Raw genomic sequence first — 57497 nt, 5'->3', positions numbered from 1 at the left:
TCTCGCCACGGGCTCGCCTCCGCTGATCACGGTCACTTCGGCGGGGCCGGACTCCAGGCGCTCGACCGGGGTCGCGGTCCGCACCAGCTCGGACGGCAGCGGGGCGCGGAGCGATCGGTGCAGTTCCGCTCGCTCGAGCATGTCGGGCGCCCCGACCTCCTGCCGCGCTCCACCCTCCTGCTGCGCCCTGACCAGGTCGGTGACCAGCAGCGGCCGTCCGCGCCAGTCCCGCAATCCCCCGCGGGCCGCATGGATGACGTGCCCGCGAACGTCTTCGGCCAGCCCCAGTGCGTCCAGCGCGCGAAGCCCGTTGGGCATGACCACGATCCCGGTGCCCGCTTCCCTGAGCTCGGCGCCCCGTTCGAGGAGTGTCACCTCATGACCCAGGCGATGCAGCCCCACCGCCGCCGCCACTCCTCCGAGCCCGGCGCCGACCACCACGATCCTCATGAGACCTCCCGCTCATTCACTACGATCGTACTAGTACGGCTATTGGTAGCATGGCCCCGTGCCGCCCACTAATCCGGCCCGTCGCCGGGCCCTGACCGATGCCGCCATCGAACTGCTGGCGTCATCGGGCGTGCACGGCCTGACCCACCGGGCGGTGGAGAAAGCGGCGGACGTCCCGCCGGGAACGGCTTCCAACTACTTCCGCAGCCGGGAAGCGCTGCTGGTGGCCGCCGCGGAGCGCATCGCCGAGTTGCATCACGCCGACACCGCTCAGGCCGTCAAGCAGCCAGCGACGCTGGTCGACCTGCTGACGGAATCGTTGTTCACAGCGGCGACCACGCTGCGCACCCGCTACCTCGCGATCTTCGAACTGCAACTGGAGGCCGCGCGCCGGCCGGTGATCGCCTCGGCGCTCGCGGGACTGCAGGACACGGCGTCGCTGGTCACCGCCGGGCACCACGACGAACTCGGCCTCGGCATTCCACGCGGGAGGATCCCCGCCGTGATCGCGCTCTACGGTGGTGCGCTGTTCACCTTGGTCAGCGCACCACCGGAGCACGTCACCAGGGACGTCGTCCGGAACATGGCCGAGGTCATCGTCTACGGCTGCAATCCGCCGACGTGAGCGTGCGTCCGGCGTGACGGGCCGTCAGACGCCGGGCCGCCGCGCGTCGACCTCGATTTCGATCTTCATGCGGGGGTCGGCCAGACCGCACTCCATCATCGTGGCCGCCGGCCGCACGTCACCGAAGCGGCGGCGCAGGACCGGCCAGCACGGCTCGAAGTCGGCCCGGTCGGGCAGCAGGTAGCGCACCCGCACCACGTCGGCGAAGCCGCACCCCGCCTCGGCCAGCGCGGCCTCGATGTTGCGCAGACACTGTTCGGCCTGCTCCACCACGCTCTCGGAGATCGTCATGGTGGTGTAGTCGAAACCGGTCGTCCCGGAGACATGCACCCGGTCACCGTCCACCACGGCCCGGGCATAGCCGATCTGCTCCTCGAACGTCGAGCCGCTGAGGATCACGCGTCGCTCCGTCATGCGCCGAACGCTAGGCCGACGCCCATCGATACGTCTAATACATCCTCAGGCATGGTCTGATATCTCTGTGCGTATGGAGCGCCCCGAACTCCCCCTGGCGCAGTTGCACGCCTTCGTCGTGCTCGCCGAGGAACTGCACTTCGGCCACGCCGCGGCCCGCCTGGGCATCGCCCAGCCGCCGCTCAGCCAGCAGATCCGCCGCCTGGAGGACAAGGTGGGCCACGCGCTGTTCACCCGCGAACCGGGACGTGTCGCCCTGACCGCGGCGGGTCGCGAACTGCTGCCCGCCGCCCGCCGCGCCCTCACCGATCTCGCCGACGGGCTGGCCGCCGCCCGGGCCGTCGGCAGCGGCCGGGCCGGGCACCTGCGGATCGGCTTCGCCGCCTCCCTCGCCCTGACCGTCCTGCCCGGTCTGCTGCGCGCGTTCCGTGGGCGTTTCCCCGACGTCCGCCTGGACATCCGCGAGATGACCACCGCGCCGCAGATCGCCGCCCTGCGCGACAAATCCATCGACGTCGGACTGCTGCGCGAACCCCCTGCCGACGACGCCTCCGACGAGGCGGAACTCGCCTTCAGGACGGTGCTCACCGAGCCCTTCGTGGCCGTGCTGCCGTCCGCCCACCCGCTGGCCGCCTTGCGTACCGTGAGGCTCGCGCGGCTGGCGGACGAGCCCTTCGTGCTCCTGCCCCGCGAGACCGGCCCGCGGCTCCACGACCAGATCACCGGCCTGTGCGCGGCGGCGGGTTTCACCCCCTGGGTCGCCCAGCGGGCGGTGGAATGGCAGACCGTATGCGCCCTCGTGGAGACCGGCCTGGGCGTCTCCCTGGCTCCGGCGAGCATCCGGCGCATCCGGCTCAAGGGCGTCGCCTTCCGCACGGTCGAGCCCAACGCGCGCACCCGGGTCGCCGTCGGCTGGCGTAAGGACGACCTGAGCCCCCTGGTCGCGCACCTGCTGGCGACCGTCAGCCGGGATCCGGATTCAGCCCGATGACGGCACCGGAGAGGGCTTGGGCTGCGGCGTGAGCGTCCGGGCGAGGGCGGTCAGCTCGTCCCAGTCGGCCGTTCCGGTGACGACCACCGCGTGATCGGGGAAGACGCGGACCAGCGTCCGCTGGTTCTTGTCCTGGCGGAACCGCTCCTCCCAGGTCACGCCGTCGATCTGGCGGTTCCCGCCGGCCTTGTCGGTGTTGGCCATGCGGTTGACGAAGTCCGCGGACGGCCTCTCGTCGCTCTGGGCGAGCATGGCGTGCTGCCGCTTGGCGGTCGCGAATCCCAGCCGCCACGTCACGGCGCCGCTCTTCTGTGTCAGCGACGAGCTGTTGGGCACCCAGTTGGGCAGCACCTGGCTCGGGGCGACGACCTCGTACGACGCCGTGCGCGCCGCGTTGGCCCTGTCGATCGAGAACTCCACCCGCGGGATGTGCTCGGTGCGGCTCTGCGGCGTGATGAGCAGAAACACTCCGACGGCGGCGAGGCAGACGAAGAGCGCGAACGCGTAGCCGTAGAAGCCCTGGGTGAATCGTCCCACGTAATGCGAGATTAGTCGGTGGAGCGGGCGGTGGCCGTACCGGCCGTCACGGGTGCCGAATATCGCCGATGATGCGAAGAGCGTCCTCGGCCATCTTCCGGGCCCGTTCCGGGTCGTCGGACAGCGTGACCTCCTGCACGACGGCCGCCAGGGCGCCGGTGACGACGACGACCAGGGCGTCCTCGTGCTCGAACAGCGCGGCGGTGCGCCTGGCCCACTGCCGGAGGCGGTCGCGCATGATGACCTCGAACCCGGGCGGGGCGTCGCCGCGCAGGAAGAGCGCGGCGAGATCGCGTTCGGCGAGGCAGCCTTCCAGGTAGGCCCGCGCGGCGGCGAGGAACTGGGGCATCGGGTCGGTCTCCCCGGCCGCCCTGGCCTCCTGCACGGCCTGCCGGGTGCGCTGGGTCTGCCGCTTCTGGAACTCCTCGAACAGCGTCAGGTAGAGATCGGCCTTGCCGGAGAAGTGGTGGTACAGGCTGCCGACGCTGGCGCCGGCCCTGGCCACGACGTCGGTGACGCCCGCCTCGGCGAAGCCGCTCGTGATGAACGTCTCCTTCGCGGCGTCCAGGAGAGCTCCCCGGGTCGCCGCGCCGCGCTCCGACGTGCGCGTCGTCACTGGTCGTTCGGTGTCGCCGCTCATGCGGCGACGATATCTCCGACCCGTCCTTTCCGGGGGTCCGCGCCCGTAAATGGCCTTCTACCTGGCCCAACAGGTTCAGACCAATCGGACAAGAAGGGTTTCGCGAACTACGATCGCTAGAACGGCACCTACCTAAAAGGGGATCAATGGCTGATCACGTACCGGCCGCTCTGGCGACGGGGGAACACGCACCCGACCGCAACCTGGCTCTGGAACTGGTCAGGGTGACCGAGGCGGCGGCGATGGCGGCCGCGCGCTGGGTGGGACGCGGCGACAAGAACGGGGCGGACGGCGCCGCCGTGAACGCCATGCGCCAGCTGATCAACACGGTCTCGATGAAGGGCGTCGTGGTGATCGGCGAGGGCGAGAAGGACAACGCCCCGATGCTCTACAACGGCGAGGAGGTCGGCGACGGGACCGGCCCCGAGTGCGACGTGGCCGTGGACCCGATCGACGGCACCCGGCTGTGCGCGCTCGGCATGAACAACGCGATCTCCGTGATCGCGGTCAGCGAGCGCGGCTCGATGTACGACCCGTCCGCGGTCTTCTACATGGAGAAGCTCGTCACGGGCCCGCAGGCGGCCGAGCATGTGGACATCGACGCCCCGGTCGCCGACAACATCCGCGCCGTGGCCCGGGCCAAGGGCGCCAAACCGTCCGACGTCACCGTGGTGATCCTGGACCGGCCCCGGCACGAGCGGATCGTCAAGGAGATCCGGGAGACCGGCGCCCGGATCCGTTTCATCACCGACGGCGACGTGGCCGGCGCGATCATGGCGGCGCGCAACGGCACCGGCGTCGACCTGATGCTCGGCATCGGCGGCACGCCCGAGGGCATCGTCGCCGCCTGCGCGCTCAAGTGCATGGGCGGCGTCATCCAGGGCAAGCTGTGGCCGCGCGACGAGGAGGAGCGCCGCAAGGCCCTCGACGCCGGGCTCGACCTCGACCAGGTGCTCATGACCGACGACCTCGTACGCTCCGACGACGTGTTCTTCGCCGCGACCGGCATCACCGACGGCGAACTGATGCACGGCGTGCGGTTCCAGGGCGGGGCGGCGGTCACGCACTCCCTCGTCATGCGGGGACGGTCGGGCACGATCCGCAAGATCGAGAGCGAGCACCAGCTCTGGAAGCTCGGCGCCTACAGCGCCATCAACTTCGACACAGCCGTGTAAGACCTCAACGGCCGAACAGGCGGCGGCGGGGGCGCTTCGGCGAGCGGGCGACGACCTTGCCGCCGAAGACGAACCCGGCGAGCTCGATCACGGGCGCGTCCGGCGCGAAGCCGGTCGCGCCCGGCGGGAGCCGCACCTCGTTCCTGAGCGACCGGACACGGGCGTCCGGGGCGGTCACGATCCGCACACCCTCGGGGACCGTCAGGTTGACCGTGCCGGCCATGACGGCGAGCTGCACCACCACGTGCCGCGACTGGAGCAGCGCCTCGCACAGGTCCATCGTGACCGTGCCGCCCAGGGACGTCACCGGCACCTGGGAGGGCACGACCCACCGGCCGCCACGGGTCTCCGTACGGAAGAAGGCGGTGACGGGACGGCTGTCCATCCGGAACGGCTGGCTCTCCGGCGGCAGCAGGTCCACGGTCAGCTCGGCCAGCTCGCCGAGGGTCCGCGCGGCCCAGACGCGCTCCACCCGTTCCTCGTGCTCCAGCGGCGTGAGCCGCCCGTCGGCGACGGCGTCCGCGAGCACCGCGACGATGCGCTCCCGATCGGCGTCGGAGGCCCGCAGCAGGGCAGGGTCGGGCGTGTCCGGGGTGCGCGGCGAGAGGAAGGCGGAGATCCACTTCACGGCTGAGGACTCGCTGCTGCTCACACCATCGAGAGTAAGCGGTCGACGCGCGCCGGTCACCACGCGACGCGGCGCCGACGTCGAACCCGGCATTGACCAGGGACTTCGCGGCCGCTTAGCGTGAGGAGGTGGTCGCGGGGGCGGTGACACGGCAGGTCGGCAACCTTCCGGCCGACTTGACGAGTTTCGTCGGCCGAAGGCGTGAGCTGGCCGAGATCAGGCGGCTGCTTTCGGCGTCGCGTCTGGTGACCCTCACGGGTGTGGGCGGCGTCGGCAAGACCCGGCTGGCCCTGCGGGCGGCCGCCGAGCAGCGCCGCGCGTTCGACAGCGTCTGGCTGGTGGACCTCAGCACCGTCACCGATCCCGCGCTCGTGGCGGAGACGGTGGCGGCGACCATGGGCGTGCGGGACGAGCCGGCGGCCTGCCCGGTGGACGCGCTGGAGCACGTGCTGTCCTCGCAGCGGACCCTGCTCGTGCTGGACAACTGCGAGCACCTGCGTGACGCCTGCGCCGTGCTCGCCGACCGGCTCCTGCGCACGGCCCCCGAGTTGCGCATCCTCGCGACGAGCCGGCAGTCGCTCGGCATCACGGGCGAGCACCAGATGAAGATCTCGCCGCTGCCCGTCCCCGAGCCGGACCGGCCGCTCAGCCGCAGGTCTCTGGAGTTGTACGACGGGATCAGCCTGCTGACGGAACGGGCGGCGGCGGTCCTGCCCGGCTTCACCGTCACCGAGGACAACCAGGCGGCCGTCGCCGAGCTGTGCCGCCAGCTCGACGGCATCCCCCTGGCCATCGAACTCGCCGCCGTGCGGCTGCGGGCCCTGTCGGTGAACGCGCTCGTCGAGCGCCTGCGCGACCGCTACCGCATGCTCACCGGGGGCAGCAGTACGGCGGTGCCGCGTCAGCAGACCCTGCACGCGCTGGTCGACTGGAGCTTCCAGTTGCTGCCCGGCGCCGAGCGGACGCTGTGGACCCGGCTGTCGATCTTTCCCTCTCACTTCGACCTGGACGCCGTCGAGGCGGTGTGCACCGGCGGCGGCATCGAACGGGACGACGTGCTCGACCTGCTCGACGCGCTGCTGGACAAGTCGCTGCTGCTGCGCGAGGAGCACTCCGACACGGTCCGCTACCGCATGCTCGACACCCTGCGCGAGTTCGGCCGCAAGCGGCTCGGCGGGCCGGCGGAGCGCCGGTCGCTCCAGCGGCGGCACCGGGATCACTATCTCCTGCTGTCGCGGCAGGCGGCCGCCGAGTGGTTCGGCCCCGACCAGTTCTCCTGGCTCAGGCGGCTCGACCTGGAGCAGGCGAACCTGCGCGCCGCGATGGACTTCTGCCTGCAGGAGCCCTGCGAGGCGGAGGCCGGGCTGCGGATGGCCCTCTGCCTGACCGACCCCTGCTGGCTTGCCAACGCGTACTACAACGAGGGCCGTCACTGGCTGGACCGCATGCTGTGGGCGGCGCCCGAGCCCACCGTCCTGCGGGCGCTGGCGCTGTGCGCCGACGCGGAACTGGTGCTCACCCAGGGCGACACCGACAGGGGCCGGCGTCTGCTGGCGGAAAGCCGGGCACTCGCCGAGAAACTGGGCGACCCGGAAGCGCTCGCCCAGACGTCCCTGGTCGCCGGGATGGCGGAGCACTACGCGGGCGACTACGCGAGGGGCATCCCGCTGCTGGAACGGGCGGTCGCTGAAGAGGAGGCCGTCGGCAACCTGAGCGGCCTGCTGGTCGCCCTGATCACGCTCGCGGCCGGCGTCGGCTACCTCGGCGACCGGGCCCGCGCCACGGAGCTGTTCGAGCGCGCTCTCGCGCTGACCGAGGCCCACGGCGAGTGCTCCGGCCGGGCCTGGGTGTTCACGATCTTCGCCGTCCACCTGTGGCAGGGCGGGGAGAACGTCCGCGCGCTGGCGATGGCACGCGAGGCCCTCCTTCTCGGCCGCGACCTGGGCGACCGGATGAACATCGCGTTGAACCTGGAGGTCATCGCCTGGGTGCAGACCGGCGAAGGCCGCCACCCCTGCGCCGCCCGGCTGCTCGCGGCCTCGGAGGAGATCGGCCGTACGGTGGGCCTGACGCCGTCCCGCGACAAGCGGTTCGCCGAGTTCCACGAGCGGTGCCTGACCGGTCTCCGTACGAGCCTGGGCGACCGGGCCCTGAGCCGCGAGACCCGCAGGGGAAACCGGCTGACGATGGACGAGGCGATCGGGGAGGCGCTCGGCGAGCGCGCCGCGGGCGGGCCTGCGCGCGCGGACGAGACGGTCGCGGAGGCCGAGCCCACGCCGCCCGGCCGCCCCACGAGGGCGGTCTCGGCGGCCGAGCCGTCCCCGCTCACCCGGCGTGAGCAGGAGATCGCCGAGCTGATCGCCCAGGGACGGAGCAACAAGGAGATCGCCTCCACCCTCGTCATCTCGCAGCGCACCGTGGAGGGCCACGTCGAGCACATCCTGGACAAACTCGGCTTCGCCTCCCGGGCCCAGATCGCCGCCTGGATGGCCGCACGCGAAGCGAGCGGCCGGTCCTGACCCGCTCACCCCATTGACCGGGCGGGTGGCGGCTCCTACGCTGGCGAAAACTTGAACCCCCCTCATGTTCGTGGAGGACCGGTGCCCACTCCTCGCGACCGGCAGGCGCGGCTCGCCACGTTCGCGGTGTTCTTCGTCCAGGGCCTCACCTTCGCCACGCTGCTCACCCAGGTGGCGGCGCTGCAGAAGAAGCACGGCCTGTCGGACGGCGAGCTGACCATCCTGCTCCTCGTCGTCCCGCTCATCGCGGGGGCCGGGAGCGCGCTCGCCGGCGCCGCCGCGTCCCGGTGGGGCAGCCGCCTGATCCTGCGCCTGGTGCAGCCGCTCGCCTGCGCCGCCGTCGTGCTCGCGGGCCTCGCCCCGAACGTCCCCATGCTGGTGGTGGCCAACGTCCTGTTCGGCCTCGGCCTGGGCGGGGTGGACGCGGGCATGAACATGCAGGGCGTCGCGGTCGAACGCGAGTACGGCCGGGCGGTGCTCACCGGGTTCCACGCGCTGTGGAGCGTGGCGGCGGTCATCGGGTCGCTGTGGGCCTCCGCGGCGGCCACGCTCGGCCTCGGCCTGCCCGTCACGTTCTCGATCGCCCTCGTCCCGGCCGCCGTCGTCGCCGTCCTGTCCTCGCTCCGGCTCTACCGGCCGGAGGAGGAGCACCACGCGGTCGCGGCCGTGGTCCGGGCGCAGGACGCGGGCGCCGGCAGGCCGGCCGGGGTCGCGTGGCGCCCGATCATCCCTCTCTGCCTCGCGATGGCGTTCCTCTACGTCGGCGACTCGTCGGTCTCCAACTTCGGCACCGTCTTCATGGACAAGGTCCTGCACGCCTCGGCGACCGTGATCCCGCTGGCCCTGGGGGCCTACCAGCTCACCACGTTCCTGGTGCGCGTCGGCGGCGACTTCGCGGTGCGCAGGTGGGGCCCGGCGGCCATCGTGCGCGCCGGGGGCGCCGTCGCGACGCTGGGCTTCGTCGCGATCGTGGCGGCCCCGACGGTGCCGCTGGCGATCGCGGGCTTCGCCCTCACCGGGATCGGCCTGTCCGTCGTCGCCCCGCAGTCGTTCTCCGCGGCCGGCCGCCTCGACCCCGCGGGCACGGGCGTGGCGATCGCCCGGGTCAACATGTTCAACTACGTGGGGTTCATCGTCGGAGCCGCGCTCGTCGGCGGCCTCGCCGACGCCTCCGGCTTCCGCGTCGCCTTCGCCGCGCCGCTCGTCCTCGCCGCCGCGATCATCCTGCTCGCGCGCGGCTTCCAGCCGCGTACGGCCGACCCGGCCACCGCGACCACCGTCGTCACCCCCTGACATCCCCCTCGACGTTCCCCGCCAGGGCGCGTACGGCCTCGGCGACACGGTGGGCGGGCAGGCGGGCGAAGCCGAGCACCAGCCCCGGCGATCCGTGGGCCGACGTCACGACCTCTGCGGACAGACCCACGGCGCGGGCGGCCTCGGCCAGGCCGGACGGGTCGCCCCCGTCGTCCACCTCGGCGTACAGGTGCAGCCCGGCCGAGATGCCGCGCACGTTCATCCAGGGCAGGTCCTCGGCCAGGGCGCCGACGAGAGCGTCCCTGCGCCGCCGGTACTCCCGGCGCATCCGGCGCAGGTGCCGGTCGTACGCCCCGCCGTCGATGAGGTGGGCGAGCACGTACTGGTCGATGACCGGCGAGCCGAGGTCGAACTCCCCGCGCGCGAGCCGTACGGCACGGGCGACGCGCGGGGGCGCCGCGATCCAGCCGAGCCGCAGCCCCGGGGCGAGGGCCTTGCTCACGCTGCCGGCGAGCACGACCCGGTCGGGCGCGAGGCCCTGCAGGCACCCGACGGGGTCGCGGTCGAAGCGGAACTCCGCGTCGTAGTCGTCTTCCAATACGAGGGCGCCTGTGCGGGCCGCCCAGTCGACGAGCGCGGCGCGGCGGGCCGGGGACAGGACGACGCCGGTCGGGTACTGGTGCGCGGGAGTGACCACCACGGCGTCGGCGTCGCCCGGCAGGGCCCCGACGACGATCCCCTCGCTGTCGACGGGCACGGGGACGATGTCCGCCCCGGCCCGCCGGAGCAGCGGAAGCTGACGCGCGCTCGTCGGGTCCTCGACGGCAAGGACGATCCCGCGGCCCCGGTCGCGCGCCAGGGCCTGGACGACGAGGCTGAGCCCCTGAGCCACCCCGGTCACGACCACGACGTCGTCCGCTGACGCGTCGGCCGCGCGCACCCTGCCGAGGTACGCGGCGAGTTCGCGGCGCAGTGCCGGCACACCGCCGGGGTCGCCGTAGTCGAGCGCGTCGTTGGGCAGCGTGGCCAGGACGTGACGGACGGCGGCGAGCCATGCCTGCCGGGGAAACAGGCCGAGATCCGGCGACGTGGGCCGATGGCCGTAGTGGGGCCAGCAGCTCTCCCGCTCGTCCCCGGGGCGCCCGGGGGCGGCCTGCCGCCCGGCCCCCGCCGCGACCCTGGTGCCCGCGCCCGTTCTGGATTCGAGGACTCCCTCGGCCACCAGCTGCTCGTACGCCTCGACCACCACGCCGCGCGACAGGCCGAGATCCCGGGCGAGGTCGCGGGTGGCGGGCAGACGGACGCCGGGGACGAGCCGCCCGGACCGGACTGCCTCGCGCACCTCGCGGGCGATCTGCCCGGCGAGCCCGCCGGCGGCTCTGTCGACCATGAGATGAAGATCGGCCATTGGCCCACACTAACGGCCATCGATTGGACCATGAACCAGGACCAATCCGTCCCTAGCATCACCTGACATGAACACTCATGCGGCCGGAGCTGCGGGTGCGATGTTCCTCGTGGGGACGTTGGCGGCGGTCTCCGGCGTTATCGCGGACTATCCGGTCTACGGGGGTCAGGCGCTCCGCTACGCCCTCGCCGCCGTGATCCTGCTCGCCGTCGCCCGGGCGCGCGGCCTCGGCCTCGTGCGGCTCCGGCCGCGGCAATGGGCGCTGCTCGCCGCGCTGTCGCTGACGGGGCTCGTGCTGTTCAACGTCTGCGTGGTCGAGGCGACCCGCGCGGCCGGGCCCGCGCTGCCCGGCATCGTCCTCGGCACCGTGCCACTGGCGCTCGCCCTTGTGGGCCCGATCTTCACGGGTGCCCGGCCGTCCCCGCGCGTCGTGGCGGCGGGTCTGGTGGTGGTCGCCGGGGCCTCTCTGGCGACCGGCGCCGGCAGCGGCAACCTGACCGGGCTGTTGTGGTCCCTTGGCGCCCTGGTCTGCGAGCTCTGCTTCTCGCTGCTGGCCCTGCCGCTGCTGCCGCTGATCGGTCCCGTCAGGCTGTCGGCCTGGACGGCCGCGCTCGCGGTGCCGTTCCTGCTGCTGGCGGGCATCGCCCTGGACGGCCGTCACGTGCTGCGCGCGCCGACCGCCGCGGAGGCGGGCGGCCTCGCCTACCTCGCCCTGGTGGTGACGACCGTGGCGTTCTTCCTGTGGTACCGCTCGCTGCCCCACCTGGGCGCGGACCGGGCCGGGCTGTTCGCCGGGATGATCCCCGTCGGCGCGCTCGCCACGGCCGCCCTTCTGGGGATCGCCGTCCCCTCCGCGGCCGACCTGGCGGGAGCGGCCCTCGTGATCAGCGGGATCGCCCTCGGGCTCCGCTCGCCCTCACCGCGTCTGCCCGCTCAGCCACCCGCTCAGCCGCCCGTTCGGCAGGCTGCTCAGCTGGCCGCGGCTCCTCGCGTGGCGTCGCTCGCGCCCCGGGAGGGGACAACCACGTGATGTCGCCGTCCTTGACCTGCCGCAGCACGAGCGTGAGCAGCGACACCGCCAGGGCCACGAGAATGCCGATCGCGAAGATGACCATGACCCATACTTCGGCGTTCATGACCCCTCCCCTCTACTGTCCTATGTCTTAATTATCCCGCTTTGTGGTCGAATATTCAGTATGAAGTTCCTCAAAACCTACTCACAGCCCGGACATGATGACCGCCGCCCGCGCGCCGTACGCTGTGCAAAGACCATGGGCGGTCCGCACGCCGGGCGCGCCCCACCAGGCAGACCACGAGGAACCGAGGACGATGCCGGAGTTCGACTACACCGACCTGCTCCCGCTTGGACCGGACGAGACGGAGTACCGCCTGATCACCAGCGAGGGGGTGCGGGTCACCGAGGCCGCCGGGCGCAGGTTCCTGGAGGTCGAGCCGGAGGCCCTGCGGCTGCTCACCGAGACCGCGATCCACGACATCTCGCACTACCTGCGGGCATCCCACCTGGCCCAGCTTCGCAAGATCGTCGATGACCCCGAGTCGAGCGGCAACGACCGCTTCGTCGCCCTCGACCTGCTCAAGAACGCGAGCATCTCGGCCGGCGGCGTGCTGCCGATGTGCCAGGACACCGGCACCGCGATCGTCATGGGCAAGCGCGGCCGGCACGTGCTGACGGACGGGCGCGACGCCGAGCACCTCAGCCGGGGCGTCTACGACGCCTACACCAGGCTCAACCTGCGCTACTCGCAGATGGCGCCGCTGACCATGTGGGACGAGAAGAACACCGGCTCCAACCTGCCGGCCCAGATCGAGCTGTACGCCGAGGACCCGAACGGCCACCCGGACGAATACAAGTTCCTGTTCATGGCCAAGGGCGGCGGCTCGGCCAACAAGTCGTTCCTCTACCAGGAGACCAAGGCGGTGCTCAACGAGAAGCGCATGCTCGCCTTCCTGGAGGAGAAGATCCGCTCGCTCGGCACCGCCGCCTGCCCGCCGTACCACCTGGCGATCGTCGTGGGCGGCACCAGCGCGGAGTACGCCCTGAAGACGGCGAAGTACGCCTCGGCCCGCTACCTCGACTCCATCCCCACCGAGGGCTCGCCGAGCGGGCACGGCTTCCGCGACCTGGAGATGGAGAAGAAGGTCTTCGAGCTGACCCAGAAGCTGGGCATCGGCGCGCAGTTCGGCGGCAAGTACTTCTGCCACGACGTGCGCGTCATCCGGCTGCCCAGGCACGGCGCGTCCTGCCCGGTCGCCATCGCGGTGAGCTGCAGCGCGGACCGGCAGGCGCTGGCGAAGATCACACCGGAGGGCGTCTTCCTCGAGCAGCTGGAGACCGACCCCGCCCGCTTCCTGCCCGACACCACCGACGAGCACCTCGGCGGCGACGTGGTCAGCGTCGACCTCAACCGCCCGATGCCGGAGATCCTCGCCGAGCTGGGCAAGTATCCGGTGAAGACCCGGCTGTCGCTCACCGGCCCCCTCGTCGTGGCCCGTGACATCGCCCACGCGAAGATCGCCGAACGGCTCGACGCCGGCGAGGACATGCCGCAGTACATGAAGGACCACGCCGTCTACTACGCCGGCCCCGCCAAGACCCCCGAGGGCTACGCGTCCGGCTCCTTCGGCCCCACCACCGCCGGGCGGATGGACTCGTACGTCGAGCGCTTCCAGGCGGCGGGCGGCTCGATGGTGATGCTGGCCAAGGGCAACCGGTCGAAGCAGGTCACCGAGGCGTGCCGGCAGCACGGCGGCTTCTACCTCGGCTCGATCGGCGGCCCGGCCGCCCGGCTGGCCCAGGACTGCATCAAGAAGGTGGAGGTCCTGGAATATCCGGAGCTGGGCATGGAGGCGGTCTGGAAGATCGAGGTCGTGGACTTCCCGGCCTTCATCGTCGTCGACGACAAGGGCAACGACTTCTTCGCCGACACGACCGGTCCCGTCCTTACCATCGGGAGGCGGTGATCTACAGGGAGGTTGTCAGGATCTTTGACAGAAGATCTCAACAATTTCCCGGCATGGTCTCTACAGGTCGCACTACACAAATCGGTAAGCTGCCACCCATGCGTGCGCCGTCCGGATACCTGTTAGCCGCGCGCTATCGGCTGATCGAGCCGGTCGGGCGCGGCGGGATGGGCACTGTGTGGCGCGCGCGTGACGAGCTGCTCGACCGCGAGGTGGCTGTCAAGGAGGTGCGGCTCCCCCTGGTCCTCGACGAGGACCTGCGGGCGGAGCTGTGCGCGCGCACCGAACGCGAGGGCCGGGCGACCGCCATGGTCGCCCACCCCTCGGTCATCACGGTCTTCGACGTCATCACCGAGGACGACCGCCCCTGGATCGTGATGGAGCTGCTCAGGGCGCGGTCGCTGGAGGAGCTGATCCGTCAGGAGGGCCCGCTGCCGCCGCGCCGGGTGGCCGACATCGGCAGGCAGGTGCTCGGCGCGCTGCGCGCCGTGCATGCCAAGGGCATCCTGCACCGGGACGTGAAGCCCAGCAACGTGCTGGTGACCGACGACGACCGGGCGGTGCTGACCGACTTCGGGCTGGCCGCACTGGAGGGCGACGCCTCCATCACCCAGGCCGGGATCGTCCTCGGCTCCGCCGGGTACATCGCCCCGGAACGCGTCCTCGGCGACAAGGCGAGCCCGGCGGCCGACCTGTGGTCGCTGGGGGCCACCCTCTACACCGCCGTCGAGGGCCGCGGCCTGCACGGCCGCCGTACGGCGGCAGCCGCGCTCGCGGCGCTGACCAGCGGCGCTCCGATCCCCATGGACAAGGCGGGGCCGCTCGCCCCGGTCCTTCGCGGCCTGCTCCAGATCGACCCCGCGGCCAGGCTCGACGGCGTCCGCGCGGCCCACGCGCTGTCCAGGATCGCCGCCGGAGGTTCGGCCGAGGACCCGTTCGCGTCCCCGTTGCGGGCCGGCCGGCCCACGCCGCCGCCCACCGCCCCGCAGCCCACCGCTCCCGAACCCCGCAAGCCGCCGCAGCGCAGCCAGCGGGGACAGCATCGGGCCGACTCACGGCCCACGCCCAAGGTGACCCCGCGCGACCGCGACTCCGGGCCCCACCGCCAGCAGGGGTCGTACGGCCAGCCGCACCGGCCCGGGGAGTACGCCCAGCCCCATCCGTACGACCCGTACACCTCCGGGCGATACGACCTGTACACCTCGGGTCGGTACGACCTGTACGGCCCGCACGGGCAGTCCGGACAGTATGGACAGTTCAGCCAGAGCGGTCAGCTGCGGCACAGCGGCCCGCTCAGCGGCCCACACAGCGGCTCTTTCAGCGGCCCGCACCAGCAGTCGGGGCAGCCGGGGCAGTCCGGCCACCGCGGCTATCCGCGCGACTACGGCTACTCGCGGGAGACGCCGGCCGTGCCGTCCCAGCGGCGGCGGCCGAGCGAGGGCCTGCACCGCAAGCCGCCGGAGCCCGCCCTCCACCACGTCGTACGCATCCCCATGATGCGGCACGTGGCAAAGATGATCAAGATCCTGCTCCCGCGCCGGTATTGGCCGAGAATCTTCATCAAGTAACCAGAAAGCGATTTCCAAGGTGGAATCGCTATCTTTCTAGATATGCCGGAACAGCACCCTCGGCCGCTCGCCGACCGCTACGAGCTGCGCACCCGCATCGGCCGGGGCACCATGGGCACCGTCTGGCGGGCGTACGACCGGTCACTGGGCCGGGAGATCGCGGTCAAGGAGATCCGCCAGGACCCCTCGCTCAGCCCACGGCAACGGCAGGAGCTGCGCGAACGCATGATGCGCGAGGGCCGCATGGCGGCGCGCGTCAGCCATCCCTCCGTCGCCACCATCCACGACGTGATCGTGTCCGACGGCATCCCGTGGATCATCATGGAGCTCGTCGAGGGCCGCTCGCTGGAACAGGTGATCGACGAAGAGGGGCCGCTGCCGCCGCGTCTGGTCGCGGAGATCGGCTACGACCTGCTCGGCGCGCTGCGGGCGGCCCACGCCCAGGACATCCTGCACCGCGACGTCAAACCGGCGAACGTGCTGCTGACCGAGACCGGCAGAGTGGTGCTGACCGACTTCGGCATCGCCAAGGCGCTGGGCGACCACGCACTCACCCAGACCGGCATGGTGATCGGCTCGCCGGGATACACCGCCCCGGAGCGGGCCAGGGGCGATTACACCGGCCCCGAGTCCGACCTGTGGTCGCTCGGCGCGACGCTGTACTTCGCCGTCGAGGGACGACCGGCCTATGAGCGCTCGACCGTCGGCGAGACGCTGGCCGCGTTGATGACGGAGGAGGCCGACCCACCCGCCCAGGCCGGGCCGCTGCGTCAGGTCCTCGAGGGGTTGCTGGTGAAGGACCACACCGCGCGCCTCACGCCGGAGCGCGCCGCCGCGATGCTGCGCCTGATCGCCGACACCCCCACGGGCTCCATCCCCGCGGTGCCCCCGGCACCGCCCCCGCCCCCCACGCCCGCCCCGGCGCCCACAGGTGCCGCGAAGGCGCGCCCCGACGGCGACGGCTCGGCCGCCGCAGCGGCCGTCGCCCCACCCCCTGGAGAGAACATGACCGAAGGCGACGAGGACGACGCGAACCGCACAATGGTCGTCCCCCGCCCCGCAGGCGGCCTCCGCCTGCCTTCCCCGCCCCCTGGCCAGTCCCGGAACGCCGGCGCAGGCGAGCCCGTCCCCGAGGCCGCCGACAGGCACAGCACCACGGTGCCCGGCAGGCTGCCCGGGCGGGGACCGGCGACGCCCCCGCTCCCCGGCCCCGTCGCCGAGAATCGTCCCGACCGTCCCGCGCCCGTCATGCCGGGGCCTCCCGCCGGTCCGCCCGTCCCGGGGAGGCCGCCCAGCCTGGGCACGGACCTGTTCACAATGCAAGGACCCACCGGCCCGGACGCCAAGACGCAGGCCCGGGTGCTCGTGACGATGGGGATCGTGCTCGTCGGCGTCCTCGCGCTGATCCTCCTGGGCGTCTTCATCTTCGCCAAATGATTCGTAAAGGGATCAGCTACGCCGACGCCGTCCGCCTGCTCGGGCAGGAGAGCAAGGTCGTGAAGGCCCTCACCGGCACCCTGATCGATGCCGTACCGGTGTTGTCCCTGTTCGACATCAAGGACGAGGCCGTACGGCTGGCGGGCGAGGCGACCGGCGTGCTTCGCGACCGGGTGACGGGCCTGAACCGGTATGACCGTACGGCCCGGCTGGAGGCGGCCCAGGCCGTCCTCGTCGTCGCGGCGTTCTTCGAGGCCCTCGACGAGCTGCGCCTGCCGTTCGATCCGAAGGAACTCCGCCTCACCGGGGCCGAGGAGGCGGCACTGGCCGGAGCCGGCCCACGACCGGGATCGATGGTCGACACGCTGATGAGGATCGCGCCGGCCGGTTTCCGGGCCGATCGCTCCTACGCGGACATGCTCGGCTCGATCGAGGCCTACCACCACGGGCTCGCGTCGGCGCTGACCAGGTTCGTCTCGGGGCTTGCGGTCCGCGACCGGCTGGACGCGACCGAATGGGCACGCGCCAAGAGGGCGATCGAGGAGGAACTGCCCGAGGCCGCCTGCCGGAGATACGAGGAACTCCACCGGCGGCTGGCTTCGGACATCCCCGAGTTCGCACTGTGGCGTGACGCGATCGAGCGCAGGCACGTGACCACGGGCCTCGGCGAGCTGGAGAGACTGCTCACCGAGGTCGCCGCCCGCACCAGGACGCCGGAGCACCGGCACACGCTGTCGCGCGCCCATCGGGCCGTCCTCGATCGGCCGATCGCGCAGTCCGGTGAGGTCCCCTCGGGCATGCGCATGCCCACCCTCGTCGAGGCGTACGTGAACCCGCGCTTCCGGCCGGCCGAGTACGGAACGCAGGACGATCCCAGCGCAGAATCGTGGTGGGACCAGAGGGAGCCGAGCGACGACATCGCAGGCTTCCTGGCCCGCCACTTCACTTCGCCCGAGGCCACCAGGATGCCGCTGGTCGTGCTGGGCCAGCCCGGTGCCGGGAAGTCCGTGCTCACCAAGATCCTGGCCGGTCGCCTCCCGGCCGGCGACTATCTCCCGGTGCGCGTGCCGCTGCGGGAGGTGCCTGCCGACGGGACGATCCAGGAGCAGATCGAGGCCGCGGTGCGGGAGGCCACCGGTGAGCACCTCAGCTGGCCTGAGCTGGCGCGGTCGGCGGACGGCGCGCTGCCGGTGATCATGCTGGACGGGCTGGACGAGCTGCTCCAGGCCACGGGCGTCCACCGGTCCGACTATCTGAGCCGGGTGGCCGACTTCCAGCGCCGGGAGGCGGAGCTGGGCCGCCCGGCGGTCGTGCTCGTGACCACACGCACGGCCGTCGCCGACCGGATGCGCTTCCCGCCGGGGTGCCTGACGATCCGGCTCGAACCCTTCAGCGTGGAGCAGGTCCGCCGCTGGCTGGCGGTGTGGAACGCCGCGAACCAGGACTACTTCACCGCGCACGGCCTGGAACCACTGCCGCCGGAGACGGCGCTGGCGCACGGCGACCTGGCGTCGCAGCCGCTGCTGCTGCTGATGCTCGCGCTGTACGACGCCGACGCCAACGCCCTGCGGCGCGGCGAGACCGGGCTCGGCCAGGCCGAGCTGTACGAGCGGTTGCTGACCCGCTTCGCCCGGCGCGAGGTGGACAAGCACCAGCCGGGACTGCCGGAGACGGCGGCGGCGCAGGCCGTGGAGCTGGAGTTGCGCACCCTTGCCGTCGCGGCGTTCGCGATGTTCAACCGCGGCAGGCAGTGGGTCACGACCAAGAGCCTCAACAGAGACCTGACCGCGCTGCTCCCGGCTCAGGCGGCCCAGACCACGAGCTTCCAGGCGCCCCTCTCCCGAGCCGACCGGGTGATCGGGAAGTTCTTCTTCGTCCATCAGGCGTCCGCGGAAAGGGACGGCGCCAAACTCCAGACCTACGAGTTCCTGCACGCCACCTTCGGCGAGTACCTCGTCGCGCGGATGACGCGCGACGTCCTGCGCGGCATGGTCGCCCGCGAGACGGCGGCGGCGGCCGATCCGTTCTTCGCTCCCCCGCAGCCGGACGACGGGCTCCTCCACGCGCTGCTGTCGTTCTCACTGCTGACCGAGCGGCAGCCGACCGTGGAGTTCCTCCGCGACCTGCTGCCCGCCCTCGACCGCGAGCCCGCGACCGACCTGCTCGTCCGCCTGCTGCACGGGGCCGAGACCCGGACCGACCAGAGCTACGCCGACTACCGGCCCGGGAGGAACACGTTCGTCACCCGGTGCGCCTATTACACGGCCAACCTGGTCGTCCTCGCCTCCCTCGTCGCCGACGGAATCACCGCTGGCCGGCTGTTCCCCGGCGACGGACACCCCGTCCGCTCCTGGCCTCACCTGACGTCTCTCTGGTACGCGCGCCTGAGCGGAAAGGCCTTCGAGAGCCTGGTCCGGCACTTCCAGGTCGAGCGGATATTCCAGCATGGCAACCGCGATCTGATCGTCCGGTACATCGGCGACGGCGACCACCGGCGAGTAGGCGGCTTCGAACCCGGTTGGGATGAGGAGGGGACCCCGCCGAGTCCTCACACACTCAACATGGTGCATTTTCGTGGCGATCGGGAACTCGACGGGCTGGCCGAGGCCGCCGAGCCGGCGATCATGGCCGCGGACCTCCGCTCCGCCGCCCAACTCTTCAGCTACAGCGAAGAGGCCGTGGAGCACCTGGCCGCCGCGTGGCGGCTCACCAGGGGAATGCGGGAGACGATCGAGGCGATCACGGCAGACCTGCGTGATGAGTACCGTAACGACCCCGAAAGAGTCGCGGCGGCCTTTCGGAGGGCGACGGGCTCTGAGCTGCCCGACGCGGTGGTCGAGACCGACCGTTCAGAAGACGCGGATCCGGGCAGGAACGTGCCGTAGGAAGAGCCGAAGGACTGAGGCATGGACGAATTCCGCATCGAGCACGACTCCATGGGCGAGGTCCGGGTGCCCGCCCGTGCCAAGTGGCGGGCCCAGACGCAGCGGGCGGTGGAGAACTTCCCGGTGTCCGGCCGGGGGCTCGAGCCGCCGCACATCGCGGCGCTCGCCCGCATCAAGGCCGCCTGCGCCAAGGTCAACGCCGAGTACGGCGTCATCGACAAGGACATGGCGCAGGCCGTCCAGGAGGCGGCCGAGGAGGTCGCCGAGGGTCGCTGGGACGACCAGTTCCCCGTGGACGTCTTCCAGACCGGCTCGGGCACCTCGTCGAACATGAACATGAACGAGGTGGTCGCCACGCTGGCACAGGAGCGGCTCGGCCGGGCCGTCCACCCCAACGACCACGTCAACGCCGCCCAGTCGTCCAACGACGTCTTCCCGTCCTCCATCCACGTCGCGGCGACGTACGCCGTGGTCCACGAACTGACGCCCGCGCTGGAGCACCTGGCGACCGCGCTGGAGGAGAAGGCGACCGAGTTCGCCGACGTGGTGAAGTCGGGCCGCACCCACCTGATGGACGCGACGCCGGTCACGCTCGGCCAGGAGTTCGGCGGCTACTCCACCCAGGTCGAGCTGGCGCTCGAACGGCTTCAGGCGGCGCTGCCGCGCCTGGCCGAGCTGCCCCTGGGCGGCACGGCCGTGGGCACCGGCGTGAACGTGCCCGGTCCCGGCTGGGCACAGGCCGTGATCGCCGAGCTGAGCCGGACGACCGGCCTGCCGTTCACCGAGGCCAGGGACCACTTCGAGGCGCAGGGCGCGCGTGACGGCCTGGTCGAGCTGTCGGGCATGCTCAAGGTGATCGCCGTATCGCTCAACAAGATCGCCAACGACCTGCGCTGGATGGGGTCGGGCCCGCGCGCCGGGCTGGCCGAGATCAACCTGCCCGACCTGCAGCCGGGCTCGTCGATCATGCCGGGGAAGGTCAACCCGGTGATCCCGGAGGCCGTCACGATGGTGGCCGCGCAGGTCGTGGGCAACGACGCCGCGATCACGATGGCCGGGGCCTCGGGATCGTTCGAGCTCAACGTGATGCTGCCGGTGATGGCCCGCAACGTGCTGGAGTCGATCCGGCTGCTGGCCAACGTGTCGCGGCTGCTCGCCGACCGGTGCGTCGGCGGGATCACCGCCAACGTGGAGCGCCTGCGCGAGTACGCCGAGTCGTCGCCCTCGATCGTCACCCCGCTCAACCGATATGTGGGGTACGAGGAGGCCGCCAAGATCGCCAAGCAGGCGCTGAAGGAGCGCAAGACGATCCGGGAGGTCGTCATCGAGCGCGGTCACGTGGCGAGCGGCGCGCTGACCGAGGAGCAGCTCGACCAGGCGCTGGACGTGCTGTCCATGACCAGCCCCACATAGGAAGGCGGGCATCTATGTCGCCGACCGCCATGTGCCCGGAAGAGCGTGGTTCCTATCGTGAGGCAGCATGAGCCTTGAAGGGCGTACGGCCCTCGTCACCGGCGCGGGGAGCGGCATCGGACGGGCGTGTGCCCGGCGCCTGGCCGCCGAGGGCGCGCACGTCGTCGTCGCCGACATCAACGCCGAGGCCGCGGGCAAGGTGGCGGCCGAGATCGGCGGCACGCCGGTGGCCGTCGACCTGTCCGATCCGGAGTTCCTGGTGGCCTGGCGGGGTCAGCTCCCGCCCTCGCCGGCCACCCACCTCCGAGCCGACATCGTCGTGAACAACGCGGGGTTCCAGCACGTGGCCCCGATCGAGGAGTTCCCGCCCGAGATCTTCAGCAAGATCATGCGGGTGATGGTCGAGGCGCCGTTCCTGCTCGTGCGGGACGTGCTGCCCGGGATGTACGAGCGCGGCTGGGGCCGCGTCGTCAACATCTCCTCGGTGCACGGCCTGCGCGCCTCGCCGTTCAAGGCGGCCTACGTGACGGCCAAGCACGCGCTGGAGGGCCTGTCGAAGGTGATCGCCCTCGAAGGGGCGCCGCACGGCGTGACCTCCAACTGCGTCAATCCCGCCTACGTGCGGACGCCGCTGGTGGAGAACCAGATCGCCGACCAGGCGCGCACCCACGGGATCAGCGAGGACGAGGTGGTGGAGCAGATCATGCTCGCCCCCGCGGCGATCAAGCGGCTGATCGAGCCGGACGAGGTGGCCGACATGGTCGCCTACCTGTGCGGCCCCCAGGGATCGTTCGTCACCGGCGTCTCGATCCCCATCGACGGAGGATGGAGCGCGCGCTGACCACTCCGGCTCCCAAGAACACGACGGCCCCCAGAAACACGGACGGCGCGTACGCCTACCTCGACCTGCTCGCCCGTGAGGCGTCGGCGGTCGAGTTCGAGGGCCCGATCCTGCAGGCCAGGGCGGCCGGGGCCGACTCCGCGACGCTGGAGGAGCTGGAGCGGGCCAAGGTCGCGGCGCTGCAGGTGCGGGCCGTGCTGCGCCGGCGGGCCAAGCGCGAGGCGGAGCTGTCGGCGCTGTTCGACACCGCCAGCGACCTGGCCGGGCTGCGCGACCTCGACGCGGTGCTCGAGGCCATCGTGCACCGGGCCAGGCAGCTGCTCGCGACCGACATCGCGTACATGACGCTGAACGACCCCGAGCGCGGCGACACCTACATGCGGGTGACCGACGGGTCGATCTCGGCCAGCTTCCGGCGGCTGCGGCTGCCCATGGGCGCCGGGCTGGGCGGGCTGGTCGCGCAGAGCGGCACGCCGTACAACACGGCGGACTACTTCGCCGACCCCAGGTTCCGGCACACGAGCACGATCGACGTGGCCGTCCACGAGGAGGGCCTGGTGGCGATCCTCGGGGTGCCGCTGCGGCTCGGCACGCAGGTCATCGGCGTGCTGTTCGCGGCCAACCGCAGCGCAAGGCCGTTCGTGCAGGAGGAGGTGGCGCTGCTGTGCTCGCTGGCGGCGCACGCCGCCGTGGCCATCGACACCGCCCGGCTGCTGCAGGAGACCCGGGCCGCGCTGGCCGAGCTGAGCGAGGCGAACACGCTGATCAGGGCGCACAGCGAGTCGATCGAGCGGGCCGCCGACGCGCACGACCGGATGACCGGCCTCGTGTTGCGCGGCGGCGGGGTCGAGGACGTCGCCGCGGTCGTCACCGAGGTGCTGGGCGGCCGCCTGACCGTGCTGGACGACGAGGGCCGCCCCCTCGTGGGCGAGTCCGGCGACCTGGACACGGGTGTCTTCGACGCCGCCCAGTCCTCGCGGGCGCTGGGCCGCACGGTGAAGCGGGGCGACGCGTACGTCGCGTCGGTGGACGTCGGGGCGGCGCCGCTGTGCACGCTGGTCCTGCGGACCGACCACCCGGTGTCCGACACCGACCAGCGGATCCTGGAGCGCGCCGCGATCGTCACCGCGCTGCTGCTGTTGTTCCGCCGCAGCGTGGCCGAGGCGGAGGGACGGGTGCGCGGTGAACTGCTCGACGACCTGGTCTCCCGTCCCGAGCTGCGCGGGCTGGACGACCGGGCGCGACGGCTCGGTGTCGACCTCGACGTGCCGCACGTGCTGGTCGTGGCGCGGCACGACGGGCAGCGGGAGCGCGGCGCCTTCTGGGCGTCGTCGCAGGCGACGCTGGCCCACGGGCTGGCCACCGCCCGGGGCGACGAGGTCGTGCTGCTGCTGCCCGGCGACCGGCCCGGCGCGCTGGCCCGGCGTGTCGCGGCCGAGTTGAGCGCCTCGCTCGGCCGCCCGGCGACGGCGGGGGCCGCGCCGGCCTCCGGGCCGGTGACGGCGGTGGCGTCCGCCTACCAGGAGGCCCTTCGCTGTGCGGGGGCGCTGGTGGCCCTCGGCCGTACGGGTGACGGCGCGAGCGCCGAGGAGCTGGGCTTCGTCGGCCTGCTCGTGGGCGAGCGGCGCGAGGTGTCCGGCTTCCTGTCCGGCGCGCTCGGGCCGGTGCTCGACTATGACGCGCGCCGGGGAACCGCCCTGGTCAAGACGCTGAACGCCTACTTCGGCACGGGCGGCTCGCTGTCGCGTACGGCCGAGGCCCTGCACATCCACGTCAACACGGTGACCCAGCGGCTCGACCGGGTGGGGCAGCTGCTCGGCGAGGACTGGCAGGAGCCCGAGCGCGCCCTGGAGATCCAGCTCGCCCTGCGGCTGCACCGGCTGCGCACCCACATGCCGGACGCCTGAGGTGTGTGGCGACGCCCCATAGGAGTGACCTCGGTCACTGCGTACCGTGGCGGAACCCCCCATCGGAGGAGTTCCCATGGCAAACACCCCACCTGCCCGGATCGGAAAGGTCGTCGGGGCCAGCCTGATCGGCACCACCATCGAGTGGTACGACTTCTTCCTGTACGGCTCGGCCGCCGCCCTGGTATTCAACAAGCTGTTCTTCCCCACCGAGAACGAGCTGACCGGCACACTGCTGGCGTTCCTCACCTACGCCGTCGGCTTCGTCGCCCGGCCCCTCGGCGGGCTGGTCTTCGGCCACTACGGCGACCGGCTCGGCCGTAAGCGGCTGCTGGTCATCAGCCTGCTCATGATGGGCGGGTCGACGTTCCTCATCGGCTGCCTGCCGACGTACGCCGCGCTCGGCGCCGGCGCGCCCCTGCTGCTGACCGTGCTCCGCCTGGTGCAGGGTTTCGCCCTCGGCGGCGAGTGGGGCGGCGCGGTGCTGCTGGTCTCCGAGCACGGCGACCCCCGCAACCGCGGCTTCTGGGCGTCCTGGCCGCAGGCCGGCGCTCCCGGCGGCAACCTGATCGCCACCGGGGTGCTGGCGCTGCTGGCCGCGGTGCAGCCCGACGACGCCTTCCTCGCCTGGGGCTGGCGGATCGCGTTCCTGCTGTCCGGCGTGCTCGTGCTGATCGGCCTGTGGATCAGGTTGACGGTCACCGAGTCGCCGGTGTTCCAGGAGGCGCTGGAGCGGCAGGAGCCCGCTCCGAAGGCTCCCATCGTCGGCGTGCTGCGCCATCACTGGCGCGACGTCCTGGTGGCGATGGGCGCCCGCATGGCGGAGAACGTCTCCTACTACGTGATCACCGCGTTCGTCCTCGTGTACGGCACGACGGCGGCGGGCCTGCCCAAGGGCACCGTGCTCAACGCCGTGCTGATCGGCTCGGCGTTCCACTTCGTCACGATCCCGCTGTGGGGCGCGCTGTCGGACCGGATCGGCCGCAGGCCCGTCTACCTTCTCGGCGCCGTCGGCGTCGGCCTGTGGGCCTTCGCGTTCTTCCCGCTGATCGACACCAAGAACTTCGCCCTGGTCACCGTGGCGGTGACGGTCGGCCTGCTGCTCCACGGCGCGATGTACGGCCCGCAGGCGGCGTTCTTCTCCGAGCTGTTCGCCACCCGGATGCGTTACTCGGGCGTGTCGATCGGCTACCAGCTCGCCTCGATCGTGGCCGGGGGCGTGGCCCCGCTGATCGCGGTCGCCCTGCTCGACGCGTACGGATCGAGCGTGCCGATCTCCGTCTACGTGGTGGCGGCGGCGATCCTCACGATGATCGCGGTGATCGCCTCCAGAGAGACCCGCGACCGCGACCTGTCCGCCATCGAGCCGACCTCGGGCGCCGCCCAGGCCGCCGCGATCGTGAAGGAGGCCTGATGCGCGCCGGTGCCGTCATGCTGGCCGCCCTGGCGCTGACCCTCCCCCTGGCCGCCGCCATCCCGTCCGAGGCCGCCGCCTGCCCGGGGGTGACCGTGCCGGGCGCGCAGAAGCAGGTGATCGCCTGCCTCGACGATCTCACCACGAAGGGCACGTCGGCCTCCGGTCACACCGACCAGTCGGACTGGTCGGGCCTCAACTCCCCCGGCGCCGTCAACCCCGGCGGCGTGCCCGGCATGCAGGTCGACGGCTACTTCCCCGACACCTCCACCGGGAACACCAACCACGGCTGGAACCACGACGCGCAGTTCGTCATCCGGCTGCCCCAGCGCTGGAACGGCGGCCTGGTCGTCGCCGGGTCGCCCGGCAACCGGGAGACGTACGCCAACGACTTCACGATCTCCGACTGGGCGCTGGCCAAGGGTTACGCGTACGCCGCGACCGACAAGGGCAACACCGGCGTCTACTTCTACCGCGACGGCGCACGGCCCGGCGACGCGGTGGCCGAGTGGAACCGCCGGGTCAGCGAGCTGGCGGTCGCCGCCAAGGCCGTCGTCCGGCAGCGGTACGGCAGGCCGGCCCGCACGACGATCGCGGCCGGTCAGTCCAACGGCGGCTACCTGGTCCGCTGGCAGATCGAGAACCGTCCCGACCTGTTCGACGGCGGCGTCGACTGGGAGGGCACGCTCTTCACCGCCGACGGACCCAACCTGCTGACGTTCCTGCCGCCCGCGCTGCGCGCGTACGCGAAGGGCGACACGGCCGGGGTCGCGGCGGCGGGCTTCGCGCCCGAGTCCGACTTCCTGTGGCCGTTCCACTACCAGTACTACTGGGACCTCACCCAGCGCCTCTACCGTGAGGAGTTCGACCCCACCTATGACGGCGACGCCGAGGCGGGCACGCCGTTCTGCGCCTCCGGCACGCCCGGCTGCGACACGGACTACGACTACGCCTCCAGGCCCGCGGCCGTGAAGCAGGCGGTCGCGCGGGTGAGCCTCACCGGGAAGATCAAGCGACCGCTGGTCATCGTCCACGGCACCCTGGACACGCTGCTGCCGATCCGCGAGGATTCCGACGTCTACGCCAAGATGATCGCCGACCGGCACCGCGACCGGCTGCTGCGCTACTACCGTGTCGAGGGCGGCAACCACGTCGACAGCCTCTACCCGGCCTTCCCCGACCGCCTGCGGCCCCTGCTCCCCTGCTTCCGCAGCGCGTTCACCGCGCTGGAGGCGTGGATCGGCACGGGCACGCCGCCGCCCCCGGACGCCACTCTGCCTCGCCCGGCCACGGGCGACCTCGAGAACACCTGCACCCTGGGAGCAACACCATGACCCTGCCCATATCCGCCGAGCGCGTCAGCACGCCCCGTCTGACTCTCAACGTCCTGTCCGTGCCGGACTCGGCGGGCGACCCGGTGGTGTTCGTGCACGGCAACGTCTCCTCCAGCGCGTTCTGGTGCTCGACGATGACCGCGATCGCGGCGGAGGGGTTCCGGCCGTACGCGCTCGACCTGCGCGGCTTCGGCGACTCCGACCCCGAGCCGGTGGACGCGAGCCGGGGCGTACGCGACTACTCCGACGACCTGCTCGCGCTGCTCGACCGGATCGGGCCCGCGCACCTCGTGGGCTGGAGCCTCGGCGGCGGGGTCGTCATGCAGGCCATGCGCGACCGGCCCGAGGCGGTCCGCAGCGCCACGCTGGTCAACCCCGTCTCGCCGTACGGCTTCGGCGGCACCACGGGCCCGGACGGCGTGCTCACCAGCCCCGACGGCGTGGGCTCCGGCGGCGGCGCGGCCAACCCCGAGTTCGTGGCGGCGCTCCGGGCGGGCGACCGGTCGGCCGACTCCCCCGTCTCGCCCCGGACCGTGCTGCGCGCCACGTACGTCGCCGCCGGAACCGACCTGGGCGAGGAGGAGGACGCGTTCGTGGAGTCGATGCTGTCCACCCGGATCGGCGAGGACCACTACCCGGGCGACTCCCTGCCCTCGGACGCCTGGCCGGGCGTGGCCCCCGGCAAGCGGGGCGTGCTCAACACGATCGCGCCGACCAACTTCCGGATCGACGACCTGCACGAGATCGACCCGAAGCCGCCCATCCTCTGGATCAGGGGCGACCAGGACGTGATCGTCTCGGACACGTCGCTGTTCGACCTGGCGCACCTGGGTGCGATCGGCGCCGTGCCCGGGTGGGACGGCACGCCCGCCCAGCCCATGGTGACCCAGACGCGGGCCGTGCTGGACCGCTACGGCGCCTACCGGGAGGTCGTCGTCGAGGGCGCCGGCCACGGCCCGCACCTCGACAAGCCGGCGGAGTTCCGCGCGGCGCTGCTCGCGCACCTGCGCGGATAGTCAGCGCGGACGGCCCGCGCGGACAGCCCCGCGCGATCTCAGCGGCGCTCGCGCAGGACGCGGACGGCGATGCGCCGCAGCAGTGAGGGGGCCTGCGGCGACGCCCCGGCGGGCAGCACGTGCACCTGCCCGCCGCGGCGCACCGTCAGCCCGAACAGCAGGTCCACGTCCTTCTGGTCGACCCGGAGCGCGGGCCGCCAGGACCCCGGGCCGAGGCACTCGTCCCCGCCGATCCGGCTCACCGGCACCCGCGCGACGAGCTGCCCGGCCACCCGGCCGGGTATCCCCGGCTCGACCAGCGCGGGCACGACCATGCTGCGCCCGCGCCCGTCCTGCTCGCGCAGCACCAGCTCGGCCGGCGGCCCGCCGCTCGGCGGCACGTACGGCACGGGCACGACCACGAAGACGTGCCCCTCCTGCCTGGCCACGGTGGCCCGGGACGAGACCAGTGCGATCGACTCGGGGAACGACTTCGGCTCCACGCAGACGCCCAGCTCGCCACGCTCGGACCAGCACGGCACGACGAGCCGCCTGGGCTCGCCGGCGAGCGCGCCCGCGCAGCTCATCGGCAGGGCGGGGCGGGCCACCCGGGTGCGGCCCGCATGGATGCCCCGCATGCGCACGTGGACCTCCCACAGCCCGGCGGGCAGCGGCCGTCCGATGGCCGCCGCGCCGGCGTCGAGGCGGGCCTGGCCGCTCACCCACACGCGCACCTGGCCGCCGCGCGCCTGGTCCCCGAGGCCCGCGCGGCCCACCGAGCAGGTGACCGGCAGGGAGTGGACCACGCCGGTCTCCACGTGGCGGACGCAGACCTCCACACGGGCCCTGCGCACCGCGTCGGTCACGTCGGCGCCCTCGTCGTCGAGCAGGCCGTCGAGCAGGCCCTCGACCCCGGGGGGCGGAGTCCACAGCAGCCGGTCGCCCCGCTGCCGCAGCCACAGCGGGCCGCCCCCGGCCCGGAGGATCTCCACGCTCAGGTCGAGCAGCAGCACGCCCTGGTCCCAGCGCAGCTCCCGCAGCTCCGCGCTGAGCCTGGTGCCCCGGGACGCCTCGGCGAGCGCGACCAGCGCGTCGAGGCGGTCCAGGCGCAGCAGCGCCGTACGGGCGCGCAGGTGCGCGGGAAGGTGGACGTCGAGCGAGGCGGGAAAGCGGTCGAGGGTGAAGCGGCGCAGGAAGGAGAACAGGACCATCCGCTCGTCCGGCTCGGCGGCGAGGAACCGCGCGCCCGCGAGACGGCGCAGCCCGAGCGTCCGATACCAGTGGGCCTGGATGCGCTCCCGCTGCGAGCCCGGCTCGGTGTAGGCGTCCACCACATCGAAGATCGCGTTCAGGCCGTCGAAGAGCGCCTCGGCGTCCGGCGCCTCCTCCGCCGTCCCCGAGGAAGCCGGGCCCAGGTGGCAGCAGATCTCGTCGGCCAGCACGGCGATCACCTTCGCGGCGAGGTACGCCCTGGTCACGAACGCCTGCTCGGACAGCGGCCGGTCGGCGAAGCGGAGCTGGCAGGTCTCCAGGAAGTCGCGGCTGAACAGCTTGTGCGCCGTCGGCAGCGCGAGGAGGTGGTCGCGCAGCACGTCGGCCCGGTCCCGGTCGCGGGCGAATGTGGCCGGCGGCGGCCCCTGGTCGGCGAGCCTGCCGATCAGCACGTCGGCGTCGGTCTCCACGGCCCTGTCGTACATCCGCTCCAGTGCGTGCGGCTCAAGCCTGTCGTACTGGCCGAGCAGGTAGACGTACTCGCCGCGGGCCACCGACAGGCCGACGTTGCGCCCGCGCGCGGGCGAGCCGCTGTGGTCGAGGTGCAGGACCCGCACGTTGTCGCGCTGCTCGGCGATCGCGTCGAGCCGCCTGCGGGTCCCGTCCGTCGACCCGTCGTCCGCGAAGACGACCTCGTACTCGTCCGGCGGCAGCGACTGCTCCAGCACCGAGCGCACACACGCGCCGAAGGCGTCGTTCGACAGCCCGGGGTTGGACACGGGCATAACCACGCTGACCTTCACACCCATGAGGCCAAGGGTGCAGTGCGACCCCCGCCGTACGCGCGGGCTTGCCGAAAGGTCGAGAAACCCTGACCAGAGTTTCGCGGACCAGGCGGACCTGGGAGAGGCTCAGTACCAGCCGGTGGACTGGGAGTGCCCCCAGGCGCCGCAGGGCGTCTTGTAGCGGCCGGCGATGTAGCCGAGACCCCACTTGATCTGGGTGGCGGGGTTGGTCTGCCAGTCGGAGCCCGCGCTCGCCATCTTGCTGCCGGGCAGCGCCTGGGGGATTCCGTAGGCGCCGCTGTAGCGGTTCATGGCCCGCTCGTTCCAGTGGCTCTCCCTGTCCCACAGCTTCTCCAGGCAGCCCCACTCGCCGCCCCAGCCGCGCGCCTCGGCCATCTGCTTGCCGAGCGCCTTGTTGCTGCCGGGGTCCGGTGTGGAGCCGGGCGGGAAGTCGGCCGGGGTGAAGCCACCGCCGCCGGGGGCCTTCTGCGCGATCTCGACCGGGTCGAGACCCTTCTTCCGGTCGTCGCGGGTGCTTTGCAGCCTGTCCTTGCGCAGCGCCTGGACCGCCTGCTCCTTGAGGATGTCGGTCTCGGGGTCGGGCGCGTTCGGGTCGAGGGCGAGGAAGCTGTCCGGGCCCAGCACCTGCTTGGGCGCGTTGCCGTGCTCGATCGAGGTGCGGACCACGAAGGCCGTCCCGCCCGCGAGCACGGCCACGCTGACGCCGAGGATCGCGATCCGCTTGGGAGTCAGCCGGCCCGACCCGGAGCGGCCGTCAGCTCCCCGCCGGGGCCGGGAGGCGCGGGGGCGATCCTTCAACTGCTGACCAGAGCTCACGGCTTATGAGCTTGCCCTGTGGTGGGGGGTGCTCCGCAACCGAATCGTGGTACCTGTTTGGTGACGTCTTGACCCGACCGCCGATCACATGGACTTTCCCCCATAATGTGATTTTGATCACACTTTGCGCCACAGGGAGAGGCATGGGTGCCCGGCACCAGCCTGCTCCCGCTTCTTGATGATGGCGTGCGGGCGAGGTCACAGGACTGTGACAAATAGGGGAATTGGTGAGGTCCGCACCATAATGACCGGGTGGCAGGCATCCTCCTGGTCGAAGACGACCCCTCGGTCCGTGCCGGACTCGAGCTCGCGCTCACCCGGCAGGGCCACTCGGTGACCGCGTACGCCACCGGCGAGGAGGCCCTCGACCACGTACGCTCCCGCCGTCCCGAGATCGCGATCCTCGATGTCATGCTGCCCGGCATCGACGGGGTCGAGGTGTGCCGCCGCATCCGCAGGCTCGATCCGCTGCCGATCATCCTGCTCACGGCCAGGGGCGACGACCTCGACGTGGTGGTGGGTCTGGAGGCGGGCGCGGACGACTACGTCGTCAAGCCGGTCGAGCCGCGGGTCCTGGACGCCCGCATCCGCGCCATTCTGCGCCGCCTCGAGTCGGCCTCGCCCGACCGCCTCACCTTCGGCGACCTCGTGATCGACCGCGGAGCCCTCAAGGTGAGCCTCGCGGGCAAGGAGATCCACCTCACCCCGACCGAGCTGCGCCTGCTGCTCGAACTGGTCCGCCACCCCGGTCAGGTGCTCAACCGCCGCTACCTCCTGCGCGCCGTCTGGGACCACACGCACGTGGCGGACTCGCGGCTGGTCGACGCGTGCGTGCAGCGCATCAGGGCCAAGATCGAGCCGGTGCCCGCCGACCCCGTCTACATCCACACCGTGCGCGGCTTCGGGTACCGCTTCAGCCCGCCATGACCCCGCCATGACCTGGGTGCCCACCGGGCTGCGGGCCCGGCTGGTGATCACCTTCCTGCTGGTGGCGGTCACCGCGTCCGCCATGGTGGCGGGCCTGGGATACCAGATCGTCCGCCGGGGGCTCCTGGAGCGCGCGGAGCGGGGTGCCGTCGCCGACGTGCGCGAGACGCTGTCCAGGATCACGCTGCCGATCGGCGCGAGCGACGTGGTCTGGCCGAGCGACACCACCGTCACCGACGAGGACCTCGGCGGGGTGGTGCAGGCGCTCGAGGCCCCGGACCGGACCGTCATCGTGACCTACGGCGACCACCGGCGCTCCAACACCGGCGCCAGGTTCACCATGACCGACGTGCCCGACCAGCTCCGCTGGCAGGCGGCCCGGCGGCTGGTCTACCAGAGGGTGCTGTTCGGGGACCATCCGTGGCTGATCGTCGCCACGCAGATCCAGCGGGCCACCCGCGACGGCGTGCTGCGCCCGACGGGCCTGACGGCCTACGTCTTCGTGCCGCTGTCGGAGGAGGAGGCCGTGCTGTCCCGCCTCAGGGCCGCCCTCGCGCAGGCCGGAGGCATCACGCTCGTCCTGGCGCTGACCCTGGCCCTGCTGTCGGCCCGGCGGGTGCTGCTGCCCGTACGGCGGCTGGGCGCGGCCGCCCGCGCCCTCGGCGCCGGTGAGCTGCAGGTCCGCCTCCCCGTGCGGGGCAGGGACGAGCTGGCGGAGCTGACCGCGACGTTCAACGAGACGGCGGCGGCACTGGAGGACACCGTCTCAGAGCTGCGGACGCTGGAGTCGATGTCGCGGCGGTTCGTCGCCGACGTCTCCCACGAGCTGCGCACGCCGCTGACCGCGATGACCGCGGTGACGGACATGCTGTCGGAGGACGCCGAGGACCTGCCGGACGACGCCGGGGAGGCCGTGCGGATCGTCGTCCGCGAGATCGACAGGCTGCGGGTGCTGGTCGAGCACCTCATCGAGATCAGCCGGTTCGACGCGGGCGCCGCCACGCTCCGCCGGGAGACCGTCGACGTGGGCGACACGCTGGCCGACTGCCTGGAGGTGCGGGGCTGGGCCGACCGGGTGAAGCTCACCGTGCCCGTCGGGCTCACGTTCTCCCTGGACGCCCGGAGGTTCGACGTGATCGTGGCCAACCTCGTCGGCAACGCGCTCAACCACGGCGCGCCCCCCGTGGTGGTGAGCGCGCGGGTGGCGGTCGGCGGCGAGAATCACGGAGCGCTCGAGGTGACCGTGCGCGACCACGGGAGCGGCATCCCCGAGCAGGTCCTCCCCCTCGTCTTCGACCGCTTCTACAAGGCGGGCACCGACCGGGCCAGGAGCGTGGGCAGCGGTCTCGGCCTGTCCATCGCCAAGGCCAACGCCGAGCTGCACGGCGGCTCGATCACGGCCGAGCGCTGCGACCCCGGCACTCTCTTCCGCGTCTGGATCCCGAAACCATGAGCAGGAGACGGATCAGACGCGCGGCCGCGGCCCTGCTCGCGGGGCTGCTCATGGCGCCGGCGGCCTGCGGGGTCGCGCCGACCGGGGTGGTCGACGCCGGTCCTGCGCCGGTCATCAGCGGCACCCCCACCCTCGTCACGATCTACCTGCTGCGGGACGGCCGGCTGTGGCCCACCCGGGTCGCGGCGCGCTCGCCGCACGTCAACGACGTGCTGGACGCGCTGTTCGCGGCCAGCGGGCGGACGTCGAACCGGCTGTCCACCGCGCTGACCGGGCTCACGCTGGCCCAGGTGCAGCTCGTCAGGTACGCCCCGGACGCGGGCAGCCGCAACGACCCCGACAACACCCTCAGCCTGCGCGTACGGCTGTTCGTGAGCGGCTGGAAGATCACCAGGACCGCCATGGCCCAAATCACCTGTTCGGCGCGGCTGCGCCCGGAGATCTGGGCCGTGGAGATCGCTCACGCGACTCCCGACAGGAACGGCCCCCTGAAGGTCCACACCTGCCGGGAGTTCTGGGATCTGGCCCCCAAGGACGGCCATCTCCCCCCGTGACGTGATCCGATCAGAGCGTGATGTTCTCCAGCATCTCGGTCACCAGGGCGGCGATCGGCGACCGCTCGGACCTGGTCAGCGTGATGTGGGCGAACAGCGGGTGGCCCTTGAGCTTCTCCACCACGGCGACGACGCCGTCGTGCCGGCCCACCCGCAGGTTGTCGCGCTGGGCGATGTCGTGGGTGAGCACGACCCGCGAGTTGGCCCCGATGCGGGACAGCACGGTCAGCAGCACGCCGCGCTCCAGCGACTGCGCCTCGTCCACGATCACGAAGGCGTCGTGGAGGGAACGGCCGCGGATGTGGGTCAGCGGCAGGACCTCCAGCATGCCCCGGTCGATGACCTCCTCGATCACCTCGGGGGACGTCACCGCGCCCAGCGTGTCGTAGACCGCCTGGGCCCACGGGCCCATCTTGTCGTTCTCCGAGCCGGGCAGGTAGCCGAGCTCCTGGCCGCCCACGGCGTACAGGGGGCGGAAGACGATGATCTTGCGGTGCTGGCGGCGCTCCAGCACCGCCTCCAGGCCCGCGCACAGCGCCAGCGCGGACTTGCCGGTGCCGGCACGACCGCCCATCGAGACGATGCCGACGTCGGGGTCCATCAGCAGGTCGAGCGCGATCCGCTGCTCCGCCGACCGGCCGTGCAGCCCGAAGACCTCACGGTCGCCCCTCACCAGACGTACCGACTTGTCCGGCAGGACGCGGCCGAGCGCGGAGCCGCGGCTCGACAGCAGCCGCAGGCCGGTGTGGCACGGCAGCTCGCGCGCCTCGTCGATGTCGGCCGTGCCGGCCTCGAAGAGGGCGTCCATCTCCTCCGTGGTGACCTGGAGCTCCGCCATGCCGGTCCAGCCGGACTCGACCACCATGCCGGCGCGGTACTCCTCCGCGCTGAGGCCGATGGACGCCGCCTTGACCCGCATCGGAAGGTCCTTCGACACCAGCACCACGTCCTTGCCCTCCGCCGCGAGGTTCTGCGCGACGGTGAGGATGCGGGTGTCGTTGTCGCCCAGGCGGAAGCCCGCCGGGAGGCAGGACGGATCACTATGGTTCAGCTCGACCCGGATGTTCCCGTCGCCGATCGGCATGGGCTCATCCAGCCGTCCGTACCGCACTCTGAGGTCATCGAGGAAGCGCAGCGCCTCCCGGGCGAAGTAGCCGAGCTCGGGGTGGTGGCGCTTGGCCTCCAGTTCCGTGATGACGACGATCGGGACGACGACCTCGTGCTCGGCGAAGCGGCTCATCGCCGCCGGGTCGGCGAGCAGGACGGACGTGTCCAGAACGTAGGTGCGGGATGTGGACGGGTTGCTCGAGGACACTGCCACGCGTTCTCCCCCGGGCGCCTGAGGTGGGCGCCCTGCCTTGACTGGTGGTGAACGGACCGGGCCCGTGACCTGCGAAGGCAGACCGGGGCTCCGGCCCTCCTCGCATGGTGGTCGCGCAAGGACGGGCCCTCTCCCGAGGTGGTGGCCGCCGATCCCCTCGACGGCCGCTCAGCTACCACGTTACGTAACGAATCTCCCCAGCCCAATAGGTTTACGCAGGCTAAAAGATGCTGGTCACGTACCGTCTCAGGAGCCGTACCGACGGTGCCGTGCGGCGTACGAGCGGAGCGCCCGCAGGAAGTCGACTCTGCGGAAGTCGGGCCAGTAGGCCTCGCAGAAGTAGAACTCGGAGTGGGCGCTCTGCCAGAGCAGGAATCCGGAGAGTCGCTGCTCTCCCGAGGTCCGGATGACGAGATCCGGATCGGGCAGGCCGCGCGTGTAGAGATGCTCCGCGATGTGCTCGACGTCGAGGACCTCGACGAGGTCCTCGATGCTCGCGCCCTTGCTGGCATGCTCCTGGAGGAGGGAGCGCACCGCATCAGCGATCTCACGCCTTCCTCCATACCCAACGGCAACGTTCACAATCAGGCCTGGACGATGCGATGTGGTTTCTTTTGCGTGTTTGAGGACACGAGCCGTGTGATCGGGCAGAAGGTCGAGCGAGCCCATGGGGTTGAGGTGCCAGCCCTGGTCCACGAGATCCTGGACGAGGTTCTCGATCACCTGCAGCAACGGCCCCAGCTCGTCCTTGTCCCTCCCGAGGTTGTCGGTGGACAGCAGCCACAGCGTCACGTACTCGACCCCGGCCTCGCGGCACCACACCAGCAGCTCGGAGATCTTGTCGGCGCCCTTCTGGTGACCGCGGCTGACGTCCCGCAGGCCCATCGCCCGCGCCCACCTGCGGTTGCCGTCCACGATGACGCCGACGTGGCGGGGAATCTGGTCGGAGGACAGCGTCCGTTCGAGCCTGCGCTCGTACAGCTTGTACACGAGATCGCGCATGCGACCCTCTTCCTCGCGACGGTGGGGCTCGATCACCAATTATCGCGGGCGAACCGGCATGCCCTGCCCTCCTCAGGCTTTCCTGGGCACGGCCGGAGTAACCCGCTTCGCGGTCAGAGACGCCCACGTGCCCGCAGCCAGGAGACGAAGTCCCGCGCGTCCGCCCTCGACCCGCCCAGCGAGGCGAGCGGCGTGTCGACCGCCCGGGTCGGACGGCCCGCGCCCCGTCTGTCCCGTAGACGAAGCCTTCACGGGGAAAGTTCCGTCCGAAGGGAGCGGGTGCGCGGGCCGTACGCGTGGATCAGCGAGCCGCTGGACTCAGCCGAGCCGCTGGAGCAGGGCGCGGTACTCGTCCCACAGCTCCTTCGGCATGTGGTCGCCGAAGGTCTCGAAGTGGGGCGGGATCAGCGCGGCCTCCTCGCGCCACACCTCGGGGTCGACGCTGAGCAGGAGCTCCATGTCCTCGGGCGCGATGTCGAGACCCTCGGTGTCGAGCGAGGCCGGCAGGTTGCCGATCGGCGTGGGCACGGCGTCGGCCATGCCGTTCAGCCGGTCGACGATCCACTTGAGCACCCGGCTGTTCTCGCCGAAGCCCGGCCACAGGAAGCGGCCGTTCGCGTCCTTGCGGAACCAGTTCACGTAGTAGATCCTGGGCAGCTTCTCCGGGTCGGTCATCTTGCCGACCTCGAGCCAGTGCCCGAAGTAGTCGCCCATGTTGTAGCCGCAGAACGGCAGCATCGCGAACGGGTCGCGGCGCAGCTCGCCGACCTTGCCCTCGGCCGCCGCGGTCTTCTCCGAGGCCACGTTGGCGCCCAGGAAGACGCCGTGCTGCCAGCTCAGCGACTCGGTCACCAGCGGCACCGCGGTCGCCCTGCGGCCGCCGAACAGGATGGCCGAGATCGGCACCCCGGCCGGGTCCTGCCACTCGCGGGCGATCGTCGGGCACTGCTCGGCCGGAGTGGTGAACCGGGCGTTCGGGTGGGCGGCGGGCTCGCCGGACTCCGGCGTCCAGTCACGGCCCTTCCAGTCGGTGAGGTGCGCGGGCGGCTCGTCCGTGAGGCCTTCCCACCAGACGTCCCCGTCGTCGGTCAGCGCGACGTTCGTGAAGATGCTGTTGCCCCACAGTGTCTCGATCGCGTTGGCGTTCGTCGACTGGCCGGTCCCGGGCGCGACGCCGAAGAAGCCGGCCTCCGGGTTGATGGCGTACAGCCGGCCGTCGGGGCCGAAGCGCATCCAGGCGATGTCGTCGCCGATCGTCTCGACCTTCCAGCCCGGGATCGTGGGCTGGAGCATGGCGAGGTTCGTCTTACCGCACGCCGACGGGAAGGCCGCGGCGACGTACCGCGCCTCGCCCCGCGGCGGCGTGAGCTTCAGGATCAGCATGTGCTCGGCCAGCCAGCCCTCGTCGCGGGCCATCGTGCTGGCGATCCGCAGCGCGTAGCACTTCTTGCCCAGCAGCGCGTTGCCGCCGTAACCCGAGCCGTACGACCAGATCTCGCGGGTCTCCGGGAAGTGGCTGATGTACTTGGTCTGGCTGCACGGCCACGGCACGTCGGCCTGGCCGGGCTCCAGCGGCGCGCCCACCGAGTGAACCGCCTTGACGAAGTCGCTGTGCTCTTGGTCGCGCTTGCCGCGGCCCTCGTTGGCGCGTGCCTCGCTCTCCCGGGCCTTTCGCGCCGCTCCGCGCTCCTCGATGAGGCGCAGCGCCTCCTCTCCCATCCTGGTCATGATCCGCATCGACACCACGACGTACGGCGAGTCGGTGATCTCGACGCCGAGCTGCGAGATGGTCCCGCCCAGGGGGCCCATGCAGAACGGCACGACGTACATCGTCCGGCCCCGCATGCAGCCCTTGAACAGGGTGGCGAACGTGCGGCGCATCTCGTCGGGCGCGATCCAGTTGTTGGTCGGCCCGGCGTCCTCCTCACGCTCGGAGCAGATGAACGTGCGGTCCTCCACGCGGGCGACGTCGCTCGGGTCCGAGGCCGCGTAGAAGCTGTTGGGACGCTTGACCAGCCGCTTGAGGGTGCCCTGCTCGACCAGAAGGTTGGTCAGGCGCGTCCATTCGGCCTCGGAGCCGTCGCACCATTCGATCCGGTCCGGCTGGGTCAGCTCCGCGATCTGCGTCACCCAGGCCGCCAGATCGCTGTGAGTGGTGGGCGTCGGTACCTCTACTGAAATGGACACGGGGGCGGCTCCTTAATCTCCCAGGGCCAGAGCATCATCAGCGAAAATGGCTTCCGAATCCAATTGGAGTAGACCATCGTGTTTCCACTCCGTTAAATCGGCGCCATTCTCGACTTCACGGCCTCGGACAGCATCAGCGCAGGCAGCAGCGGTGATGTTGTGGGACCTTACCCACTCTGGCCCTGTCGAAAAAACGTCCTTCTCCCCCTTACCCGCCTGGCCGGGCTTACACATTGGTATAGGCCAATTCGAATGGTCCAGACCTCTGCGGGAATTGGTTCAGTCCAATCCGCCGGGGCCTTCCGCCCTGATCCGGTCCACGTGCTGCAGGGCATCGCGCAGGTCAGCGAGCCACGTGTCGGTGTGTCTGCCGACGAGCCTGACGCACCAGGCCAGCGCGTCGCTGCGGCTGCGCGCGACACCCGCGGCGACCAGGGTGTCGAGGACCTGCCGTTCCGGCTGGCGCAGCCGGGTCATGACGGGGACGGAAAGAGTGGTGAACATCACTGTCTCGTCACCGACGACGACGCCCCAGGAGACCTTGCGGCGGAAGCGGTGCTCGGCCTCCCTGGCGATGTCGATCCTGCGTTCGCGCGTCTCCTCACGGAACCGCTCGACGTACCCCTCCATCGCCGCCGCACGCTCCACGTCGGGGAGCCCTTCGGCCGCCGACAGCGGCGGAAGCGTGCCCAGCACGCTGATCTCCTCGCGGTCCACCACGACCTTGGGGGACTCGGCGAACCAGTCTCCCGGCAATCGGCCGGCGAACCAGGCACTCAACTGCTCTTCTGAATTCATGTAATCAACATTACATCGCTGCGCAGTGACGGGCCGAGATTGACAGTTGCTACTTTTTGAGAGTTACTTTCAAAATGCCTTCGGCACCGGCGTACGGGTGATCCCGATGGTGGCCGGGCTCATGCTCGGCGGCCTGACCGGAGAGCGGCTCACGGCGCGCCTCGGCCTGCGCGTGGTGATGCCGACGGGCCTGGTCGTGCTCGCCGCCGGTTTCGGTCTGGGCGCGACGACCTCGATGTCCTCCGGGTACGGGTTCGTCGCGGCGTGGCTGGCCGTCCTCGGCGCGGGCGTGGGCCTGGCCATGGTTCCCGCCATGGACGGCGTGCTCGCCACGCTGCCGGAGGAGCGGTCGGGCTCGGGATCGGCGACCCTGCAGACCGTACGTCAGGTCGGCGGCGCACTGGGCGTGGCCGGCCTCGGCAGCGTGCTCTCGGCGGCGTACGCCTCCGGACTGCCGGAGGGCGTCCCGGAGGCGGCGGGCGACTCGATCACGGCGGCGGTGACCCTGGCCGCGCGCACGGGGAACGCCGCGCTCCTGGACGCCGCCAGGCAGGCGTTCCTGAGCGGCATGGACCTGGTCCTGCTGGTGTGCGGCGCCGCGTCGGTGCTGGCCGCCGTCCTGGTGGCGGTCTTCCTACCGGGGAGTACGGCCGAGGACGGAAAGACGGCAGAATCGGGGCATGAGCTCACCACAGCGCGCTGACCGGACCCCGCACCCCTCCGGTCGCGTTGTCACGAGCCTGCGCGAGCGCAAGAAGGCCAAGACCCGCAGGACCATCCAGGAGGAGGCCCTGCGACTGTTCGCCGAGCAGGGGTATGAGGCCACGACGGTCGAGCAGATCGCGGAGGCGGCGGAGGTCTCCCCGAGCACGTTCTTCCGCTACTTCCCCACGAAGGAGGACGTGGTCACCCAGGACGACTACGACCCGATCCTCATGGAGGCGATCAAGGCCCAGCCGGCGGACCTGCCCCCGCTGGCCGCGCTGCGCGCCGCGTTCCGCACCGCCTTCGAGTCGATCGGGGCCGAGGAGCTCGATCAGGTCCTCGCCCGGACCAAGCTGTCCACCTCCGTGCCCGCGCTGCGGGCGCGGACCGTGGAAGGACTGTTCGCCACGATCGACATGCTTGCGACCGCGGTGGCCGAGCGGGCGGGCCGCGACCCCCGCAGCCCCGCCGTACGGACGCTCGTCGGCGCGGTCATGGGGGTCATGCTCACGGCAATTTTCACATGGGTGGAACAGGACGGCAGGACGCCGCTGCCCGTGCTGCTCGACGAGGCCCTCGGCTACCTGGAGGCCGGGCTCCCGATCTGATCGGGCGCCACCCGCAGGACGATCTTCCCCTGGATGTGCCCGCGCTCGGCCCGCTCGTGGGCCTTCGCGGCCTCCGCGAGCGGGAAGACCGAGTCGATGCCGACGCGCAGGCGGCCCTCTTCGAACAGGCGTCCCAGCTCGGCCATCTGCTGTCCGTCCGAGTGGACCTGGCCGGATCGGAACGTGATGCCCAGCTCGGCCGCGCGCTCCCGATGGTAATCGCCAGGGAAGACCGGGCTGATCACGCCGCCGGGCCGCAGGACCGGCAGAAAGCGGTGCCCGTCCGGCCCGCCGACGGTGTCGATGAGCACGTCCACGTCCCGCACCTCGTCCTCCACACGGGTGGTCGTGTAGTCGAGGAACTCGTCGACGCCCAGCTCGCGCAGGAACGTCTCGTGCCGCCCCGAGGCGAGCCCGATGACGTACGCGCCCTGCACCTTGGCGAGCTGCACCGCGAAGTGGCCGACCCCGCCGGCGGCGCCGTTGACCAGCACCCTGCGACCCTCGTCGAGCTTGATGTGATCGAAGACGTACTGGTAGGCGGTGAGCCCCGCCATCGGCACGGCGGCCGCCTCCACGTGGTCGAGGACGGCCGGCTTGCGGGCCAGCTGCAACGCGGGCGAGGTGGTGTATTCGGCGTATCCCCTTCCTCCGCGCTCCACGGAGGGGAAGCGCACGAGGCCGAACACCTCGTCGCCCTCCCGCCACTGGGTGACGCCGTGGCCGACGGCGGCGACCACGCCGGAGATGTCCGAGCCCGGGGTGTACGGCAGGGAAAGCGGGGGCCGCAGTTCCTCCGGGAAGTTCGAAAAGCCCTTGCGGGCGTACCAGTCGGGCGGGTTCAGCCCGGCCGCGTGGACCTGGACGAGCACGTCCCCGATTCCCGGCTCGGGGCGGGGAACCTCCTCGACCGCCAGAACGCCGGGCTCGCCGGTCCTGTGCATGCGGACGGCCTTCATCGTTGGCATCGATCCTCCTGTTGATTCGGAGCGGTGCTCCAGATAATAATCGGAGCGCCGCTCCGGATGTCAATGCTTCGGATGACGAGGTGCGAGGATCGACGCATGACAGGCCGGCAGCAGCGCGCGGACGCGCAGCGCAACTACGAGCGCATCCTGGAGGTCGCCAGAACCGTGGTGGAGGAGCAGGGGACACAGGCGTCCCTGCGCGACATCGCGCGCCGCGCCGAGGTGGGCATGGGCACGCTCTACCGGCACTTCCCCACCAGAGAGGCGCTGCTGGAGGCGTTGCTCCGGCAGCGGTTCGACCGGCTGGCGGCCCGCGCCGGGGAACTGGAGGGCGCGGGCGACTCCCACGAGGCGCTGCGGCAGTGGCTGCGGGAGTTCCTCGGCGGCGCGAGCACCTACCGCGGCCTGACCGCCTCGATGATGACGACGATCAGCGACGAGGGCTCTCCCCTCCACGCGTCGTGCTCCGCGATGCGGGAGGCCGCGGGACGCCTGGTCGAACGGGCCCAGGACGACGGCCGCATCCGGCCCGACGTCGACGGGATGGACGTGTTCGCGCTCGTCAGCGCCGTCGGCTGGATCGCCGAGCAGGGCCCGGTCGTCGCCGAGCGCAGCGAGCACCTGTTCTCGCTCGTGCTGGACGGACTGGCCGCCGGCGCGGTCAGCGGACGCGCGCGGAGATCTGCGGACTGACCCGGACGACCCCGGCGAGGTTCTTGGTGTAGACGTTCGCGATCTTCACGACGTCACCCGTGTGCGGGGCGTGCAGCATCTTCCCGTTGCCCCAGTAGATGGCGACGTGCGAGATGTAGCCGGGGTTGGTCGGATCGTTGCGCCAGAACAGCAGGTCGCCCGGCTGCGCCTGCGACAGCGGCACCTGCGGGCCGGTGACCCACTGCTGGTACGTCACCCGCGGCATGCGCACGCCCGCCTGCGCATACGCCCACTGCACGAGCCCGGAGCAGTCGAAGCTGTCGGGCCCCTCGGCGCCCCACACGTACGGCCGGCCGAGCTTGCCGACGGCCGCCGTGAGCGCGACCTTGAGCTGCTCCGCGGACATGAACGCGGTCTGCGGCCATACCGTGCGTCCCTTGGGCGTCACCACCACCGGGTTGATCGTGGCGACCTGACTGCCCTTGGGCAGGATCTTCAGCAGCCTGAGGCGGAGCTTGCGGGAGTCGACCTTCGGCGCGCTCACGACCAGGGCGTTGCCGTCCGGGATGCCGAGCGCCGCCGCCGTCCCCTTCGAGACGATCGCCGCGATCGAACCCATGCCCACCGTGGCGTACGCGCCGATGCGCAGGCGCCTGGCGCCGCTGTGGACCTGCGAGCCCAGCTGCACGCCGCCGTCGTTGCCGAGTTCGAAGGAGACCGCCATGTCGCCGGCGGCGATGTTGCGCCACAGCTCGTCGGAGGAGGCCGTCACCTTCGGCGTGTACGACCGGAAGGTGGACGGGTCGACGCCCATCGTCGGCACCCGCTTGCCGTCCACGGCCACGTCGGCCGCGCCGGTCACCTCGGCGGCCGTCACGCCCTTCGCCTTGCGCACCTTCTCCACCACCTCGGGGGGAAGGGGCCGGTTGGCCACCACGAACAGGTGCGGGCGGATCAGCCGCTCCAGCGGAGCCACCGGCTGCTGCGTCACCGTCTGGGCGGCCGGGGCCTGGCGTTCCGGGGGCAGAGCCGACACGTCGCGGGCCTGCCGGGCCGCCGCCACGTAGCCGTGGCCCGTGCGCCGCTCGGACAGGGCCGTGACCACGCCCGAGTTCGTGGATTCCGACCCGAGCTCGCCGAGCACGAGCACGTCGACCGTCAGCACGGTGACGAGCGCCACGGCGATGAGGGGAACCGTCTTGCGCAGGCGCCCGGGGCGGGGCAGGCGAGGGCGATAGGCCAGATCCTGACGAGCCTCGGACACGGCTCTCGCGAACTTCCTGCCTAAACGGGCGGACGGACGCGCTCGGCGGTCGAGCACGCTCTCACCCCTCCCGCGGCGAATGGTCCGGTCCACGACGAGACTGCCGCACGGCCGGGAATACCGCAAACCATTCCGGAATTCCCGGCCGGGGCGAAAAGGGTGGAGCCTAGTTGCCGATGTACGGAACGGCCTCGAGGATCTCGACGGTGTTCTGCCTGCCGTTGGGCAGCGTGTACGTCGCCTTTTCCCCGATCTTCTTGCCGTTGATCGCGGACCCGAGGGGGGAGTTCGGCGAGTAGACGTCGATGGGCGCGCCGCTCTCCTCGCGGGAGGCCAGCAGGAAGGTGACCTCCTCGTCGTCGCCGTCGAAGCGGACCGTCACGGTCATGCCGGGACCCACGATGCCCTCGGCGCGGGGAGCCTCACCGACCCTGGCGCTGTCCAGGATCTGCCGGAGGTGGAAGATGCGGGCCTCCATCTTGCCCTGCTCGTCCTTGGCGGCGTGGTAGCCACCGTTCTCCCTGAGGTCACCCTCTTCCCGGGCGGCTTCGATCTTCTTGGCGATGTCCGTGCGACCCGGGCCCGAAAGGTACTCGTACTCCTCCTTGAGGCGGTCGTACGCCTCTTGCGTCAGCCAGGTGACGTTGTCGTTCTGGGAGACGGCCACGGGCTCTCCTTGTTTCCGTAAGTGACTCGAAAGGCTGTCAAGTTAACGCCTTCGAACGCTTCCCCAAAGATTCCACTATACGAGATCGCAGTAGTCGACATGTACCGCTGTGGCCTGGGAACTCGTCCTCAACCGTTCGGTGAACTCGAGGTCCGACCGGCCCTCGGGAATGTCGACCTCACGGCTGCCGACCTCCAGGTGCTGGGTGTCGAGTGCCTGGATCCGGCACATCGCCGCCCGGTCGGCGGGCTTGTGCACGGTGAAGGTGATGACGGCGGAGTCCGCCGCGCTCGCGTCGAAGGTGATCACGTCGGCGCTCACCGAGGGGTTCCCGTTCGCGCGGAGCATGACATAGCCCCAGCCGCCCGCCATCACCGCCACGATCAGCGCGATCACGATGTACGGCACCAGCCTGGCGGGCCGCGCCGGGCGGGGCGCGAAGTCGTCCGGCGTGCCGAGCACCGGGCGTGTCCCCCGGCCGCCGGCCTCATCGGTGGGCATCGCGGAATCTCCCTGAGGATTGTCGGTGTTGTGCGAGACGATCGTCCGCACAAGTCGACCGTGTCGGCGACGCGGGCCATACCGGGTCCGGAACGCACGGTCCCTTAGAAGCTAACCTCTTTTCGTAGCCATAGAACACCTGAGGAGAGACGTGAGTGCACCGTTGAGGCTGATGGCCGTGCACGCGCACCCAGACGACGAGTCGAGCAAGGGCGCCGCCACGATGGCCCGCTACGTCGCGGAGGGCGCGGAGGTGCTCGTCGTCACATGTACGGGTGGTGAACGCGGCTCGATCCTCAACCCGAAGATGGACCGGCCGGACATTCTGGAGAACATGGGCGAGGTGCGCCGCCAGGAGATGGAGAAGGCGCGCGAGATCCTCGGCGTCCAGCAGCGTTTCCTCGGCTTCGTCGACTCCGGGCTGCCCGAGGACGAGAACGAGCCGCTGCCCGAGGGGTGCTTCGCGCTGCAGCCGCTCGAGGTGGCGTCGGCGCCGCTCGTGGCCGCCGTCCGGGAGTTCCGGCCGCACGTGATCCTCACGTACGACGACAACGGCGGCTACCCGCACCCGGACCACATCATGACCAACCGGGTGTCGGTGGAGGCGTTCGAGGCGGCCGGCGACCCCGACCGCTACCCCGGCACGGGTGAGCCGTGGCAGCCGCTGAAGCTCTACTACCACATGGGCTTCACCCGGGAGCGGTTCGAGGCGCTGCACAACGTCATGACCGAGCGCGGCATGGGCTCGCCGTACGCCGACTGGATCGCGCGGTGGGAGGACCGGCCGCAGAAGTGGGAGGTCACCACGAAGGTCCCGTGCGGGGAGTACTTCGAGATCCGCGATCTCGCCCTGCTCGCGCACGCCACGCAGGTGGACCCGGACGGGTTCTGGTTCGTCTGCCCGCGTGAGCTGCAGGAGGAGATCTGGCCGACCGAGGACTACCACCTCGCGCGGTCGCTCGTGGACACCACGTTGCCGGAGGACGACCTGTTCGCGGGGATCGCCGCCGAGGTCACCCCTGCCTGCTCGTAAGCTGAAGGCGTGGACGCAACCAGCTACGGGCCGGGTCTCCTGGGCTTCATCGTCGTCGCCGCGATCGGTCTGGCCCTGTTCTTCCTGTTGAAGAACATGAACAAGCAGATGAGGAAGATCCAGGTGCCGCACGACCACCACGAGGACGAACGGCGCGGGAACGGGCCCGAGGCGTGAGCGCGGGCGCCCGGGTCGTCGACAACCCCGCCGCGTCGCGTTACGAGATCGTCGTCGACGGCGTGGTCGCCGGGTTCGCGCAGTACCGGTTGCGGGACGGCTCGATGGTCCTCCCGCACACCGAGGTGCGCGACGAGTTCGAGGGCCGCGGGCTGGGCGGCAGGCTGGTGGGCGGGGCCCTCGACGGAGCGCGGGCGGCCGGCCTGCGGGTCGTGCCGTTGTGCTCGTTCGTGGCCTACTACATCCAGCGGCATCCCGAATACCGCGATCTGGTGGACGACGACTACCGGGACCTGGTCGACACGCCCGGCTGATCCCTCAGCCGGGCGGTGTGGCCTTTCAGCCCGGAGCTCAGTCGGGCAGCGCGGGGCCCGAGGACCAGGCGCGCTCCAGCGCCTTGGGCAGGCCCCACCAGCCCAGCGGGGTCAGCACCTCGGCCCGGTCCACGATGCCGAGGTGCGCCCACAGCGGTGTCACCGCCGTGAACAGCATCTCTGTCGCCTCCAGGTCCTCCGGCTCGTCGGGGTCCATGTCGACGTCCTCGGAGTCGGCGATGAACCGGGCGATCCGCTCGGGCGAGGCGAGCACCCCCGGGCCGTACCGGACCAGGGTGATCACCGACGCGAGCCAGTCGGCGTGGTGGATGGCGCACAACGAGGCCAGTATCGAGTCTTCGTGGCTGAGCTCGCCCTCCATGTCGAAGAACCGGGCGGCGTCCTCCTCGTCCGGAAGGTCGGAGATCGGCGCGGCGATCCCGGCGGCGACGGTGAGCCACAGGTCCTCATCCCGTTCGGGCAGCTCGCCGTCCTCCAAACCGGCGCAGGCGCGCAGCACGTTGCCCGGATAGCCGGGCCGGGTCAACGTCACGCGCAGCCGCCGCGCGGCCGAGCGGAGATCGTCCGCCGGAAAGGGCGGCTCCGGAAGGTCGTCGAGCACCCGCCGCAGCTCGCTCAGCGCGAACGCCTCCTCCTCGTCCCAGGCGGCGTACAGCTCCTGGTCCTGCTCGTCGTTGACCACGACGTTGGGCACCCGGCCGTCCGGCAGCGGGGTGCCGAGCCAGCGCTCCTGGAGCTCCTCGTAGGCGTGCCGGGCGCCGGGATCCCCCGCGGCCAGCGCGTCCGCGTCGATCTCCCCGGCCGCCAGCCGCTCCTCCAGGAACTCGACCAGCCGCTCGTACATCTCGGTGGCCACCGGGCCGCGCTCGCTCTCCTCGGGCCACAGGAAGTAGCTGCGGGTGAGCATGATCGGCTCGGTCCCGCTGGACTCCAGCCAGCGCTGCACGTCGCCGACCGTCGCCACGCCGGACTCGATGCTCATCAGCACGGCTTTGGCCGACTCCCAGAACCCGGGCGACAGCGGGTTGCCCGCCGCGAGCAACTGCCGCCGCAGGTCGGGAAGGGCGACCAGGGCCTGTCCGGACGGCACGGCCAGCAGCACCCGCGCGACGTCGCGCCGCGTCATGGCGGCCGCGGGACGTCCCGAGTGCCTGATAGCGAAGTCCAGATCCAAGCCCACGTCCTGTGAGCCTACGCCGGGACGGGCCGGAACACATCCCCGCGGTCCCCCACGAGTTCCCCCGGACGTGGCGGCTCGCCCGGGCCGGGGCGCGTCCGCGAGCGAAAGGTGCGGCGGTAGGTGTCCGGAGACACGCCGACCGTGCGGTTGAAGTGCCGGCGCAGTGTCGTGGCGGTGCCCATGCCGGTGGCCTCCGCGATGGCGTCGATGCCGTCGTCGGTGGTCTCCAGCAACTCCTGGGCGTGGCGGATCCGCTGAGTCAGCAGCCATTGCAGCGGGGTGGTGCCGGTGACCGACCTGAAGTGGCGGCTCAGATTGCGCGAGCTCATCCGCGCCTGTCGGGCCAGGTCCTCCACGGTCAGTGGACGGTCCAGCCGTTCGATCACCCAGGGGAACAGCTCGGCGAGCGGATGGTTGTCGGGCGCGGGCACCGGGGTGGTGACGAACTGGGCCTGGCCGCCGTCCCGGTGCGGCGGCACGACCAGGCGGCGGGCCACCGTGTTGGCGACCGAGGAGCCGTGGTCGAGGCGGACGAGGTGCAGGCACAGGTCCATGGCCGCGGCCTTGCCGGCGGAGGTGAGCACGCTGCCGTTGTCCACGTACAGGACGTCCGGGTCCACGTGCACCTGGGGGTAGCGGGCGGCCATGTCCTGGGTGTGCGCCCAGTGCGTGGTCGCGCGCTTCCCGTCCAGCAGGCCGGCGGCGGCCAGCACGAAAGCGCCCGTGCAGAGGGAGGCCACCCGTGCGCCCGCCTCGTGGGCCGCGCGCACCGCGTCGACCAGGTCGGCGGGCGGGTCGACGTCGACGTCGGCCCAACCCGGGACGATCACGGTGTCGGCGTGCCGGAGCCGGTCGAGACCGTGGTCGGGCTCCAGCCGGAACCGGCCGGCCCGCACGGCGCCCGGCCCGCAGACGACGAGGCTGTACCAGGGATCGGCAACGTGGGTCAGGTCGGTCCCGAAGACCTCGTACGCCAACGACAGCTCGAAATGCAGCATCCCGTCGGTGACGGCCAGCGCGACAGTGCTCATGTCCGGAATTGTATGGGTAATGGCGTTCCGGACACTCGTGGAAGACGCCCGTCCTCGTCAGGATGTCCACGACAGATCGCAGCGAATCGGTTGAAAAGGAGGAGAACCGATGGGATCGGGTCTCACGGTGGCGGTGTTCGGCGCGTACGGGCACACCGGGCGCTTTGTGGTGGCACAGCTGCGGGATCGCGGGTTCGTTCCGGTTCTGTCCGGGCGCGACGCCGGCAAGCTGAAGTTGCTGGCGTCCGAGTCCGGGCTGGAGGCCCGCACGGCGTCGGTCGACGACCCGGCCTCGCTCGACCGCGCACTGGCGGGTGCGGCGGCCGTGATCAACTGTGCCGGGCCCTTCGCCGCGACGGCCGCTCCCGTGATCGAGGCGGCACTGCGCGCCGGGATCCCTTACGTGGATGTGGCGGCGGAGATCGAGGCCAACGTCGACACGTTCGCGAACTTCGCGGACCGCGCCCGCGCCGCGGGAGCCGTGATCGTCCCCGCTATGGCCTTCTACGGCGGTTTCGGCGACCTGCTGGCCACCGCCGCGATGGGCGACTGGACGGCGGCCGACGAGGCGCACGTCGCGTACGGGCTGAGCAGCTGGCACCCGACCGCCGGGACACGTGCCGCGGGCGTGGTCTCCGGGCAGCGGCGGGGCGGCCGGCGCGTCCGTTACGCGAACGGCCGGCTGGAGTATCGCGACGACAAGGCGCCGACCCTGGAGTGGCCCTTCCCCGACCCGATGGGGCCTCGGGCCGTCATCGGGGAGTTCACGATGGCCGACGTCGTCACCATTCCCAGCCACCTGCCCATCCCCGATGTGCGCACCTACATGACGGTCGAGGCCGCCAGGGACCTGTCGGACCCGGACACGCCGGCGCCGGCCCCGGTCGACGAGCGTGGGCGGTCCGCCCAGACCTTCCTCGTCGACGTCGTCGTGCGCTCCGGCGGCAGCGAACGGCGCGCCGTGGCGAGAGGCCGGGACATCTACGCCGTCACCGCGCCGCTCGCGGTGGAAGCGGTCGACCGCGTACTCACCGGACGGACCAGGACCGTCGGGGTCGCCTCCGCCGGCGAGATCTTCGACGCCCTCGACTTCCTCCGCGCGCTGTCCCCGTACGTCTCCCTGGAACTGCGTCCGTAGCGGGTGGACCGCCACGTCGTCCTCACTCGATCGTCCTTTTCCGACGGTGTGAGAGGCTGACCCTATGAACCGGCTGGGTGGCGAGACCTCTCCCTACCTCCTGCAACACGCGGACAACCCGGTGGACTGGTTCCCCTGGGGCGAGGAGGCGTTCGCGGAGGCGCGCGGCCGCGACGTCCCCCTGCTGATCAGCGTGGGCTATTCGGCGTGCCACTGGTGCCACGTGATGGCGCACGAATCGTTCGAGGACGAGGCCACCGCGCGGCTGATGAACGAGTTGTTCGTCAACGTCAAGGTGGACCGCGAGGAGCGGCCCGACGTGGACGCCGTCTACATGGGCGCGGTTCAGGCGATGACCGGGCAGGGCGGCTGGCCGATGACGGTCTTCGCCACCCCCGACGGGCACCCGTTCTACGCCGGCACCTACTTCCCCCGGCCGCACTTCCAGCGGCTGCTGCACGCCGTCTCACAGGCGTGGGGGCAGGACCGGGAGGGCGTCCTGGCCCAGGGAGAGAAGGTGGTGGAGGCGCTCGCCGAACGCACCGGGGCGCCCTCGGGCCCGCTGCCCACCGCCGAGACCCTCGACCTCGCCGTACGGAACCTCGCGGAGAGCTTCGACGAGCGGCGGGGCGGATTCGGCGGGGCGCCCAAGTTCCCGCCGTCCATGGTCCTGGAGTTCCTGCTGCGGCACGGCACCCGGGAGGCCGCGGCCATGGCGGAGACGACCATGGAGGCGATGGCCAGGGGCGGCATGTACGACCAGCTCGGCGGGGGCTTCGCCCGCTACTCGGTCGACGTCGGCTGGGTGGTGCCGCACTTCGAGAAGATGCTCTACGACAACACCCTGCTGCTGCGGGTCTACGCCCACTGGTGGCGCGCGACCGGTTCGGTCCTGGCCAAGCGGGTGGTCCTGGAGACCGCCGAATGGCTGCTGCGGGAGATGCGCACGCCCGAGGGCGCGTTCGCCTCGGCCCTCGACGCCGACAGCGAGGGACCGGACGGCGCCCACGGCGAGGGGGTCTTCTACGTCTGGACCCCCGATCAGCTCCGTGAGGTCCTCGGGGAGGACGATGCCGCCTGGGCCGCATCGGTGTTCGAGGTGACCGGCACGTTCGAGCACGGCACGTCGGTGCTCCAGCTCCTCGCCGACCCCGACGACCCGGCCCGGTTCGACCGGGTCCGTACGGCCCTGCGCGCCGTGCGGGATCAGCGGCCACGGCCCGGCCGGGACGACAAGGTCGTGGCCTCCTGGAACGGGCTCGCGATCGCCGCCCTGGCCGAGGCGGGCGCGCTCTTCGACCGGCCGGACCTGCTCCAGGCCGCACGCGAGGCGGCCGTGCTGCTCGACGACCTGCACACGGTGAGCCGCGGCCCGGCCCGGCTGCTGCGGACCTCCCGCGACGGCCGGGCGGGGGCCAACGCCGGCATGCTGGAGGACTACGCCAACACGGCCGAGGGCTTCCTCGCCCTCTATGGCGTCACCGGCGAGAGCCGGTGGTTCCACCGCGCCGGAGACCTGCTGGAGACCGTGCTGACGCGGTTCCCCGACGAGTCGGGGGGGTTCTACGACGCCCCCGACGACGGCGAGCGGCTGTTCCAGCGGCCCCAGGACCCCACCGACAACGCGACGCCCTCGGGCCAGTTCGCGGCGGCGGGGGCGCTGCTGTCGTACGCCGCGCTCACCGGTTCGGCCCGGCACCGGGAGGCGGCCGAGGCGGCGCTGGGCACGGTCTCCGCCCTGGCGGAGCGGTACGCCCGGTTCGCCGGGTGGGGTCTCGCGGTGGCGGAGGCGGCGCTGCGCGGCCCCGCCGAGGTGGCGATCGTCGGCCCGGCCGACGACGCCCGCACCCGCGCGCTGCACAGGGCGGCCCTCATGTCCGGCACGCCGGGGCTGGTCGTCGCGCTGGGCACGGGACAAGTCAGCGCAGGAGAAGCCGGCACCGGACACGCCGGCGGCGTGCCTGTGGACGTGCCGCTGCTCGAGGGGCGAGGCATGGTCGACGGCTCTCCCGCGGCCTACGTGTGCCGGCGGTTCACCTGCCGGGCGCCGGTCACCACGCCCGCCGAGCTGCGCGCCGAGCTGGCCCAATAGAGGCGACACCGCGGAAGCGGCAGGGCGGCAGGTCCTCAGGCGTGGCCGCCGACCAGATCGCCGGCCGCCTGGACGAAGGCGCGGACGCGTGCCGTGGAGTTGTCGGTTCTCCACAGCAGACCCCATCGCAGCGGTGGGGCGTCGCTGAACGGGATGTAGGCGACGTCGGGCCGGACGTAGTAGCGCCTGGCCTGCGCGCCGACCGGAAGGACACCGTGGCCGGCGCCGATGAGGGTGAGCATCTCGTTGAACGTGGCGGCCGAGGGGCCCGGTTCGATCATCCGTCCGGAGGGCGTGGTGCGCGGGGTGCGGTCTTCGCGCAGGGAGTCGGGAAGCGTGCCGGGGAGCTGGAGCAGGGGAACCCTGGCCAGGTCCTCCAGGGAGACCGACTCCCGGCGGGCGAACGGGTGCCCGGACGGCACCGCGAGCATGCGCGCCTCTGACACCAGGACCGGCCCGGTGGCGATGCCGGGCTCCTCGACGGGGAAGGTGCCCAACGCGACGTCGACCTCGCCGTCGCGCAGCCAGGGCATGAGATCGACCATCTGCGCTTCCCGGAGCTGAACGTCGCAACCGGGCTCGCGCCGCCGCAGGAGTTCGGCCGCCCCGACGAGCAGTTGCCCGCCCGCGGCGCCGACGAAGGCGACCCGCAGCGTGCCGGTGAGGCCACGGGCTGCGGCGACGGCCTGCTCGAACGCGGAGGTGATCTGCTGCCAGGCGGGCCGCACCTCCTCGTGCAGCCTGCGTCCCAGCGGGGTCAGCTCCACGCGGCGGCTGGTGCGGTCGAACAGCGGGACGCCGACACGGCGTTCGAGCTTGGCGATCGTCTGGCTGATCCTGGAGGTGGACACGCGCAGGCGTTCGGCGGTGCGGCCGAAGTGCAACTCCTCGGCGAGGGTGAGGAACGCCTCCAGCTCGTGCCGCTCCAGCATGATCCCCCCATCGTTAACTCAGACTACACGATCATTGCACAGGACCGCGTTGATCGGCTTCCTGCGCCGGTCGAGAGTGGATCCGTTCAGAAACCCCTCTGACCTGCGGCGGGAGTAGCCGATGTTCGTCACCCGTGAATCCGCGCTGTCCACTCAGTCTGCCCACATGACCGCGGTCGTCCGGGAACTGCGGGACCACGCCGAGATCCTGGACGCCTTGTACCGGTTCGGCCTGGGCCAGGACCTGAAGGACGAGGAACTGTTCGCCTCGGCCTTCGCCGCCGAGGCGGAGCTGGACTTCCGCCCCGCGGCCGCCAGATGGGGCGGCCGGCCACCCCTGATGTCCGGGCGGGAGGTGATCGTCAGCACGATCCTGGCCATGTTCACCGGCCGGGTGGACACCACCCACCAGATCACCAATCCCCGGATCTCGGTCGACGGCGACACCGCGCGCCTGACCGCCCTGGTGGAGGCCCAGCACCTGCTCACCGCCGACCACGCCACCTTCGCCCTGCTCAAGAATCCGTACGACGTGGAGCTGGTCCGCGACGGCGAGCGCTGGGTCATCCGCCGCATCCGCATCCACAACGCCTGGTACACCGGCGACCCCACGGCCTTCTTCGGTCGCGCGGAAGCCGTCTGACCTGCCATCACGGAAAGAGAATGATCGTGAACGCTCTGCGCACCCTGCGCGCCGCCGTCCGCGGCCGGGTCTGGTCGACCGGCGACCCCGGCTTCGACGCCTCCCGCCGTCCGTGGAACCTGGCCGTCGAACAACCGGTGGCGGCCGTGGTCGAGGCCGCCGACGCCGACGACGCCGCCGCGCTGGTCCGGCACGCACGCGCCGCCGGGTTGACCGTCGCCGTCCAGCCGAACGGGCACGGCGCCACCGGTCGCACCGACGGCGCCGTCCTGCTGCGCACCCGGCCACTGGACGCCGTGGAGATCGATGCGGCCGCCCGGCGGGCCCGCGTCGGGGCCGGCGTGTCCTCGGGCCGGCTGCAGGCAGCCGCCGCGCCGTACGGACTGACCGGCCTGCCGGGCAGCTCTCCGGTCGTCAGCGTCACCGGGGTCGCCCTCGGCGGCGGGCTCAGCTGGTTCGGCCGCACGTACGGCTGGGTCGCCGACAGCGTCACGGCCTTCGACATCGTCGACTCCGAGGGACGACAGCGGCGCGTCACGGCCGACGCCGACCCCGACCTGTTCTGGGCCCTGCGCGGCGGGGGTGGTGACTTCGCGATCGTCACCGCCCTGGAGCTGTCCCTCCACCCCGCGCCACGACTGTATGGAGGGCGGGTGCTGTGGCCGGCCGAGCACGGGCCGGACGTGATGGACGCCTACCGGCGGATCACCGCCGCCGCGCCGGACGAGCTGACCGTCTGGCTGGACCTGCTGCATTTCCCCGGCTCCGCGCCCATGGTGGCCGTGGACGCCGCATACCTCGGTGAGGCGTCCGAGGCTCGCGACCTGCTGGCGCCCCTGGACCGCCTTCCCCGGCCGCTGTCGGACAGCCGGCGGACCATGCCGGTCTCCGAACTCGGTTCCATCACCGCCGAACCCACCGACCCCGGCGCCGGCTCCTCTCGCGGAGAACTGCTGACCCGGCTGGACGACACGACGGCCAAGACGCTGCTCGCCGACCCCGTCGCCCCGCTGCTGAGCGTGCAGATCCGTCATCTGGGCGGCGCCTTCGCCCGCCCGTCCGACAGCCCGCACGGACCGCTGGCCGAGCCGTACGCGCTCTACCTGTTCGGGGTCCCGGCCGACCCGGCGACGGCCGAGGCGATCACGGCCAAGCAGCGCGCGCTCGTCGAAGCCCTCCCCGTCAGCGGGCGCAAGCCCTTCACCTTCCTCAACCCGCAGGAGAGCGTGGCCGACGCCTTCACCCCCGCCGTGCTTGACCGGCTCCGTGACGTCAAGCGCCGCCACGACCCCCATGACGTCTTCCGCGGCAACTTCCCCGTCCTCGCCTGAATGTCACAGTCGCCCGCCACTGGAATGCCCGGCTGGAGCCGTCAACGGGCGGGAACCTGGGCGACCGGAAGCTGCGGCCCGGGGATCTGCGCGACCGGGCCGCTCTGACCACCGTGGCCTGTCTGGCCACTCTGGCCATCCACGCCATCCTGGCCGGTCTGGCCGGTCTGGCCGGTCTGGCCGGTCCGCCTGGTGCCCACGTCGGTCTGGCCGGTCCGCCTGGCACCCGCGTCGGATCTGGTTGTCCCCGTCTCGGGAGCGGCGCGGGTGGCGGCGTCCGGGGCACCCGTATCGCGGCTGCGGCCGGTGACGGTCGGGCCGGTCGCACCGCCGATGCCGTTCGCGCCGCCTCTCGGGCCGGCCTCGCCGTCCTGGCCGGTCGCGCCCTGCTGCTCCTCGTCCGCCCCTGTGGGCGGACCGGGCACGCCGGGCGCGTCGGGGCCGGGCACCGTCACCCCGTCACCCGGCCCGTACGGCATGGGCGACCCGGCGGGCCCCGACGGATATGCCGTGGGAGCCCCGCTCTGCTGGGGCATGGCCATGCCGTAGGTGTCCCAGTAGTAGGGGTTCCACGTGACCGGGTCGGGGAACTCCCGGACCGGCTTGTCCTCCATGGCGGTGCTCATGAAGGTCTTCCAGATCTCGGCGGGCAACGTGCCGCCGTACAACTCGCCGTAGCCGGGGACGGTCACCGGCTTGTTGTCGTCGCGGAACATGTCGACCGCGACGGCCAGCTGGGGGACGTAGCCGGAGAACCAGACGGCCGCCGACTCGTCGGTGGTGCCGGTCTTGCCCGCTACCGGGCGGTCCCACAGCCGCGCGGCCGTGCCGGTGCCGCTGCGCACCACCTGCTCCAGCGCGTACGTCGTGTCGGCGGCGGTGTTCTCGCTGAAGGCCCGGGTGCCGGACGGGGCGAACTTCCGGGTGAGTCCGGTGCTGTCGGTGACCGTACGGATCACATGAGGCTCATGGTGGATGCCCCCGGCGGCGAAGGTGGCGAAGCCGGAGGCCTGCTGCACGGCGCTCACCGACGCCACGCCGAGAGGCAACGTGGCGGCGCTCTGGTGGGGGGCGAGCTGCCCTGCGGGGATCCCGGCGGCCCGCGCCGCGGCGACGACCTTGTCGAGACCGATCCGCTGCCCGAGGTCCACGAAGGCGGTGTTCACCGAGAACTGCGTCGCCTGGAGCAGTGTGATCGCCTGCCCGTACGACCTGCCCCCGGAGTTCGGGATGTCGGCGGAGCCGATGCGAATGGGGGAGTTGCCGTAGACCAGCGTGTCGAGCCCGTATCCGGCTTCGAGCGCGGCGGCCAGCGTGTAGGGCTTGAAGGTCGAGCCGGCCTGGACCTTGGCGGAGAAGGCGTTGTCGTACTGGTTTGTCTCGTAACGACCGCCGTAGAAGGCGACGACCTCGCCGGTCGCGGGATCGACGGCCGCCAGGCCGGTGCGGACCTTTTTGGGGGTGTCGTCCGGCAGGACCGACTTGACCGCCTGCTGGGCCTGCGCCATGAGCTTCTTGTCGAACGTCGTGGTGACCTTCAGGCCGCCGTGGTTGATGTCCTCGTCGGTGTAGCCGAGCCGGTTCAGCTCCGCGCGCACCTGCGCCAGCATGTAGCCGTTCTGGCCGCCGAGGGACAACGGCGCCCGCTGCCTGGCGAGTGTGGGGAACACCTGGGCGTCGGCCTCTTCACGGGTGATCGCGCCGATCTCGCGCATGCCCTGGATCACCGACGTCCACCTGGCCTTGACCGCGTCGAGCGCGGCCCCGGTCGGGTTGGCGAAACGGGTGGGCTGCTGGATCACGGCGGCGAGGTAGGCGCCTTCGGCCGCCGTCAGGTTCTGCACGTCCTTGTCGAAGTAGGCCCGCGCGGCGGCCTGGATGCCGTAAGCCCCCCGGCCGAAGTAGATGGTGTTGAGGTAGCGCTCCAGCACCCAGTCTTTCTGCTTGGAACGATCCACCTTCAGCGCGATCATGATCTCCTTGAGCTTGCGCCCGATGGAGCGTTCCTGACCGAGACCGCTGTAGTAGTTGCGGACCATCTGCTGGGTGATCGTCGAGCCGCCCTGGAGCTGGCGGCCGGTGACCGTCGACCACACGGCGCGGGCCGTACCGGACAGGGAGACGCCCTGGTCCTGATAGAACGTCCGGTTCTCCGCCGCGATGACGGCGCTTCTGACGACCTGGGGAACCTGCGTGAGCGGCACGTTCTTGCGGTTGACGCCCTCGGTGGCGAGGACCGTCCTGCCGTCCCGGTAGTAGATCACCGAACCCTGGGCCGTCGCCAGCTCCTGGGTGCTGTCCGGGATGGGGGTCAGCGCCCACACCACGGCGAGGAACACGACGAGCCCGACGATCCCGGTGGCCAGGCTCACGAGGAGGACACGCGGCAGCCGTCTTCGCCGGCGAGGCTTCGGCGCGCCGCCGTCCCCGCCGCCTCCTCCCCCGTTCGGGCCGCCGAGTGACGCCCGCGGTTCCGCGGCGCCCTCCTCGATCGGGCCCTCCTCGGCGCTGTCCACGCTGTGACCCCCGATAAGTCCGATACCCCCGCTACGCCCTTTTGTGCCCTCTGAGCTGGGCGGATGGAACCACGGTAAACGATGGCCATCGATGGTCCGGCACTTCCCGCGACGTCTGTGGAAAAGCCTGCCCCGGGCAAAGGACACTGCGGAAAACCGCGTCAGCCCCCGGCCGCGCGGACGAGCGGAAGGGTCCGGTACGGCACCGGCGTGTCGAGCGCGATCACCGATTCGGTCCTGACGACGCCCTGCACGTCCACGATCAGGTCGATGACGCGCTGGAGGTCGGCGTTGCTGCGGGCGACCACGCGGCAGAGCATGTCTCCCCCGCCGGTGATCGTGTGGACCTCCAGGACCTCGGGGATGAGCGCGAGCTGGTCGGCCACCGGCACGTGTCCCGCGACCTGCCTGATGTGCAACGTCACGAACGCCGTCACGTCGAAGCCGAGCGCGGCCGGATCGATGTCCGGGCCGTAGCCGGTGATGACTCCCTTCTCGGCCATCCGGTCGAGCCGGGCCTGCACCGTCCCCCGGGCGACGTTCAGCCTGCGGGAGCACTCGAGCACGCCGATCCTGGGCTCGGCGGCCAGCAGTGCGACGAGCCGGGCGTCGAGATGGTCAATCGTCATAACGATTTCCCCTTGCATGAAGCGAAGACTGAGCATATTGTCCACCGAATCAACTCACTGTTGCGCAAATTGGCCATGCCAACGGACAGTTGACGCATGAACGATGTCTTTCCGGTTCACGGCATGGACGCGGTGGTCTTCGCGGTCGGCAACGCGAAGCAGGCCGCCCACTACTACTCGACCGCCTTCGGGATGCGCCTGGTGGCCTACCGGGGGCCGGAGACGGGCAGCCGCGACGAGGTGGCGTACGTCCTCGTGTCGGGCTCGGCCCGGTTCGAGCTGCGCGGAGCCGTACGCCCGGGCACGCCGCTCGCGCGTCACGTGGCCGAGCACGGCGACGGCGTCATCGACCTCGCGCTGGACGTGCCGGACGTGGAGGCGGCCTACCGCCACGCGCTGGAGCAGGGGGCCCGGGGGCTGGAGGAGCCCCACGTGGTCGAGGACGACCACGGCAAGGTCGTGGTCGCGGCCATCGCGACCTACGGCGAGACCCGGCACACGCTGATCGACCGTGCCAACTACACCGGGCCCTACCTGCCGGGATACGTCGCGGCCGAGCCCATCGTCGCGCCGCCCGCGGTGAAGAACGGCCGGCTCTTC

General features: G+C 71.5%; 51 protein-coding genes (2 of these 51 running past the window's edge). 30 read left to right on the top strand and 21 right to left on the bottom strand.

Features of this window, described 5'->3' with window-relative positions:
• Window positions 1–450, bottom strand: the 5' portion of a protein-coding gene (locus FH610_RS25650) for an FAD-dependent oxidoreductase (RefSeq protein WP_139577371.1). It extends 726 nt beyond the left edge of the window; the window shows 450 of its 1176 coding nt (coding positions 1–450); the start codon lies at window positions 448–450; the stop codon falls past the left edge of the window.
• 58 nt (window positions 451–508) lie between these two features.
• Between FH610_RS25650 and FH610_RS25645 the strand changes: the two genes are divergently transcribed.
• Complete coding sequence (locus FH610_RS25645; RefSeq protein ID WP_139577370.1) at window positions 509–1075, top strand: TetR/AcrR family transcriptional regulator; 567 nt, start codon at window positions 509–511, stop codon at window positions 1073–1075.
• 24 nt (window positions 1076–1099) lie between these two features.
• On the opposite strand, the gene FH610_RS25640 is transcribed toward FH610_RS25645, so the two are convergent.
• Window positions 1100–1489, bottom strand: coding sequence for a RidA family protein (locus FH610_RS25640; protein ID WP_139577369.1), 390 nt, complete (start codon window positions 1487–1489; stop codon window positions 1100–1102).
• Window positions 1490–1562: 73 nt separating this feature from the next.
• Between FH610_RS25640 and FH610_RS25635 the strand changes: the two genes are divergently transcribed.
• A complete protein-coding gene (locus FH610_RS25635; RefSeq protein ID WP_139577421.1) occupies window positions 1563–2480 on the top strand; it encodes a LysR family transcriptional regulator in 918 nt (305 codons plus the stop codon).
• Here the strand turns inward: FH610_RS25635 and FH610_RS25630 are convergent.
• Window positions 2469–3017, bottom strand: a complete 549-nt coding sequence (locus FH610_RS25630; RefSeq protein ID WP_139577368.1) for a DUF4245 domain-containing protein — start codon at window positions 3015–3017, stop codon at window positions 2469–2471. The genes FH610_RS25635 and FH610_RS25630 overlap by 12 nt on opposite strands.
• 46 nt (window positions 3018–3063) lie before the next feature.
• Entirely contained in the window at window positions 3064–3657 is a 594-nt protein-coding gene (locus FH610_RS25625; protein ID WP_139577367.1) for a TetR/AcrR family transcriptional regulator, read from the bottom strand.
• A gap of 146 nt (window positions 3658–3803) precedes the next feature.
• Here FH610_RS25625 and glpX point away from each other — a divergent pair, with 146 nt between their 5' ends.
• Window positions 3804–4832, top strand: coding sequence for a class II fructose-bisphosphatase (glpX, locus tag FH610_RS25620; RefSeq protein WP_139577366.1), 1029 nt, complete (start codon window positions 3804–3806; stop codon window positions 4830–4832).
• A gap of 4 nt (window positions 4833–4836) precedes the next feature.
• Here glpX and FH610_RS25615 read toward each other — a convergent pair whose 3' ends face one another.
• Window positions 4837–5484, bottom strand: a complete 648-nt coding sequence (locus FH610_RS25615) for a DUF1707 SHOCT-like domain-containing protein (RefSeq protein ID WP_240809188.1) — start codon at window positions 5482–5484, stop codon at window positions 4837–4839.
• A 104-nt stretch (window positions 5485–5588) separates the two neighbouring features.
• Between FH610_RS25615 and FH610_RS25610 the strand changes: the two genes are divergently transcribed.
• Together FH610_RS25610 and FH610_RS25605 are read left to right on the top strand one after the other, a co-directional pair.
• Window positions 5589–7979, top strand: a complete 2391-nt coding sequence (locus tag FH610_RS25610; RefSeq protein ID WP_240809187.1) for a LuxR C-terminal-related transcriptional regulator — start codon at window positions 5589–5591, stop codon at window positions 7977–7979.
• An 81-nt stretch (window positions 7980–8060) separates the two neighbouring features.
• The gene (locus tag FH610_RS25605) at window positions 8061–9272 is read left to right on the top strand and encodes an MFS transporter (protein WP_139577364.1); all 1212 of its coding nucleotides are present in this window, start codon (window positions 8061–8063) and stop codon (window positions 9270–9272) included.
• Here the strand turns inward: FH610_RS25605 and pdxR are convergent.
• Window positions 9262–10641, bottom strand: a complete 1380-nt coding sequence (pdxR, locus tag FH610_RS25600) for a MocR-like pyridoxine biosynthesis transcription factor PdxR (RefSeq protein ID WP_139577363.1) — start codon at window positions 10639–10641, stop codon at window positions 9262–9264. The genes FH610_RS25605 and pdxR overlap by 11 nt on opposite strands.
• Window positions 10642–10708: 67 nt before the next feature.
• Here pdxR and FH610_RS25595 point away from each other — a divergent pair, with 67 nt between their 5' ends.
• The 11 genes from FH610_RS25595 to FH610_RS25545 all read left to right on the top strand — a co-directional run bounded on the left by FH610_RS25595 (window position 10709) and on the right by FH610_RS25545 (window position 27438).
• Window positions 10709–11671, top strand: coding sequence for a DMT family transporter (locus FH610_RS25595; RefSeq protein ID WP_139577362.1), 963 nt, complete (start codon window positions 10709–10711; stop codon window positions 11669–11671).
• A gap of 299 nt (window positions 11672–11970) precedes the next feature.
• Window positions 11971–13623 carry a fumarate hydratase gene (locus tag FH610_RS25590; protein WP_139577361.1) on the top strand — a complete coding sequence of 551 codons (1653 nt, stop codon included), beginning with the start codon at window positions 11971–11973 and terminating at the stop codon, window positions 13621–13623.
• A 98-nt stretch (window positions 13624–13721) separates the two neighbouring features.
• Window positions 13722–15191: a serine/threonine-protein kinase gene (locus FH610_RS44640; RefSeq protein WP_139577360.1), complete on the top strand. Its 1470-nt coding sequence runs from the start codon at window positions 13722–13724 to the stop codon at window positions 15189–15191.
• Window positions 15192–15233: 42 nt separating this feature from the next.
• Entirely contained in the window at window positions 15234–16628 is a 1395-nt protein-coding gene (locus FH610_RS25580) for a serine/threonine-protein kinase (RefSeq protein ID WP_139577359.1), read from the top strand.
• Window positions 16625–19513 (top strand): NACHT domain-containing protein, encoded by a 2889-nt coding sequence (locus FH610_RS25575; protein WP_139577358.1) that lies wholly within the window; start codon window positions 16625–16627, stop codon window positions 19511–19513. Before FH610_RS25580 ends, FH610_RS25575 begins: the two co-directional genes overlap by 4 nt.
• A gap of 21 nt (window positions 19514–19534) precedes the next feature.
• Window positions 19535–20926, top strand: a complete 1392-nt coding sequence (locus FH610_RS25570) for a class II fumarate hydratase (protein ID WP_139577357.1) — start codon at window positions 19535–19537, stop codon at window positions 20924–20926.
• Window positions 20927–20993: 67 nt separating this feature from the next.
• Window positions 20994–21767: a 3-hydroxybutyrate dehydrogenase gene (locus FH610_RS25565; RefSeq protein ID WP_139577356.1), complete on the top strand. Its 774-nt coding sequence runs from the start codon at window positions 20994–20996 to the stop codon at window positions 21765–21767.
• Window positions 21752–23674 carry a helix-turn-helix domain-containing protein gene (locus tag FH610_RS25560; RefSeq protein ID WP_139577355.1) on the top strand — a complete coding sequence of 641 codons (1923 nt, stop codon included), beginning with the start codon at window positions 21752–21754 and terminating at the stop codon, window positions 23672–23674. Before FH610_RS25565 ends, FH610_RS25560 begins: the two co-directional genes overlap by 16 nt.
• A 76-nt stretch (window positions 23675–23750) precedes the next feature.
• The gene (locus FH610_RS25555; protein WP_139577354.1) at window positions 23751–25088 is read left to right on the top strand and encodes an MFS transporter; all 1338 of its coding nucleotides are present in this window, start codon (window positions 23751–23753) and stop codon (window positions 25086–25088) included.
• Window positions 25088–26422 carry a 3-hydroxybutyrate oligomer hydrolase family protein gene (locus FH610_RS25550; RefSeq protein WP_139577353.1) on the top strand — a complete coding sequence of 445 codons (1335 nt, stop codon included), beginning with the start codon at window positions 25088–25090 and terminating at the stop codon, window positions 26420–26422. Before FH610_RS25555 ends, FH610_RS25550 begins: the two co-directional genes overlap by 1 nt.
• Window positions 26419–27438, top strand: coding sequence for an alpha/beta fold hydrolase (locus FH610_RS25545; protein ID WP_139577352.1), 1020 nt, complete (start codon window positions 26419–26421; stop codon window positions 27436–27438). Before FH610_RS25550 ends, FH610_RS25545 begins: the two co-directional genes overlap by 4 nt.
• 38 nt (window positions 27439–27476) lie before the next feature.
• On the opposite strand, the gene FH610_RS25540 is transcribed toward FH610_RS25545, so the two are convergent.
• Together FH610_RS25540 and FH610_RS25535 are read right to left on the bottom strand one after the other, a co-directional pair.
• A complete protein-coding gene (locus FH610_RS25540) occupies window positions 27477–29438 on the bottom strand; it encodes a glycosyltransferase family 2 protein (RefSeq protein ID WP_139577351.1) in 1962 nt (653 codons plus the stop codon).
• A 102-nt stretch (window positions 29439–29540) separates the two neighbouring features.
• Complete coding sequence (locus FH610_RS25535) at window positions 29541–30251, bottom strand: aggregation-promoting factor C-terminal-like domain-containing protein (RefSeq protein WP_139577350.1); 711 nt, start codon at window positions 30249–30251, stop codon at window positions 29541–29543.
• Window positions 30252–30503: 252 nt separating this feature from the next.
• On the opposite strand from FH610_RS25535, the gene FH610_RS25530 reads away from it, so the two are divergent.
• Genes FH610_RS25530 through FH610_RS25520 form a run of 3 tightly spaced genes read left to right on the top strand, consistent with a single transcriptional unit; the run spans window position 30504 to window position 33185 of the window.
• Window positions 30504–31178 carry a response regulator transcription factor gene (locus FH610_RS25530; RefSeq protein ID WP_079315655.1) on the top strand — a complete coding sequence of 225 codons (675 nt, stop codon included), beginning with the start codon at window positions 30504–30506 and terminating at the stop codon, window positions 31176–31178.
• 7 nt (window positions 31179–31185) lie between these two features.
• Complete coding sequence (locus FH610_RS25525; RefSeq protein WP_139577349.1) at window positions 31186–32631, top strand: sensor histidine kinase; 1446 nt, start codon at window positions 31186–31188, stop codon at window positions 32629–32631.
• Window positions 32628–33185 (top strand): hypothetical protein, encoded by a 558-nt coding sequence (locus tag FH610_RS25520; protein ID WP_139577348.1) that lies wholly within the window; start codon window positions 32628–32630, stop codon window positions 33183–33185. The genes FH610_RS25525 and FH610_RS25520 overlap by 4 nt, the downstream gene beginning before the upstream one ends.
• A 10-nt stretch (window positions 33186–33195) precedes the next feature.
• On the opposite strand, the gene FH610_RS25515 is transcribed toward FH610_RS25520, so the two are convergent.
• From FH610_RS25515 to FH610_RS25500, 4 genes are all read right to left on the bottom strand, one after another.
• Window positions 33196–34506: a PhoH family protein gene (locus FH610_RS25515; RefSeq protein ID WP_139577347.1), complete on the bottom strand. Its 1311-nt coding sequence runs from the start codon at window positions 34504–34506 to the stop codon at window positions 33196–33198.
• Between the two features lie 246 nt (window positions 34507–34752).
• Window positions 34753–35508 carry an isoprenyl transferase gene (locus FH610_RS25510; protein WP_139577346.1) on the bottom strand — a complete coding sequence of 252 codons (756 nt, stop codon included), beginning with the start codon at window positions 35506–35508 and terminating at the stop codon, window positions 34753–34755.
• 318 nt (window positions 35509–35826) lie between these two features.
• Entirely contained in the window at window positions 35827–37695 is a 1869-nt protein-coding gene (locus FH610_RS25505; protein ID WP_420813736.1) for a phosphoenolpyruvate carboxykinase (GTP), read from the bottom strand.
• 279 nt (window positions 37696–37974) lie between these two features.
• Window positions 37975–38493 carry a hypothetical protein gene (locus FH610_RS25500; RefSeq protein ID WP_139577345.1) on the bottom strand — a complete coding sequence of 173 codons (519 nt, stop codon included), beginning with the start codon at window positions 38491–38493 and terminating at the stop codon, window positions 37975–37977.
• A gap of 97 nt (window positions 38494–38590) precedes the next feature.
• Between FH610_RS25500 and FH610_RS42955 the strand changes: the two genes are divergently transcribed.
• Both FH610_RS42955 and FH610_RS25495 read left to right on the top strand, forming a co-directional pair.
• A complete protein-coding gene (locus tag FH610_RS42955) occupies window positions 38591–39196 on the top strand; it encodes an MFS transporter (protein ID WP_205826050.1) in 606 nt (201 codons plus the stop codon).
• Entirely contained in the window at window positions 39174–39806 is a 633-nt protein-coding gene (locus FH610_RS25495; protein ID WP_139577344.1) for an acyl-CoA-like ligand-binding transcription factor, read from the top strand. The genes FH610_RS42955 and FH610_RS25495 overlap by 23 nt, the downstream gene beginning before the upstream one ends.
• Here the strand turns inward: FH610_RS25495 and FH610_RS25490 are convergent.
• On the bottom strand, window positions 39779–40774 hold the full coding sequence (locus FH610_RS25490; RefSeq protein WP_240809186.1) for an NADP-dependent oxidoreductase: 996 nt from the start codon (window positions 40772–40774) through the stop codon (window positions 39779–39781). The genes FH610_RS25495 and FH610_RS25490 overlap by 28 nt on opposite strands.
• Before the next feature lie 96 nt (window positions 40775–40870).
• Here FH610_RS25490 and FH610_RS25485 point away from each other — a divergent pair, with 96 nt between their 5' ends.
• The gene (locus FH610_RS25485; protein WP_139577343.1) at window positions 40871–41467 is read left to right on the top strand and encodes a TetR/AcrR family transcriptional regulator; all 597 of its coding nucleotides are present in this window, start codon (window positions 40871–40873) and stop codon (window positions 41465–41467) included.
• Here FH610_RS25485 and FH610_RS25480 read toward each other — a convergent pair.
• The 3 genes from FH610_RS25480 to FH610_RS25470 all read right to left on the bottom strand — a co-directional run bounded on the left by FH610_RS25480 (window position 41436) and on the right by FH610_RS25470 (window position 43860).
• The gene (locus FH610_RS25480; protein ID WP_240809185.1) at window positions 41436–42692 is read right to left on the bottom strand and encodes a C40 family peptidase; all 1257 of its coding nucleotides are present in this window, start codon (window positions 42690–42692) and stop codon (window positions 41436–41438) included. The two genes, FH610_RS25485 and FH610_RS25480, sit on opposite strands and share 32 nt — an antisense overlap.
• Before the next feature lie 166 nt (window positions 42693–42858).
• Entirely contained in the window at window positions 42859–43359 is a 501-nt protein-coding gene (gene greA, locus FH610_RS25475; RefSeq protein ID WP_139577342.1) for a transcription elongation factor GreA, read from the bottom strand.
• A gap of 75 nt (window positions 43360–43434) precedes the next feature.
• Entirely contained in the window at window positions 43435–43860 is a 426-nt protein-coding gene (locus FH610_RS25470) for a DUF4307 domain-containing protein (protein WP_139577341.1), read from the bottom strand.
• Between the two features lie 151 nt (window positions 43861–44011).
• Between FH610_RS25470 and mca the strand changes: the two genes are divergently transcribed.
• From mca to FH610_RS25460, 3 genes are read left to right on the top strand one after another with little or no spacing between them, the layout of a single operon-like run.
• Entirely contained in the window at window positions 44012–44893 is an 882-nt protein-coding gene (gene mca / locus FH610_RS25465; protein WP_139577340.1) for a mycothiol conjugate amidase Mca, read from the top strand.
• 9 nt (window positions 44894–44902) lie between these two features.
• Entirely contained in the window at window positions 44903–45070 is a 168-nt protein-coding gene (locus FH610_RS43315) for a hypothetical protein (protein WP_167538770.1), read from the top strand.
• Window positions 45067–45384, top strand: a complete 318-nt coding sequence (locus FH610_RS25460) for a GNAT family N-acetyltransferase (RefSeq protein ID WP_139577339.1) — start codon at window positions 45067–45069, stop codon at window positions 45382–45384. The genes FH610_RS43315 and FH610_RS25460 overlap by 4 nt, the downstream gene beginning before the upstream one ends.
• Before the next feature lie 37 nt (window positions 45385–45421).
• Here FH610_RS25460 and FH610_RS25455 read toward each other — a convergent pair whose 3' ends face one another.
• Both FH610_RS25455 and FH610_RS25450 read right to left on the bottom strand, forming a co-directional pair.
• On the bottom strand, window positions 45422–46585 hold the full coding sequence (locus FH610_RS25455; RefSeq protein WP_139577338.1) for a hypothetical protein: 1164 nt from the start codon (window positions 46583–46585) through the stop codon (window positions 45422–45424).
• A gap of 11 nt (window positions 46586–46596) precedes the next feature.
• Complete coding sequence (locus FH610_RS25450; protein WP_139577337.1) at window positions 46597–47616, bottom strand: helix-turn-helix domain-containing protein; 1020 nt, start codon at window positions 47614–47616, stop codon at window positions 46597–46599.
• A gap of 109 nt (window positions 47617–47725) precedes the next feature.
• Here FH610_RS25450 and FH610_RS25445 point away from each other — a divergent pair, with 109 nt between their 5' ends.
• On the top strand, window positions 47726–48754 hold the full coding sequence (locus FH610_RS25445; RefSeq protein ID WP_139577336.1) for a saccharopine dehydrogenase family protein: 1029 nt from the start codon (window positions 47726–47728) through the stop codon (window positions 48752–48754).
• Between the two features lie 64 nt (window positions 48755–48818).
• On the top strand, window positions 48819–50846 hold the full coding sequence (locus tag FH610_RS25440; protein ID WP_139577335.1) for a thioredoxin domain-containing protein: 2028 nt from the start codon (window positions 48819–48821) through the stop codon (window positions 50844–50846).
• A 35-nt stretch (window positions 50847–50881) separates the two neighbouring features.
• Here FH610_RS25440 and FH610_RS25435 read toward each other — a convergent pair whose 3' ends face one another.
• Complete coding sequence (locus FH610_RS25435) at window positions 50882–51778, bottom strand: LysR family transcriptional regulator (protein WP_139577334.1); 897 nt, start codon at window positions 51776–51778, stop codon at window positions 50882–50884.
• A gap of 166 nt (window positions 51779–51944) precedes the next feature.
• On the opposite strand from FH610_RS25435, the gene FH610_RS25430 reads away from it, so the two are divergent.
• Together FH610_RS25430 and FH610_RS25425 are read left to right on the top strand one after the other, a co-directional pair.
• Window positions 51945–52421 (top strand): nuclear transport factor 2 family protein, encoded by a 477-nt coding sequence (locus tag FH610_RS25430; protein ID WP_205826048.1) that lies wholly within the window; start codon window positions 51945–51947, stop codon window positions 52419–52421.
• Window positions 52422–52441: 20 nt separating this feature from the next.
• Complete coding sequence (locus tag FH610_RS25425) at window positions 52442–53752, top strand: FAD-binding oxidoreductase (protein ID WP_205826047.1); 1311 nt, start codon at window positions 52442–52444, stop codon at window positions 53750–53752.
• Between the two features lie 41 nt (window positions 53753–53793).
• On the opposite strand, the gene FH610_RS25420 is transcribed toward FH610_RS25425, so the two are convergent.
• Both FH610_RS25420 and FH610_RS25415 read right to left on the bottom strand, forming a co-directional pair.
• Window positions 53794–56268: a transglycosylase domain-containing protein gene (locus tag FH610_RS25420; protein ID WP_240809184.1), complete on the bottom strand. Its 2475-nt coding sequence runs from the start codon at window positions 56266–56268 to the stop codon at window positions 53794–53796.
• 161 nt (window positions 56269–56429) lie between these two features.
• Window positions 56430–56897 (bottom strand): Lrp/AsnC family transcriptional regulator, encoded by a 468-nt coding sequence (locus FH610_RS25415; RefSeq protein ID WP_139577332.1) that lies wholly within the window; start codon window positions 56895–56897, stop codon window positions 56430–56432.
• 96 nt (window positions 56898–56993) lie between these two features.
• Between FH610_RS25415 and hppD the strand changes: the two genes are divergently transcribed.
• Window positions 56994–57497, top strand: the start of a protein-coding gene (gene hppD, locus FH610_RS25410) for a 4-hydroxyphenylpyruvate dioxygenase (protein WP_139577331.1). The gene runs 600 nt beyond the window's last position; only the first 504 of its 1104 coding nucleotides appear in the window; the start codon lies at window positions 56994–56996; its stop codon lies beyond the right edge, outside the window.

This window comes from Microbispora catharanthi (genome assembly GCF_006334915.2).
GTDB lineage: Bacteria > Actinomycetota > Actinomycetes > Streptosporangiales > Streptosporangiaceae > Microbispora > Microbispora catharanthi.
This window is presented reverse-complemented; position numbering and strand designations above follow the sequence as displayed.

Bases quoted from the DNA above. Each gene is read 5' to 3' on its own strand.
- FH610_RS25640 (WP_139577369.1), bottom strand. From the start codon at position 1,489: ATGACGGAGCGACGCGTGATCCTCAGCGGCTCGACGTTCGAGGAGCAG.
- FH610_RS25635 (WP_139577421.1), top strand. From the start codon at position 1,563: ATGGAGCGCCCCGAACTCCCCCTGGCGCAGTTGCACGCCTTCGTCGTG.
- FH610_RS25625 (WP_139577367.1), bottom strand. From the start codon at position 3,657: ATGAGCGGCGACACCGAACGACCAGTGACGACGCGCACGTCGGAGCGC.
- glpX (WP_139577366.1), top strand. From the start codon at position 3,804: ATGGCTGATCACGTACCGGCCGCTCTGGCGACGGGGGAACACGCACCC.
- pdxR (WP_139577363.1), bottom strand. From the start codon at position 10,641: ATGGCCGATCTTCATCTCATGGTCGACAGAGCCGCCGGCGGGCTCGCC.
- FH610_RS25595 (WP_139577362.1), top strand. From the start codon at position 10,709: ATGAACACTCATGCGGCCGGAGCTGCGGGTGCGATGTTCCTCGTGGGG.
- FH610_RS25590 (WP_139577361.1), top strand. From the start codon at position 11,971: ATGCCGGAGTTCGACTACACCGACCTGCTCCCGCTTGGACCGGACGAG.
- FH610_RS44640 (WP_139577360.1), top strand. From the start codon at position 13,722: ATGCGTGCGCCGTCCGGATACCTGTTAGCCGCGCGCTATCGGCTGATC.
- FH610_RS25580 (WP_139577359.1), top strand. From the start codon at position 15,234: ATGCCGGAACAGCACCCTCGGCCGCTCGCCGACCGCTACGAGCTGCGC.
- FH610_RS25575 (WP_139577358.1), top strand. From the start codon at position 16,625: ATGATTCGTAAAGGGATCAGCTACGCCGACGCCGTCCGCCTGCTCGGG.
- FH610_RS25570 (WP_139577357.1), top strand. From the start codon at position 19,535: ATGGACGAATTCCGCATCGAGCACGACTCCATGGGCGAGGTCCGGGTG.
- FH610_RS25565 (WP_139577356.1), top strand. From the start codon at position 20,994: ATGAGCCTTGAAGGGCGTACGGCCCTCGTCACCGGCGCGGGGAGCGGC.
- FH610_RS25560 (WP_139577355.1), top strand. From the start codon at position 21,752: ATGGAGCGCGCGCTGACCACTCCGGCTCCCAAGAACACGACGGCCCCC.
- FH610_RS25555 (WP_139577354.1), top strand. From the start codon at position 23,751: ATGGCAAACACCCCACCTGCCCGGATCGGAAAGGTCGTCGGGGCCAGC.
- FH610_RS25550 (WP_139577353.1), top strand. From the start codon at position 25,088: ATGCGCGCCGGTGCCGTCATGCTGGCCGCCCTGGCGCTGACCCTCCCC.
- FH610_RS25545 (WP_139577352.1), top strand. From the start codon at position 26,419: ATGACCCTGCCCATATCCGCCGAGCGCGTCAGCACGCCCCGTCTGACT.
- FH610_RS25540 (WP_139577351.1), bottom strand. From the start codon at position 29,438: ATGGGTGTGAAGGTCAGCGTGGTTATGCCCGTGTCCAACCCCGGGCTG.
- FH610_RS25525 (WP_139577349.1), top strand. From the start codon at position 31,186: ATGACCTGGGTGCCCACCGGGCTGCGGGCCCGGCTGGTGATCACCTTC.
- FH610_RS25520 (WP_139577348.1), top strand. From the start codon at position 32,628: ATGAGCAGGAGACGGATCAGACGCGCGGCCGCGGCCCTGCTCGCGGGG.
- FH610_RS25510 (WP_139577346.1), bottom strand. From the start codon at position 35,508: ATGCGCGATCTCGTGTACAAGCTGTACGAGCGCAGGCTCGAACGGACG.
- FH610_RS25500 (WP_139577345.1), bottom strand. From the start codon at position 38,493: ATGAATTCAGAAGAGCAGTTGAGTGCCTGGTTCGCCGGCCGATTGCCG.
- FH610_RS25495 (WP_139577344.1), top strand. From the start codon at position 39,174: ATGAGCTCACCACAGCGCGCTGACCGGACCCCGCACCCCTCCGGTCGC.
- FH610_RS25490 (WP_240809186.1), bottom strand. From the start codon at position 40,774: ATGCCAACGATGAAGGCCGTCCGCATGCACAGGACCGGCGAGCCCGGC.
- FH610_RS25485 (WP_139577343.1), top strand. From the start codon at position 40,871: ATGACAGGCCGGCAGCAGCGCGCGGACGCGCAGCGCAACTACGAGCGC.
- FH610_RS25470 (WP_139577341.1), bottom strand. From the start codon at position 43,860: ATGCCCACCGATGAGGCCGGCGGCCGGGGGACACGCCCGGTGCTCGGC.
- FH610_RS25450 (WP_139577337.1), bottom strand. From the start codon at position 47,616: ATGAGCACTGTCGCGCTGGCCGTCACCGACGGGATGCTGCATTTCGAG.
- FH610_RS25445 (WP_139577336.1), top strand. From the start codon at position 47,726: ATGGGATCGGGTCTCACGGTGGCGGTGTTCGGCGCGTACGGGCACACC.
- FH610_RS25440 (WP_139577335.1), top strand. From the start codon at position 48,819: ATGAACCGGCTGGGTGGCGAGACCTCTCCCTACCTCCTGCAACACGCG.
- FH610_RS25435 (WP_139577334.1), bottom strand. From the start codon at position 51,778: ATGCTGGAGCGGCACGAGCTGGAGGCGTTCCTCACCCTCGCCGAGGAG.
- FH610_RS25430 (WP_205826048.1), top strand. From the start codon at position 51,945: ATGACCGCGGTCGTCCGGGAACTGCGGGACCACGCCGAGATCCTGGAC.
- FH610_RS25425 (WP_205826047.1), top strand. From the start codon at position 52,442: ATGATCGTGAACGCTCTGCGCACCCTGCGCGCCGCCGTCCGCGGCCGG.
- FH610_RS25415 (WP_139577332.1), bottom strand. From the start codon at position 56,897: ATGACGATTGACCATCTCGACGCCCGGCTCGTCGCACTGCTGGCCGCC.